Source organism: Paractinoplanes bogorensis (genome assembly GCF_018829635.1).
GTDB lineage: Bacteria > Actinomycetota > Actinomycetes > Mycobacteriales > Micromonosporaceae > Actinoplanes > Actinoplanes bogorensis.
This window is the reverse complement of record NZ_JAHKKG010000014.1, coordinates 169,822-227,159: the sequence shown is the minus strand read 5'-3', so window position 1 is coordinate 227,159 and position 57,338 is coordinate 169,822. Positions and strand designations below refer to the sequence as shown.

48 protein-coding genes (2 of these 48 only partly in view) are annotated in these 57,338 nt (G+C 71.1%); 24 read left to right on the top strand and 24 right to left on the bottom strand.

The genetic code is table 11. The annotated features are described in order from the left end of the window. From KOI35_RS38325 to KOI35_RS38315, 3 genes are all read right to left on the bottom strand, one after another. Position 1, bottom strand: a 1-nt sliver of a protein-coding gene (locus KOI35_RS38325; RefSeq protein WP_215793938.1) for an RICIN domain-containing protein. 2,174 nt of this gene lie to the left of the window's left edge; only 1 of the gene's 2,175 nt is visible here; only part of the start codon is in view: it crosses the left edge, with 1 base visible at position 1; the stop codon falls past the left edge of the window. An 8-nt stretch (positions 2-9) separates the two neighbouring features. After that, on the bottom strand, positions 10-1,233 hold the full coding sequence (locus KOI35_RS38320; RefSeq protein WP_246614438.1) for an alginate lyase family protein: 1,224 nt from the start codon (positions 1,231-1,233) through the stop codon (positions 10-12). A gap of 145 nt (positions 1,234-1,378) precedes the next feature. After that, entirely contained in the window at positions 1,379-2,272 is an 894-nt protein-coding gene (locus KOI35_RS38315) for an SDR family oxidoreductase (protein WP_215793936.1), read from the bottom strand. A gap of 156 nt (positions 2,273-2,428) precedes the next feature. Here KOI35_RS38315 and KOI35_RS38310 point away from each other — a divergent pair, with 156 nt between their 5' ends. Both KOI35_RS38310 and KOI35_RS38305 read left to right on the top strand, forming a co-directional pair. Then, a complete protein-coding gene (locus tag KOI35_RS38310) occupies positions 2,429-2,986 on the top strand; it encodes a TetR family transcriptional regulator (RefSeq protein WP_215793934.1) in 558 nt (185 codons plus the stop codon). Positions 2,987-3,031: 45 nt separating this feature from the next. Next, positions 3,032-4,702, top strand: coding sequence for an FAD-binding dehydrogenase (locus tag KOI35_RS38305; protein ID WP_215793932.1), 1,671 nt, complete (start codon positions 3,032-3,034; stop codon positions 4,700-4,702). 179 nt (positions 4,703-4,881) lie between these two features. On the opposite strand, the gene KOI35_RS38300 is transcribed toward KOI35_RS38305, so the two are convergent. Beyond that, entirely contained in the window at positions 4,882-5,892 is a 1,011-nt protein-coding gene (locus KOI35_RS38300) for a ricin-type beta-trefoil lectin domain protein (RefSeq protein WP_215793930.1), read from the bottom strand. A 282-nt stretch (positions 5,893-6,174) separates the two neighbouring features. Between KOI35_RS38300 and KOI35_RS38295 the strand changes: the two genes are divergently transcribed. Continuing rightward, positions 6,175-7,923: an alpha/beta hydrolase gene (locus tag KOI35_RS38295; RefSeq protein WP_215793928.1), complete on the top strand. Its 1,749-nt coding sequence runs from the start codon at positions 6,175-6,177 to the stop codon at positions 7,921-7,923. Between the two features lie 153 nt (positions 7,924-8,076). On the opposite strand, the gene KOI35_RS38290 is transcribed toward KOI35_RS38295, so the two are convergent. Further along, positions 8,077-10,578: a VIT domain-containing protein gene (locus KOI35_RS38290; RefSeq protein WP_215793926.1), complete on the bottom strand. Its 2,502-nt coding sequence runs from the start codon at positions 10,576-10,578 to the stop codon at positions 8,077-8,079. After that, a complete protein-coding gene (locus KOI35_RS48005) occupies positions 10,575-11,369 on the bottom strand; it encodes a MerR family transcriptional regulator (RefSeq protein WP_246614437.1) in 795 nt (264 codons plus the stop codon). Before KOI35_RS48005 ends, KOI35_RS38290 begins: the two co-directional genes overlap by 4 nt. Positions 11,370-11,424: 55 nt before the next feature. Between KOI35_RS48005 and KOI35_RS38280 the strand changes: the two genes are divergently transcribed. Continuing rightward, positions 11,425-12,120: a cyclase family protein gene (locus tag KOI35_RS38280; protein WP_215793924.1), complete on the top strand. Its 696-nt coding sequence runs from the start codon at positions 11,425-11,427 to the stop codon at positions 12,118-12,120. Here the strand turns inward: KOI35_RS38280 and KOI35_RS38275 are convergent. The 4 genes from KOI35_RS38275 to KOI35_RS38260 form a co-directional block, all read right to left on the bottom strand. Next, complete coding sequence (locus KOI35_RS38275; protein WP_308121335.1) at positions 12,102-14,039, bottom strand: immune inhibitor A domain-containing protein; 1,938 nt, start codon at positions 14,037-14,039, stop codon at positions 12,102-12,104. The genes KOI35_RS38280 and KOI35_RS38275 overlap by 19 nt on opposite strands. 576 nt (positions 14,040-14,615) lie before the next feature. Next, positions 14,616-14,882: a hypothetical protein gene (locus KOI35_RS38270; protein WP_215793922.1), complete on the bottom strand. Its 267-nt coding sequence runs from the start codon at positions 14,880-14,882 to the stop codon at positions 14,616-14,618. Positions 14,883-14,922: 40 nt separating this feature from the next. After that, on the bottom strand, positions 14,923-15,711 hold the full coding sequence (locus KOI35_RS38265; protein ID WP_215793919.1) for an ABC transporter permease: 789 nt from the start codon (positions 15,709-15,711) through the stop codon (positions 14,923-14,925). Beyond that, complete coding sequence (locus tag KOI35_RS38260; protein WP_215793917.1) at positions 15,708-16,607, bottom strand: ABC transporter ATP-binding protein; 900 nt, start codon at positions 16,605-16,607, stop codon at positions 15,708-15,710. The genes KOI35_RS38265 and KOI35_RS38260 overlap by 4 nt, the downstream gene beginning before the upstream one ends. 175 nt (positions 16,608-16,782) lie before the next feature. Between KOI35_RS38260 and KOI35_RS38255 the strand changes: the two genes are divergently transcribed. The 3 genes from KOI35_RS38255 (at position 16,783) to KOI35_RS38245 (ending at position 19,704) form a co-directional block, all read left to right on the top strand. Beyond that, positions 16,783-17,970: an ATP-binding protein gene (locus KOI35_RS38255; RefSeq protein ID WP_215794071.1), complete on the top strand. Its 1,188-nt coding sequence runs from the start codon at positions 16,783-16,785 to the stop codon at positions 17,968-17,970. After that, positions 17,949-18,662: a response regulator gene (locus tag KOI35_RS38250; protein WP_215793914.1), complete on the top strand. Its 714-nt coding sequence runs from the start codon at positions 17,949-17,951 to the stop codon at positions 18,660-18,662. Before KOI35_RS38255 ends, KOI35_RS38250 begins: the two co-directional genes overlap by 22 nt. Positions 18,663-18,828: 166 nt before the next feature. Further along, entirely contained in the window at positions 18,829-19,704 is an 876-nt protein-coding gene (locus tag KOI35_RS38245; protein ID WP_215793912.1) for a hypothetical protein, read from the top strand. Here the strand turns inward: KOI35_RS38245 and KOI35_RS38240 are convergent. Further along, positions 19,701-20,873, bottom strand: a complete 1,173-nt coding sequence (locus KOI35_RS38240) for a dipeptidase (RefSeq protein ID WP_215793910.1) — start codon at positions 20,871-20,873, stop codon at positions 19,701-19,703. The two genes, KOI35_RS38245 and KOI35_RS38240, sit on opposite strands and share 4 nt — an antisense overlap. A gap of 160 nt (positions 20,874-21,033) precedes the next feature. On the opposite strand from KOI35_RS38240, the gene KOI35_RS38235 reads away from it, so the two are divergent. Together KOI35_RS38235 and KOI35_RS38230 are read left to right on the top strand one after the other, a co-directional pair. Beyond that, entirely contained in the window at positions 21,034-22,539 is a 1,506-nt protein-coding gene (locus KOI35_RS38235) for a CBM96 family carbohydrate-binding protein (protein WP_215793908.1), read from the top strand. A 265-nt stretch (positions 22,540-22,804) separates the two neighbouring features. Further along, positions 22,805-25,423 carry a putative bifunctional diguanylate cyclase/phosphodiesterase gene (locus KOI35_RS38230; protein ID WP_215793906.1) on the top strand — a complete coding sequence of 873 codons (2,619 nt, stop codon included), beginning with the start codon at positions 22,805-22,807 and terminating at the stop codon, positions 25,421-25,423. A 66-nt stretch (positions 25,424-25,489) separates the two neighbouring features. Here the strand turns inward: KOI35_RS38230 and KOI35_RS38225 are convergent, their stop codons facing one another. Next, a complete protein-coding gene (locus KOI35_RS38225) occupies positions 25,490-26,437 on the bottom strand; it encodes a phosphotransferase enzyme family protein (RefSeq protein ID WP_215793904.1) in 948 nt (315 codons plus the stop codon). 61 nt (positions 26,438-26,498) lie between these two features. On the opposite strand from KOI35_RS38225, the gene KOI35_RS38220 reads away from it, so the two are divergent. Then, complete coding sequence (locus tag KOI35_RS38220) at positions 26,499-26,747, top strand: hypothetical protein (protein WP_215793902.1); 249 nt, start codon at positions 26,499-26,501, stop codon at positions 26,745-26,747. 60 nt (positions 26,748-26,807) lie between these two features. Here KOI35_RS38220 and KOI35_RS38215 read toward each other — a convergent pair whose 3' ends face one another. Both KOI35_RS38215 and KOI35_RS38210 read right to left on the bottom strand, forming a co-directional pair. Next, complete coding sequence (locus KOI35_RS38215) at positions 26,808-28,805, bottom strand: glycosyltransferase family 39 protein (protein WP_246614436.1); 1,998 nt, start codon at positions 28,803-28,805, stop codon at positions 26,808-26,810. Between the two features lie 56 nt (positions 28,806-28,861). Beyond that, a complete protein-coding gene (locus KOI35_RS38210; RefSeq protein WP_215793900.1) occupies positions 28,862-29,674 on the bottom strand; it encodes an SDR family NAD(P)-dependent oxidoreductase in 813 nt (270 codons plus the stop codon). Positions 29,675-29,768: 94 nt separating this feature from the next. Here KOI35_RS38210 and KOI35_RS38205 point away from each other — a divergent pair, with 94 nt between their 5' ends. The 4 genes from KOI35_RS38205 to KOI35_RS38190 all read left to right on the top strand — a co-directional run bounded on the left by KOI35_RS38205 (position 29,769) and on the right by KOI35_RS38190 (position 34,615). Further along, positions 29,769-30,356 (top strand): TetR/AcrR family transcriptional regulator, encoded by a 588-nt coding sequence (locus KOI35_RS38205; protein WP_215793897.1) that lies wholly within the window; start codon positions 29,769-29,771, stop codon positions 30,354-30,356. 56 nt (positions 30,357-30,412) lie between these two features. Beyond that, positions 30,413-32,050 carry a glucose-6-phosphate isomerase gene (gene pgi, locus KOI35_RS38200; RefSeq protein WP_215793895.1) on the top strand — a complete coding sequence of 546 codons (1,638 nt, stop codon included), beginning with the start codon at positions 30,413-30,415 and terminating at the stop codon, positions 32,048-32,050. A 32-nt stretch (positions 32,051-32,082) separates the two neighbouring features. Beyond that, positions 32,083-33,198, top strand: a complete 1,116-nt coding sequence (locus KOI35_RS38195) for a winged helix DNA-binding domain-containing protein (protein ID WP_215793893.1) — start codon at positions 32,083-32,085, stop codon at positions 33,196-33,198. Positions 33,199-33,262: 64 nt separating this feature from the next. Then, the gene (locus KOI35_RS38190) at positions 33,263-34,615 is read left to right on the top strand and encodes a carbohydrate-binding protein (RefSeq protein ID WP_215793891.1); all 1,353 of its coding nucleotides are present in this window, start codon (positions 33,263-33,265) and stop codon (positions 34,613-34,615) included. 84 nt (positions 34,616-34,699) lie between these two features. Here KOI35_RS38190 and KOI35_RS38185 read toward each other — a convergent pair whose 3' ends face one another. Then, positions 34,700-35,791, bottom strand: a complete 1,092-nt coding sequence (locus tag KOI35_RS38185; RefSeq protein ID WP_215793888.1) for an NADAR family protein — start codon at positions 35,789-35,791, stop codon at positions 34,700-34,702. A gap of 10 nt (positions 35,792-35,801) precedes the next feature. Beyond that, positions 35,802-36,737: an FAD-dependent oxidoreductase gene (locus KOI35_RS38180; protein WP_215793886.1), complete on the bottom strand. Its 936-nt coding sequence runs from the start codon at positions 36,735-36,737 to the stop codon at positions 35,802-35,804. Between the two features lie 83 nt (positions 36,738-36,820). Between KOI35_RS38180 and KOI35_RS38175 the strand changes: the two genes are divergently transcribed. Beyond that, positions 36,821-37,585, top strand: coding sequence for a maleylpyruvate isomerase family mycothiol-dependent enzyme (locus KOI35_RS38175; RefSeq protein WP_215793884.1), 765 nt, complete (start codon positions 36,821-36,823; stop codon positions 37,583-37,585). On the opposite strand, the gene KOI35_RS38170 is transcribed toward KOI35_RS38175, so the two are convergent. Then, positions 37,582-38,541 carry an FAD-dependent oxidoreductase gene (locus KOI35_RS38170; RefSeq protein ID WP_215793881.1) on the bottom strand — a complete coding sequence of 320 codons (960 nt, stop codon included), beginning with the start codon at positions 38,539-38,541 and terminating at the stop codon, positions 37,582-37,584. The genes KOI35_RS38175 and KOI35_RS38170 overlap by 4 nt on opposite strands. Positions 38,542-38,815: 274 nt before the next feature. Between KOI35_RS38170 and KOI35_RS38165 the strand changes: the two genes are divergently transcribed. Both KOI35_RS38165 and KOI35_RS38160 read left to right on the top strand, forming a co-directional pair. Continuing rightward, on the top strand, positions 38,816-39,751 hold the full coding sequence (locus tag KOI35_RS38165; protein WP_215793879.1) for an SCO2521 family protein: 936 nt from the start codon (positions 38,816-38,818) through the stop codon (positions 39,749-39,751). Further along, on the top strand, positions 39,751-40,707 hold the full coding sequence (locus tag KOI35_RS38160) for a DUF6879 family protein (protein ID WP_215793877.1): 957 nt from the start codon (positions 39,751-39,753) through the stop codon (positions 40,705-40,707). Before KOI35_RS38165 ends, KOI35_RS38160 begins: the two co-directional genes overlap by 1 nt. Here KOI35_RS38160 and KOI35_RS38155 read toward each other — a convergent pair. From KOI35_RS38155 to KOI35_RS38140, 4 genes are read right to left on the bottom strand one after another with little or no spacing between them, the layout of a single operon-like run. Then, positions 40,692-41,639, bottom strand: a complete 948-nt coding sequence (locus KOI35_RS38155) for an SCO2522 family protein (protein WP_215793875.1) — start codon at positions 41,637-41,639, stop codon at positions 40,692-40,694. The two genes, KOI35_RS38160 and KOI35_RS38155, sit on opposite strands and share 16 nt — an antisense overlap. Continuing rightward, positions 41,636-42,550: an SCO2523 family variant P-loop protein gene (locus KOI35_RS38150; RefSeq protein ID WP_215793873.1), complete on the bottom strand. Its 915-nt coding sequence runs from the start codon at positions 42,548-42,550 to the stop codon at positions 41,636-41,638. Before KOI35_RS38150 ends, KOI35_RS38155 begins: the two co-directional genes overlap by 4 nt. Before the next feature lies 1 nt (position 42,551). Continuing rightward, positions 42,552-44,399, bottom strand: coding sequence for an SCO2524 family protein (locus tag KOI35_RS38145; RefSeq protein ID WP_215793871.1), 1,848 nt, complete (start codon positions 44,397-44,399; stop codon positions 42,552-42,554). Positions 44,400-44,458: 59 nt separating this feature from the next. Further along, on the bottom strand, positions 44,459-45,241 hold the full coding sequence (locus tag KOI35_RS38140; RefSeq protein WP_215793869.1) for an SCO2525 family SAM-dependent methyltransferase: 783 nt from the start codon (positions 45,239-45,241) through the stop codon (positions 44,459-44,461). Positions 45,242-45,553: 312 nt separating this feature from the next. On the opposite strand from KOI35_RS38140, the gene KOI35_RS38135 reads away from it, so the two are divergent. The 6 genes from KOI35_RS38135 to KOI35_RS38110 all read left to right on the top strand — a co-directional run bounded on the left by KOI35_RS38135 (position 45,554) and on the right by KOI35_RS38110 (position 52,799). Then, positions 45,554-46,639: an LLM class flavin-dependent oxidoreductase gene (locus KOI35_RS38135; RefSeq protein ID WP_215793867.1), complete on the top strand. Its 1,086-nt coding sequence runs from the start codon at positions 45,554-45,556 to the stop codon at positions 46,637-46,639. Then, a complete protein-coding gene (locus KOI35_RS38130) occupies positions 46,636-47,226 on the top strand; it encodes an FMN reductase (RefSeq protein ID WP_215793865.1) in 591 nt (196 codons plus the stop codon). Before KOI35_RS38135 ends, KOI35_RS38130 begins: the two co-directional genes overlap by 4 nt. A gap of 126 nt (positions 47,227-47,352) precedes the next feature. Continuing rightward, complete coding sequence (locus KOI35_RS38125; protein ID WP_215793863.1) at positions 47,353-47,919, top strand: histidine phosphatase family protein; 567 nt, start codon at positions 47,353-47,355, stop codon at positions 47,917-47,919. Between the two features lie 41 nt (positions 47,920-47,960). Further along, positions 47,961-49,754, top strand: coding sequence for a laminin G domain-containing metallophosphoesterase family protein (locus tag KOI35_RS38120; protein WP_215793860.1), 1,794 nt, complete (start codon positions 47,961-47,963; stop codon positions 49,752-49,754). Between the two features lie 27 nt (positions 49,755-49,781). Continuing rightward, positions 49,782-51,161: an MFS transporter gene (locus KOI35_RS38115; RefSeq protein ID WP_215793857.1), complete on the top strand. Its 1,380-nt coding sequence runs from the start codon at positions 49,782-49,784 to the stop codon at positions 51,159-51,161. Positions 51,162-51,356: 195 nt separating this feature from the next. Beyond that, positions 51,357-52,799, top strand: a complete 1,443-nt coding sequence (locus KOI35_RS38110; RefSeq protein WP_215793854.1) for a GGDEF domain-containing protein — start codon at positions 51,357-51,359, stop codon at positions 52,797-52,799. On the opposite strand, the gene KOI35_RS38105 is transcribed toward KOI35_RS38110, so the two are convergent. Both KOI35_RS38105 and KOI35_RS38100 read right to left on the bottom strand, forming a co-directional pair. Then, entirely contained in the window at positions 52,777-53,436 is a 660-nt protein-coding gene (locus tag KOI35_RS38105) for an FHA domain-containing protein (protein ID WP_215793852.1), read from the bottom strand. The genes KOI35_RS38110 and KOI35_RS38105 overlap by 23 nt on opposite strands. A gap of 64 nt (positions 53,437-53,500) precedes the next feature. Continuing rightward, entirely contained in the window at positions 53,501-55,870 is a 2,370-nt protein-coding gene (locus KOI35_RS38100; protein WP_215793850.1) for a beta-glucosidase family protein, read from the bottom strand. Between the two features lie 49 nt (positions 55,871-55,919). On the opposite strand from KOI35_RS38100, the gene KOI35_RS38095 reads away from it, so the two are divergent. Beyond that, the gene (locus KOI35_RS38095; protein WP_215793848.1) at positions 55,920-56,909 is read left to right on the top strand and encodes a LacI family DNA-binding transcriptional regulator; all 990 of its coding nucleotides are present in this window, start codon (positions 55,920-55,922) and stop codon (positions 56,907-56,909) included. Between the two features lie 75 nt (positions 56,910-56,984). Here KOI35_RS38095 and KOI35_RS38090 read toward each other — a convergent pair whose 3' ends face one another. Next, positions 56,985-57,338 carry the end of a helix-turn-helix transcriptional regulator gene (locus KOI35_RS38090; protein WP_215793846.1) on the bottom strand. It continues 429 nt past the right edge of the window, so only the last 354 of its 783 coding nucleotides appear in the window; its start codon lies beyond the right edge, outside the window; its stop codon occupies positions 56,985-56,987.

Here is a 57,338-nt window from a genome sequence, read left to right as displayed (position 1 = left end):
TTCTCTTCCTCAGGCCGGGTTGTTGGCGTGGGTGAGCGTCTCCCAGGCGACGAACAGGTTGTTCGTGCCCTGCGGGCGGCGCGCCTCGGTGTAGGTCTTCGAATTGCTCATGGCGATGCCGAGCCGGTTGGCCAGCGCGTTGTAGGCCACCTCGGAGACCGGCCCGAGCCCCTTGGTCACCGAGCCGCCGCAGATGTTCGAGGGCACGGCCGTCCCGTTCTCGAACTTGGTGTGGAACCCGTACGCGTGCCGCATCCGCTCCTGCAGCTGCGGCCAGAGATCCTGGCCCTGGATGCGGGTGGTCTCGGCGACGTGGCTGATCGCGCTCAGTCCGTACCCCGTGTGCACGAAGTCGCGGCACGTCTCCTGCGCGAGCCCGTCGACGAAGGTGCTCTGCCCCTGCCAGTAGCTGATCAGCTCGGCCCGGGTGTCGACGCTGCCCACCGGCGGATACTTCGGTTGCGAGCCGTCGGCCGCGATGTAGATGTAGGCCGCCGTACGGGCCTGGAAGCGCGCGATCGCCCGGTCGTAACTGGCTTTGTCGTCGAGGTGCACGGCGATGCCGACCGCGGCCTCCATCATCGACAGTTCCCAGTTGCCGTTACTGCTGCTGCCCGCGATCACGACCGGCAGATAGACGGTGCGCAGCATGGTGGCGAAGCGGGCCTGGTTGGGCCAGTTCCCGTACGCGTGCTTGATGATCTCGGCGGCCCGCGGCCACACCGATCCCGCCCATCCGGTCTGCAGCGGGGCGTTGCTGTTGGTGTGCGATTTGATCGTGGCCGACCAGGCATCCATCAGCGCGATCGACTTCTGCGCATAGGCCGCGTTCCCCGTGACGTACCAGATCAGGGCGTCCGTGTACGCCGCGATGGCGTCCTCACGCTCGTCGGTGCACCCGTTGTTCGGGTTCGAGTAGGACCCGCATTCCACGGTGGCCCGGGGCGCCGGCGTCCGGCTGAGGGACGCGTACCGGCTGGCCAGCATCTGGTTGTAGGCACTGGCCCACGGCTGGGCGCCGGCGTTCACGCGCCCCTTGACGAAGTCGAGTTGAGCCCGGCTGACCAGCACCCCGGGGTGGGTGAAGGCAGCCGGGGCTGCTGCTTTTACTGCGGTCGTGGTCGCGTCTTTTACTGCGGTCGTGGTCGCGTCGGCCGTCACGAGGCGGACGCCGAACGTGGCGCCCGCCGCGACTAATGCCGTGAAGGCCGCCAATAGGACACGTCTATGCATGGGGGATCTCCCGGAATTGGGGGTGGGGGAACCGGAAAGTGAGTTAACAGTTCCCATCCCGGGAGAGCCCGGTCAAGCAGAAATCGACGTACTTAAGTGTCTCTTAAAGGTTCCGGAACAAGAGAGCGCTCTCTTAGTTCCCGCCTTAGTTGAAGTAGTGGCCGGCGTCGAGATCCTCGATCAGCGTCGGGCCGGTCGGGTTCCAGCCGTACGTCTCGCGGGTGATCGTGTTCGAGGCCGGGCTGTCCGCGGCGAACATCGGCCCGATCCATCCGAGCTCCTCCGGCGCGGCCGGCGCTGTCTCGATGCCCAGCCCGCGTCCGATGGCCTCGGCGATCTCGCGGGCGGTCACCGCCTCCTCGGCAACGGCGTGCACGACACGGCCGGCCATCGCTTCCTCGTTCGCAGCCTTCTCGATCGCCAACCGGATCAGAGCGGCGGCGTCGTCGCGGTGCACGGCCGTCCACCGGTTCGCGCCGTCTCCGACGTAGCCGGCCACCTTGCGCTCCCGCGCGACCCGCACCAGCTCGGCGACGAAGCCGTGATCGCCGGCACCGTGCACGGTCGGCGCGAGCCGCACGATGATCGGCTTGACCCCGCGCCCGGCCAGCGCGAGCGCGGCGGCCGCCGACTGCTGCCGCGGGTGGGCGGTGGCCGGGTCGGGGTTGGTCTGCTCGGTCGCGACCTGCCCGGGCGTGAGTCCGAGCGTCCCTGAGGCGATGGCGAACGGCCGCCCGGTGCCTTCTAGTGCCGCCCCGATGGTGTCGATGGCGGCCCGGTCCTTGCGCAGCGACTCCGCGAAGTTCCCGAAGTCGTGCACGAACGCCAGATGCACCACGGCGTCGGTGGTGCGGGCCCCCTCGGCCAGGACGTCCAGTGTGTCCAGGTCGCCGCGGAGCACCTCGGCCCCCGCCGCCGCCACGGCCGCCGCCTTCTCGTCCGACCGGGCCAGCCCGACCACCTGATGTCCGTGGGCGATCAGCTCCGGCACCACGGCCGACCCGATCCAGCCCGACGCTCCGGTCACGAATACGCGCATGACTGTTCCCTCTCTCTTCGCGGCATCCGCGATGTCAGCCGCTGACATGAAGCTACCACCCCGATGTCAGTCGCTGTCATCCCTGCGGCGGTGTGACGTCAGTCGCTGACATGATGCCGATGATGTCAGACACTGTCATCGCATAGAATGGCTCGCATGGGTCGCTGGGAGCCGAACGCGCAGTCCCGCCTTCGTCAGGCGGCGATGGATCTCTACGCGTCGCGGGGCTTCGAGCGCACGACCGTCGCCGAGATCGCCGAGAAGGCCGGGCTCACCGAGCGCACGTTCTTCCGCCACTTCGCCGACAAGCGCGAGGTCTTCTTCGCCGGCTCCGAGCGCCTGCGCGAGTTGCTCGTCGCCACGGTCACCGACGCGCCGGTCGAGGCCGGCCCGGCCCAGGCGGTCGCCGCCGCGTTCGAGTCCGTGGCCGCCGACTACTTCCCACCCGTGGCCTTCTCCCGTCAGCGTCAGTCCGTGATCGACGCCAACATCTCCCTGCAGGAACGCGAGCTGGTCAAACTCCACGCGGTCGCCGCCGAGCTGGCCGCGGCTCTCCAGCGCCGGGGCGTTTCCGAGCTGCGCGCCGCTATCGCCGCCGAGTCGGGCGTGGCCGCGTTCAAGGTCGCGTTCTCCCGCTGGATCAACGACCCCGACGATCGCGAGCTCTCCACCCACATGCGCGAGGCGCTGGCCGAGCTGCGACGCGCGGCATGATCGGAAGCTGAAACTTCCTCACTATTTCCGGTACATTGCCGGACCATGGACGCAGACGTCATCGTCGTCGGGGCCGGACTGGCCGGGCTGGCCGCCGCCCACGAGCTCACCAAGGCCGGCAAGCGGGTCGCCCTCGTCGATCAGGAGAACGCGGCCAACCTCGGCGGCCAGGCGTTCTGGTCGTTCGGGGGACTGTTCCTGGTCGACACCCCCGAGCAGCGCCGGATGCGCGTCGCCGACTCGTTCGACCTGGCCTGGAGCGACTGGCAGGGCAGCGCCGGCTTCGACCGGCTCGACGACCAGGACTCGTGGGGCTACAAGTGGGCCCGCTCCTACGTCGAGTTCGCGGCCGGGGAGAAGCGCGCCTGGCTGTCCTCGCTCGGCCTGAGCTGGCTGCCGACCGTGGGCTGGGCCGAGCGCGGCAGCTTGCGCGCCGACGGCCACGGCAACTCGGTACCCCGCTTCCACGTCACCTGGGGCACCGGCACCGGCGTGGTCGCGCCGTTCGTCCGCTCGGTCGAGGAGGCCGCCGCCCGGGGACTCGTGACCTTCCACTATCGCCACCGGGTCGACGAGGTCGTCGTGGAGAACGGGACAGTTTCCGGCGTACGGGGAAAGGTCCTCGCTCCTTCCGACGGGTCACGCGGCGAACCGTCCAACCGCGAGGAGACCGGCGATTTCGAGTTGACGGCGCAGGCCGTGATCGTGGCGTCGGGCGGTATCGGCGGCGACCACGAACTGGTGCGGAAATACTGGCCGGAACGGCTCGGCACGGCGCCTGCCAGCATGATCACCGGCGTTCCCGCGTATGTCGACGGTCGCATGTTGCAGATCTCGGCCGACGCCGGGGCGCGGCTCGTCAACCGGGACCGCATGTGGCATTACACCGAGGGCATTCAGAACTGGAATCCGATCTGGCCCGGTCACGGCATTCGCATTCTGCCCGGGCCGTCGTCGATGTGGTTCGACGCTCTCGGCCGGCGGCTGCCCGCCCCGTGCCTGCCCGGTTACGACACCATGAGCACGCTGCAGCATCTGCGCACGACGCCGGACATCGCCGGCTACGACCATTCCTGGTTCATTCTCACGCAACGGATCATCGAGAAGGAGTTCGCGCTTTCCGGCTCCGAGCAGAACCCCGACATCACCTCGGGGGACAAACGCGCCTTCCTCAAGGAACGCGTTCTCGGAAAGGGCGCGCCGGCCCCGGTCGAGGCGTTCAAGCGTAAGGGCGCCGATTTCGTGGTCGCCTCCCACCTCGACGATCTCGTCGCCGGAATGAACAAGCTCATCGATCAGCCGCTGCTCGACGCGGCCCGGATCCGCACCCAGATCGAGGCGCGGGACCGGCAGATGGCCAACCCGTTCGCGAAGGATGCCCAGGTGCAGGGCATCCGCAATTCCCGGCGCTATCTCGGCGACCGGATCGGCCGCACCGCGACGCCGCACCGCATTCTCGACCCGGCCGCGGGCCCGCTGATCGGCATCAAGCTGCACATCCTGACCCGCAAGACGCTGGGTGGCATCCAGACCGATCTCGATTCGCGCGCGCTCGCCTCCGACGGCAGTCCGATTCCCGGCCTGTACGCGGCGGGCGAGGTGGCCGGCTTCGGGGGCGGGGGCGTCCACGGCTACAACGCGCTCGAGGGAACCTTCCTCGGCGGCTGCCTGTTCAGCGGCCGAGCGGCCGGCCGCCACCTGGCCAAGTCCCTCTGACGCCGATTGCTCGGCCGCGCCCGCGCCCGCTCCCGCTCGGCCGCGCCCGCTCGGCCGCTCCCGCTCGGCCGCTCCCGCTCGGCCGCTCCCGCTCGGCCGCGCCCGCTCGGCCGCGCCCGCTCCCGCTCGGCCGCGGCCCGCTCTCACTCGGCCGTTCTCGCGCGGCCGGCTAGGAGCGGTCAGGGCAGCGACCAGCGCTGACTGGCCGAGCCCGAGCACTCCGTGACCGTCACACCCGTCCCGGAGGTGCGCCCTCCGGACGGGTCGGTCAGGCATCCGGCGTTCGCCGAGTTGATGAGCAGCTGGCCCACCGCACGCCATTGCGCCGGCGTCCGGCCGTCGCACGTCACGATCTCGACCGAGTTGTCGCCGACCAGCAGGGCGCACTTGCCCATCACCCGCAGCGTGCCGTCGGTGGCCAGCGTCCACGTCTGCGCGACCGTGCTGTTGCAGTCGTACACCTGCACGTGGTTGCCGTCCGTGGGAACCGCGCCGTTCAGGTCGAGGCACAACGAGTTCTGGCCGCGGATCACGCCCGTCCGGTCGGCGGTCGGCGGCTGCGGCGCCACGAGCCGGGGATCGGACGTGGGTGCCGGCTTGTTGCTGTCGCTGGTCGGGCCCGGGTCGAGCGAGATCGGCTCACCCGCGGTCGGGCTGCCGGGCAGCGGGGCGAGCGGTGACGTCGAGCCGCTGGTGGGTGTGGCCGGCGAACTCGAGGTCGCGCCGGTCGCGGTGCCACCGGGCCGCTGCTCGGTCTGCGAATCCCCGATCGAGCTGGACGAGGCCGCGTTGCTGGGTGACACGGGCGCGGTCGCCGCCGGCAGCGGACCGCCGGGCAGAGCCGGGGCCACCGAGGGCCGGACGTCGGAGCCGAGCGCCGCATAACCGGCCGCCGCCGCTCCGAGCACCACGACAGCGGCGGCAGCGCCCAGCACGATCAACCGGCGGTGTCCGTTGCCCGCGGACGAGGGCCTGGCCTTGCCCGCGGCGTGCCGGCGCCGGAACGGCAGGTGCATGATCACGGTCGGCGCATCGGCCCCGTCGTGAGCGGGAAGCCCCGTCGTCTCGCCGGTGGCCGTCGCGGGCCAGGTCTGGGTCGAGTCGTCGACATCGGACGCCCCGGAATCGCGCAGCACGAACGGCCGGACGAGCAGAGGATCCTGCTCACCGTTCTGGTCACCGTCGGTCACGCTTCACCCGCCGCCTTCGAGCCCGCCGCCATCGAGTCTGCACAGACGATCGGCCGCCCAACATACCCGGGATGATCGACGTCCGCCTCCCCCTGAAGATCCGACTATCCGCCCGTCGTGGCCGTTCACGCCAAGAACACGCACGTCAGGCCGGGTTGGTGACAGTTCGGTCGGTAGCAACGTTCCTGCTCCGAATCGGGAAACCTTGATGATCTCCGGCGAACCTACCTTTCTGAGAATCCGGCGCGGCCCACGCCACCGGCTGATCACGAAAGGCGGCCCATGTCGCTTCCGTCCCGCCTGCTCGCCGCCGGCGTCGCCGGCCTGGTCATGGCCGGCGCGCTCGTCGTCCCGAGCCCGGCCACGGCCGCCCCGGCCGCCGTCGAAGCATCCGCGACCGTCGCCCGGACGAGCCCCCTCGAACGCCGCCGCGTGGACTCGGTGCCGACGCCGAAACTGGGCTGGTACTCGTGCTACCAGTGGGCGCAGTGCGCGACCGCCCAGGTGCCGCTCGACTACGACCGCCCGTACGGCGCGAAGGTGACGCTCGCCCTCCTGCGGGTCAAGGCCCGGGACCAGAAGCACAAGACCGGCAGCCTCTTCGTCAACCCGGGCGGTCCCGGCGCCTCGGGCGTCTCGCTCGCGCTGGCCGCGCCCTACTTCCTGAGCGACGAGCTGCTCGACCGTTTCGACATCGTCGGGATGGACCCGCGCGGCATCGGCTTCAGCGACCCGGTCAACTGTTTCGGCGACCCCGGCCGCCAGCAGCCCGTTCTGGACAAGCTCAACACCGGTTTCCCGTACGGGTCCACGGAGGAGAAGGCGTTCCTGAAAGCCACCGCCAAGCAGGGCAAGGCCTGTTCGCACGGTGGCCGCGAGCTGGCCGGCGCGATGTCGACGGCCGAGGTCGCGCGGGACATGGACGTCATGCGCCGGGCGGTCGGCGACAGCAAGCTGACCTACCTCGGTTTCAGCTACGGAACCGCGCTCGGGCAGTACTACGCCAACATGTTCCCCGACCGTTTCCGCGCCATCGCCGTGGACGGCGTGATCGACCCGCGCGCGTGGGTCGGCAGCCGCGCCACCGGCAACCAGGTGCAGGACGACCGCCTGCGCTCGGCCGACGGCGCGTGGAAGGCGCTGCAGGAGATCCTGCGTCGCTGCAACGCGGCCGGCCCGGCGAAGTGCGAGTTCTCGGGCCAGGGGCTGCGCCGCTTCCGCACCATCGCCAACCGTCTCAAGGCCAGGCCGGTACGCATCGGCGGCCAGAAGATCACCTACGCGGCGTTCGTCAGCATGGCGCTGAGCTCGCTCTACGACGTCGAGGCGGGCGCCGAGGTCACCGAGATGGCGGCCGCGATGTGGCGGCTCACCACGCCCGGCGCCAAGGTGGCCGCGGCCGCGGAGGCGATCGTCCTGCGCGCCCACCAGCGCAGCATCGGGCGCTCCTTCCCCTACGACAACTCGTACGACGCGTACACCGCAGTCATGTGCACCGACGGCCGCCACCCCCGCACGGGGGCCGACTGGGTGAAGGCCGGTGCCAAGGCCGACCAGCGCGCCCCGTACTTCGGCCGCGCCTGGGCCTGGGCGAGCGCCCCCTGCGCCCGTGACACGTGGACGGTGCGCGACGAGGACGCCTACATGGGACCGTTCGACCGCAGGACCAAGAACCCCGTCCTGGTCGTCGGCAGCCTGTGGGACCCGGCCACGAACTACGTCGACGCGGTGAAGTCGTCGCGCCTGATCCCGAACAGCCGCCTGCTCTCCAGCGCCAACTGGGGCCACACCGCCTACGGCACCTCGCCCTGCGCGACCGTCGCCATGGACCGATACCTGCTCACGCGCACCCTGCCCGCCCAGGGCCGGATGTGTGTCGGCGACTACCAGCCCTTCCGCACCAAGCTCAGCGACAACACCGGCGAGACCAGCGAGGACGCCTTCGACCTGAACAACGCCACACCGGCCGAGATCGCCGCTCACGGCCTCCCTGCCGACAACGCCCCGAAGGTCCTGCCGCCCGTCCGCTGACCCCACACCACGACGCCTCGCTCACCACGACGTCCCGCTCACCACGACGCCTCGCTCACCACGACGTCCCGCTCACCGGTTCCGGCCGGTTGACGGGGCGTCGTTCGTGCGGCGGCCACCCGGCCGGTTGCGACGGCCGGGTGGCGGGTGCTGTCATCGTTTCCAGAACGCCTTACGCTCGGGCCCGCCCGTCTGCGCGTCGCCCGTCTGTGCGCCGCTCGTCTGTGCGCCGCTCGTCTGTGCGCCGCCCGTTGACGGGGTGGCTCCCGCGCCGGGCGAAGCGGCGCCGCCGGCGAAGGCGGTCAGCACGTCGATCGCGATCGTCCAGCGGTCGTCGACCGACGCGTTCGAGCGGAGCTCGGTGACCAGCTCTTTCAGCGGTCCGAACGCCTCGTCGACGGTCGCGCCGACCAGGACCTCGAGTCGGCTGGCCAAGTCGTCCAGCAGATCGCGGCGCTCCCAGCCGGGCCGGTCGGCCGCGTCGCGCAACCGCTGGGCCTCGGTCGCGGCCAGGGCCCGCACCTCGTCGAGCGGCAGCTCGCCCCCGAACGACGCCCGGCCCTTGGACCGCGCCATTGCCGGTGCACCGAGCACCCCACTTCGCCGAGCCCGGGCGGCGCCGCCGGGTGCGGGCGGGGCAGCACTGCCGAATCCGCCACCGGCCCCACCGGCTGCGAAACCGGCGTCCGGCGCGAGGGATTCCGGGGCCGCGAACGACGCGAAGTGGGCCGGCGCGGCCGCCGGCGGGGCGGCCCCGGCCAGGCGCATCATGGCGGGGGCGACGTCGCCCGGTGCCTCCCAGCCGTCGGGCATCTCGATCGGCTGGGTCACGCGACGGGTCTCGCCGCCCTCGTTCACGACGCGGCTGTCGACCGCCACAAAGGCGGTGAAGCGGCACAGCACGCCGTAGCGCAGCGAGACGGCCACGATCCGCTTCTCGAGGCCGCGGTCGCCGGCCGCGTACGCGTCCTCCAGATCGCGCAGCCGGGCCCGCGCCCACTGGGCCGCGACGGCGGGCTCGATGCGCCGCTGCACCGCGACCGTCGTGCGGAACTCCTGGTCGTCGCGGGTGCGCCCGGTGACCACGAGCTCGCCCTCGGGCTGCCCCGTGTAGCGTCCGCTGACCACCAGCGGCACGCCCGGGTAGAGGCCCGGCAGCCGGGCCGGCGACCGGTCGTCGTCGACCAGGGCCAGTCCCGTCGCGGTGATCTGCAGACCGGTGACGACCGGGGCGCCGATCCGGCGGTGGATGTGCTCCATGGCCTCGTCGAGGCGGTCTTCGCTCTCGACCAGCTCGGCCCGGCCGGCGCCGAGCGCGGCGAGCCGGCCCAGGAAGCCGGCGTTGACCGCGCGGTCGATGCCGATCGTGTGGATGCGGGTCGTGCCGATCAGCGGCGTGACGTCGCGGACGATCTGATCCTCGTTGCCGACCTGCCCGTCGGTTACCAGCACGAGCACCCGGTCGCGGCCCTCGCTCGCCCGCAGCAGCCCGAGGCCCTCGGTGAGCGGGGCCAGCAGCTCGGTGCCGCCGCGGGCGTCCGCCTGGGCCAGGTGCTCGACCGCCCGGAAGCGATGCCGGTCGGTCGCCTCGGCCAGCCCCGCGGGCAGGTCGGCGGGGTGCCCGACCTCGTGGTCGAAGGTGAGGACGGCGAACCGGTCGGCGGCGGTCAGCGTGTCGACGACCCGGGCCGCGGCCCGCCGGGCGGCCACCATCTTCCAGCCGCCCATGCTGCCCGAACGGTCGAGCAGCAGCACGACGTCTTTCGGCCGGGCCGCGGTGGCGTCGGCGGGGGGCAGCACGACGAGCTGGAAGACGCCCTCGGGCTCTTCCGCGGTCTCGTCGGGCACGGCGATCGCGGTCTGACCGCCACCGGCATAGGGCAGGCGCAGGATGAAGTCGCGGTTGGCCTTCTCGCCGGGCCCGATCGACAGCACCCCTTCGCGGTCGGAGACGGTGTGCAGGCTCGACCGCACCTGGCCCAGCTCGAGCCCGGCCGGGTCGATCTCGACCGTGAGGCCGAGCCGCAACGGGTTGGGGAAACCGGGCAGCAGCACCGGGGGAGTGATGCGCGACGCGTCCGGCACGGCGTCGGTGTCGGGCACCCACCCGTCGCCGACCGACGCGCCGGGCAGGGGCGTGCCGGGGATGTAACGCGGGGCCACCACCAGCGGGAACCGGAACGTGGCCTCCCCGTCCTCGAAGGGCAGCGGCCCGACCAGGCTCAGCTCGATCACGACCCGCTCGCCGGGGACGACGTTGCCGACCCGCATCGTGAAGACGTCGGGCCGCTCCTCCTCGGCGATCGACGCGCGCTGACCGGCCGCGATCGCCCGGTCGTAGGCCTCCCGGGCGGCCCCGCGCTCCTGCAGCTCGGCCGTGACCGTGCGGTCGTCGGCGGTCATCGTCATGCCGGTGACCGCGGCCCGGTCGGGCAACGGGAAGATGTAGGTCGCCTCGAGCGCGTCGTCGTGCACGTTGACGAACTCGGTGGTGACGACCGTGTGCGCGACCAGCCCACTGATGCGGGCCCGCACGTCGAGGCGGTCGAGCGGCAGGGCGCCGCGATCGGTGCGCAGCATGCCGAAGCCCGCGTCGGGCAGGATCCGGACGCGGCTGATCTCCGCGGGATCCATCGGGGTGACGGAGATGCTCATGACGGACTCCCATGGGTCGAGCCCTCGGCCGTGGTCAGGCCTCGGGCGGTGAGCAGATCGAGCAGGGGTCGGGCGGCCTCGGCGATGGCGTCGAGGTCGCGGTCGGACAGGGCATGCGGGACGAGCAGCAGAACTCCGCCGCCCAGGTCGGCCCCGCCGAACGAGCGAGCGTGGGCCGTCGCGCCGGCCGCGACGACGGGCGGATCGGCGGGGAACACGAAGTCACCGGGCCGGAGGTCGACCGGGTCGACCTCGGAAACCGGCTCCTCGTGCGGCGTATGCGCGGCAGAGGGTTGGGCGACGGAGGGCTGGGCGACGGAGGGCTGGGCGGCGGAGGGCTGGGCGGCGGAGGGCTGGGCGGCGGAGGGCTGGGCGGCGGAGGGCTGGGCGGCGGAGGGCTGGGCGGCGGAGGGCTGGGCGGCCCAGAAGTGGGGACGGGTCGCGGCCGCGTCGGGGGTGCTCTGCTCAACCGGTCGCAACAGCTCTGGCGGGACCTGAGCGATCTCGGCCAGCTCGGCGGGCGAGGCCCCCGTCAGCTTCTCCTGAATGGTGGCCAGGCTGAGGTCGGCCGCCTGGAGACGCTTGACCGCGACGAGTTGCTGCAGGTGGCGCGGGCCGTAGAGCGCCGTGCGGCCGCGCATGCCGAGCGGCTTGTCGACCAGGCCGATCGTCGAATACCACCGGATCGCCCGCCGATCGGGCACGTCACGCACGCGGCCGTTCGGTGCGCCGGCATATTCCCCTTCGAGGGCCTGGCGCACCTTTTCCACGAGCTGGTCGAGCGTCCACATGCCGATGACTATGACACTGTCACCATGACACTGTCAATTGCGCTATGGTCTCGGCATGCGCCTCGTGAGCCTGTCCCACGTGAACGACCCCGCCACCACCAACGTCTATCCGGGCGACCCGCCGTTCGAGCTCGAGACCGTCGCCACGATCGAGAAAGACGGCTACTACCTGCGGTTCGTCCGTCAGGGCGAGCACACCGGCACCCACTGGGGCGCGCCCGGCCACTTCAACCAGGGCGAGCCGCTGGCCGACGAGCTCGACCTGGCCGATCTGCATCTGAGCGCGGTCAAGATCGACGTGCGGGAGCGCTGTGCCCGCGACCCCGGCTACGCGGTGACCATCGCCGACGTCGAGGCCTGGGAACGCACGCACGGGCGCATCCCCGACGAGTCGATGGTGATCATCTGGACCGGGTGGGACGCCAAGTGGGGCACGGCCGAGTTCACCGGTGCGGGTGCCGACGGGGCGCCCCGCCATCCGGGTTTCGCCGTCGAGACCGCACGCTGGCTGATCGACACCGGCCGCCTCGGCCGCCGCGGCGGCACGGGCACCGACGCGTTCAGTCCCGACGTCGGCGCCGACGCCACGTTCACCGTCTCCCACCTGGTCTATCGGCGCCACCGCATCAGTCTCGAGATCCTGGCCAATCTGGAGGCGCTGCCCGAGACCGGCGCCCACATCCTCTGCGGGGGCCAGATCAACCGGGCCGGCTCCGGTTCCTCCGCCCTGATCTACGGCCTGCTGCCGTGACCAGCCGAGCGAGACCCGGGTGCGGTGGCCCGGGGAGAGGCGGGTGCGGCGGCCGGCGGAGATGCGGATGCGGCGGCCGGGGGAGACGCGGATACGGCGCCGCCGGGCTGGAGGATTCCGTTGGCCGTGAGGCGATAGGGGGCATAGCGCCGTTCAGTCTCGTCCGGCTCGTCGTGCGAGACCACCGCGACGATGCGGGGATACCGTGCCAGCCGCTTGAACTGCGACAACGGCACCACCAGGGCCCGGTGCGCGTCGAGCCCGACCAGCCGCACGTGCCAGCCGTGCACGGGCGTCGGCTCGATCGCGGTCGGCGTCGTCCACCCGGCGAGCGTCGAGCCGTCGCTGAGCGTCCGCCCGGCGAGCCCGATCGTCCCGATCCGCCAGCCCCCCTTCGAGTTCTGCCCGTCGGTCACATAGCGCAGACCAAGGAGCACAGACTTTCCCGCGTACGCCTTGAGGGGATAGCTCGCCGTCACGACGGTCCCGCTGGTTCCGGTCAGGCCCGGTCCGAGCGGCCCGGGTCTCGTCCGGTCACCGGTGACGGAGTGAAACGTCTTCCCGCCGTTGATCGAGATCATCACGTATGCCCAGTCGTAGCCCTCCTCGGCCGCATACGAGGTCTCCAGCGACAGCACCGGCTCGCCGGCCGGAACGGTCACCGGCCGGACGGCGTACGCGTCGAGATTGTCGCGGTTGCCGGAGAAGAGGGTGCCCGCGGCGACCGTCCACCCGAGGTCGCGCGGGTGCAGTGTGGCCGACCCGCGGAAGGAGATCGACTTCAAGGGCGTCGGCAGTGGCACGTAGTCGGCACCGTTCGGCGCCGCGCCCGGGGAGTCGTAGGCCGCCTGGTTGGCCGGATTGATCGTCGAGCGCAGGCTCGCCGCGGTCACCCGGGCCGCGTCGATGCCGTCGACCGCCCCGCCCGGCTCGCCCGCCACCCCGTCCACGAGGGTCATCAGCTGGTAGTCGTGCAGGACGTCGTAGAGGGCCACCCCGGTCGGCAGGGCCGCCTGCACCGCCGCCAGCCCCTGCCGCAGCCCGTCGCGGTGCAGCATCGAGATGACCCCGATCCCGAAGCGGTCACGCAGATAGAGCAGGAACTGATAGACGTTGCCGTAATCGGCCAGCACGTCGCTCGGCGTGCCCTCGTCCCACAGGTTCAGAGAGTTCTGCGGGCCGCCGCAGTCACGCGGGGCCACGTTGTATCTCGTCTTCACCGGGCCCCAGCCCTGGAAGCACATCAGATGCGTGTCGTTGGCCGGGTCGTTCACCGTGGCCCGTCCGTCCACATAGCCGGTCAGCGTCTGCGCGAAGTCGGCCATGCCCTCGTTGAGCCAGGTCGTCTCGTTCGGGTCGGTGTAGTAGCCGAGCAGGTGCTGCCACTCGTGGGCGAAGGTCGCCTCGTACATGCGGGGCCGCGCCGGCCGGCTGGTGCACAGGTCGTCCGCGGGGTCGTCGGCCGGGTCGGCGCCGAGGCGGTGCTTCCAGTCGTACGCGTCGATCGTCATCACGTTGCGGTCGAAGAGCTCGTTGAGCTGCTGGGAGAAGAAGCCGGCGACGTAGGTGACCGCTTTCGGGAACGTGTAGTAGTTGGCGTCGCGGATGTTGTCGATCAGGGTGACCGTCTTGTTGCCGTCGCCGGTGAAGTCGCCGTCCATCGTCGCTGCGGCGCCGGTGCGCTCGGGCGGGACGCCGAAGACGGCGGTCTCCTTCGGATAGATCGTGCCGTCGAACTCCCGCACCAGGTCGGCGACGTTGGCCGCGGTGATCTCGACCGAGTTCTTGCGGCAGTCGGTGGCCGGGAACGCCAGATCCTGCGCGACCCACACCTCGATGTGCTTGCCGACCGCCTTGAGCGTGTAGTTCTTGCGATAGAGATTCCCGGTCGTGTCGTCCAGCCCGACCCATTCGCGCACGGTCCCCACCGCCGGGGTCGGCCCGGCCGCCGCGCGTCCCCGCGGCCGTTCGCGCATCCACGAGCGCGGCACCGCCAGGTGTCTCCGGGTGAGTGAGCGCGCGTCGGAGGAGGGTGCCGCTGAGCGCGCGTCGGAGGAGGGTGCCGCTGAGCGCGCGTCGGAGGAGGGTGCCGCTGAGCGCGCGTCGGAGGAGGGTGCCGCTGAGCGCGCGTAGGAGGAGGGTGCCGCTGAGCGCGCGTAGGAGGAGGGTGCCGCTGAGCGCGCGTCGGAGGAGGGTGCCGCTGAGCGCGCGTAGAACGAGGGCGCCGCTGAGCGCGCGGCGATCGAGTGGGCTGACGGGCGCGCGTTGATCGGGGCCGTTGCCGGCGAGCGCGCGTCGATCGAGGCCGCTGCCGGCGGGCGCGTGTCGGTGTGGAGCGCTGCCGCGCGCGCGTGAAAACGCGCGTTAGAAGCGGCGGCAGGCTGACCGGTAACGGGAGGGGCGATGACGGCGGCGAGGATGAAAGCCGTGAAAGCAGCAAACCGGGTGCGGCTCATGAAAAGGGACGCTACTCGGCGTGAGCAGCGTCCCGATGCCTATTCGAAGAGCGAGTGGTCACGCCCGCTCTCGGCGCGGCGGCGGGCCCGGCGGCGCAGTTGCACGACGATCATGTCGACCACCGCGACCAGCGCCCACGCCAGCAGCAGCCAGCCCGGCACCGTCCAGCCGGTCCGGAAGAGCAGCACGGCCAGGACGGTGCAGACGACAAAGCCGAACGCGGCCAGGATCAGCCGCAGGTTGAGCGGGCTGTACGGTTCCTCGACCGTGCCGCGGCGGCCGGGTGGCTGGGCACCGATGGGCATGGCCCGCGCGTACCCGGGCCCGGCCGGCCGCAAACCACGGTCAGGAGATCTCGCGCCGCAGCACCCGGACGATGCCGATCATCAGCGGCAACAGCACCCAGACGGCGGCCGAGACCCCGACCCGGGCCCATTCGCCGCCGGTCATGCCGGCCTCGGTCATGGCCGCGGTCGTCGTGTTGATGTCGAGCCACCCGGAGGCGTCCCGCAGGGCCGAGATCGTGCTGCCGAGGATGCCCCACACCATCGGCAGGGCGAGGTACAGCACGATCGCCAGCGGCGAGTTGAGCAGCAGGGCGCCGAACGCCATGCCCATCAGCACGAACAGGATCTGCATGGCCATGCCCTGCCAGATCAGCGAGCCGGGGATGTCCCAGCCCCCGTCGCCGCCGAGCGCGCCCGCCAGCAGGTTGCCCGCCGCCGCGATCACCATCATGGCCACCGTCGAGGCGATCGCGATCAGCGTGCCCGCCAGCAGCTTGGCCACGATCACCCGTTCCCGGGCCGGCACCAGCGTGAAGGTGGTGAGCGCGGTGCGCTGCGACCACTCGGCGGTCATCGAGAGGATGCCCAGCACGGGCAGCAGGATGGCCGAGGGCAGCAACGCGAAGCCGAAGAAGCCCGCGAGGTTCTGGTCGGCATCGTCGGCCCAGCCGATCTGGATGGCCGAGGTGCCGGCCGTGGCCAGGGCGATGATGATCAGCAGCCAGAGCCCGGCCCTGGTGTCGGCGAGTTTGCGCAGCTCGACGAGCGTGAGCCGGCCCAGGCCGACCGCCCGGCCGCTCGGGGTGCGTACGGAGGGAAGGGTGTCTTCTTGAAGAACGGCGGTCATCGGACGGCCTCCTTGACGGAATCGCCGGCGGTAAGGGTCAGGAACATCTGCTCGAGGCCACCGGAACCGGCCGGCCGCAGTTCGAGCAGGACGAGCCCGGCGTCAGCGGCGGCCCGCCCGATCACGTCGGACGTGGTCGGCACCACGACGCCCCCGTCGGTCGTCCTGGTGCCGGTCAGGCCGGCCCGCTCGAGCACCATCAGCAGGGCGGCGGGGTCGGCGGCGCGGACGAGCGTGCCGGTCTGGGCCAGCAGTTCGGCCTTGTCACCCTGGGCGACGACCTTGCCGCCGCCGATGACGACCAGCCGGTCGGCGACCGCCTCGACCTCGCGCAGCAGATGGGAGGAGAGCAGTACTGTGCCGCCCCGGTCGGCGTAGTCGCGCAGCAGGCCGCGCATCCAGAAGATGCCCTCCGGGTCGAGGCCGTTGGCCGGCTCGTCCAGGATCAGCACGGCCGGGTCGCCCAGCAGCGCCAGCGCCAGGCCGAGCCGCTGCCGCATGCCCAGCGAATAGGCCCGCACCCGCCGTTTGCCGGCCGTCGCGTTCAGCCCCACCCGGTCGAGCGCCTTGGGCACCGTGGCCGTGTCGATGCCCATGGTGAGGGCGGCCAAGGTCAAGATCTCTTTCCCCGTACGCCCGGAGTGCTGGGCCGAGGCGTCCAGGAGCACGCCCACCTCGCGGCCGGGGTTGCCGAGCCGCCGATAGGGAACGCCGCGCACCGTGGCCGAGCCGGACGTGGGCGCCGACAGGCCGCAGATCATGCGCATGGTGGTCGACTTGCCGGCGCCGTTCGGCCCGAGGAAACCGGTCACCGTGCCGGGTTCGCACGTGAAGGACACGTCGTTGACGGCGTTGTGGTTGCCGTACCTCTTCGTGAGATTTTCGACCGTGATCATGTCATCCAGCCTGCGGCCGCCGGATGGCCCCGCGCTTCCGCCGGAGGTCGGCGCCCCGGAACCTTGGTATGCCCCGGCCACCGACTTTGGTCGGTATCCGGCCCGTCACCGGCGCCCGTAGAGTTCGAGCGTGGGCAAGCTCAGGCAGGAGTACAGGTGGCTGCTGCCCTCCGCGATGGAGGCGGCGCAGCCGGGCCGCCGGTCGACGCGCGACTGGCTGGTCGATGTGCTCGTGTTCGTGATCGGCTTCGGTTTCACCGTCTATGTCACTTACGACCTGCTGCAGCCGGTGCCCAGCTTCGTCCCCGAGCAGGCCGGAAACCCGGGCTGGCTGATCTGGCTCGACTTCGTCTGTGCCACCGTCGCGGCGATCGGGCTGTGGTGGCGGCGCACCCGGCTGATGATCCCGCTGGCGATCTTCTGCGTGGCCATCTCGTCGTTCACCGTCTCGGCCGGTTTCACCCTGCTCATCGTGCTCTTCACCGTGGCCGTGCACCGGCGGTTCCCGGTGCTCGCAGTGTTCTTCCTCGGCATCACCGCCACCAACGGGATCTTCCCGTTCCTGCGCCCCGAGAACGGCCGCCACTACTGGGAGACGGTGGCCTGGGGTTCGCTCTTCCTGACCATCGTCGCCCTGTGGGGCATGGTGATCCGGGCCCGCCGGCAGCTCGTCGCCTCTTACCGTGACCGGGCCGAGCGGGCCGAGGCCGAGCAGCAGTTGCGGGTGGCGCAGGCCCGGTCGGTCGAGCGCAACCGGATCGCCCGCGAGATGCACGATGTGCTCGCCCACCGCATCTCGCTGCTGAGCCTGCACGCGGGCGCGCTCGAGATCAAACCCGACGCCTCGCCCGACGAGGTGACCCGGGCCGCGGGGGTGATCCGGGCCAGCGCCCACCAGGCCTTGCAAGATCTGCGCGAGGTCATCGGGGTGCTGCGTGACGAGCGGGCCGAGGGCGTGCCCGAGCCTCCGCAGCCGACGCTCGGCGCGCTGACCGCGCTGGCCGACGAGTCCCGTTCGGCCGGGGTCAAGGTCAGCCTCGACGTCGCCGTCGAACCGGACGGGGTGCCCGACGGCACCGGCCGCACGGCCTACCGCATCGTGCAGGAGGGCCTGACCAACGCCCGCAAACACGCGCCCGGCACCACCGTGCGGGTCAACGTGGCCGGCTCGGCCGGTGACGGGTTGGTGATCGACATCCGCAACCCGTGGCCGGTCGGCGGGCTCACCGCGACCATCCCCGGCACCGGCACCGGGCTGATCGGCCTGACCGAGCGGGCCGTGCTGGCCGGCGGGCGGCTGAGCCACGGGCGCACGCCGCAGAACGAGTTCGCTCTGACAGCATGGCTGCCATGGCCGACGTGACCGAACCGGGCACCCCCGAGCCGGGCGCGGCGGGCCTGCCGGATCCGGTCCGGGTGCTGATCGTCGACGACGACGCGCTCGTGCGGGCCGGGCTCAGCATGATCCTGTCGGCGGCGCCCGACATCACCGTGGTGGGCGAGGCGGCCGACGGCGCCGAGGTGCCGGGCGCGGTGTCGCAGCATCGGCCGCGCGTGGTGCTGATGGACATCCGGATGCCGCGGGTCGACGGGCTCACCGCCACCGAGACGCTGCGCGCCCGGCCGGACGCGCCCGAGGTGATCGTGCTGACGACGTTCGACGCCGACGAGTTCGTGCTGCGGGCGTTGCGGGCGGGCGCGAGCGGGTTCCTGCTCAAAGACACGCCCCCGGCCGAGATCCAGCGTGCCGTGCGGCGGGTCGCGGCGGGCGAGGCGATGCTGTCGCCCACCGTCACGCGCCGGCTGATCGCGCACGTGGCCGCGCCGGCGCCGCCCTCGCGCACGCGGGCCGCCGACCGGCTCGACCAGCTCAGCGAGCGCGAGCGGGAGGTCGCGCTGGGGCTGGCCCAGGGCCGCTCGAACGCCGAGATCGCCACCGACCTGCACATGTCGATCGCCACGGTCAAGGCCCACGTCTCGCGGCTGCTCATCAAGCTGGAGCTGAACAACCGCGTCCAGGTCGCCATCCTGGTCCACGACGCCGGCCTGGTCTGACCGCGCCGCCGGAAAAATGGCCGGACGGGCCTGTGGACAACGCCGGATCGTCGCCGCGCGGGGCCTACTCTGAGCCGCGTCCCTGGGTGGGCGGGGGAGGCGGCGGCTGCTCCGCGAAAAACGTTGTTCTTGAGGACTGACGCAACGGCGTGGTAAGCCGATCCACATGAGACTGCTCAGCAAGGTCGCGGCCGCGGTTCTCCTGCTTGTCACGATGCCGGGCACGGCGGCCCACGCGGCCGGGCCGGTGCCGGGCGGGCGCCTGCTCTACCTCCAGTTCGACGGGTCCACCGGGGATCAGGGGCGGCTGCTCAGTTCCAAGCTCGACGGGTCGGGGCTGGTCGACTATCAGCGGGCGATGTCGCTCTACTCGTACCCGGACTACTCGCCGGACGGGCGGCAGATCGCCTACGTGGAGTCGTACGAATTCCATGCCATGAGCGCCGGCGGCACCGGGGACCGGGTGCTGGTCGGGGCGCCGTGCGGGCCGGCCTGGCCGCGCTGGTCGCCGGACGGGAAGTGGATCGCCGCCGAGTCGTGCGGTGACATCTGGAAGGTCAGCTCGCGGGGCTACGAGTCGGGGTGGGCCGACGTCACCGGCGCGTACGACTACAACGATCTCACCGTGTCGTGGGCGCCGGGCAGCAAGCGGTTCGCCGTCGGCACCTATCCGGGCGTGCAGATCTTCCGGGCCGACGGCTCGTCGCAGCGGACCCTGACCGACCTGGCCGACGCGTACCGGGTGGCCTGGAACCCGGACGGTGTCACCCTCGCCGTCGAGGCCCACAACGACCTGTGGCTGGTCGACACGGTCACCGGCCGGGCCCGTCAGGTGACCGACACGCCGGACGTGGTGGAGTTCGCCCCGCTGTGGTCGCCCGACGGGCGGTGGCTCGTCTACGGGCGCGGCCCGGGTGAGTTCAACCCTGACTTCCCCGGCTACTCCACCGCCCCCGAGATCTGGATGATGAACCGCACCGGCAAGGGCCAGCACGACACCGGCCTCGACGGCGTCCCGACCAGCTGGCGCAAGCGTGCCTAGGAAGGCCGGGGCCAGAGTGGCTCCTGCGCCAGCCGCTCCGTCTCGCGCAGCACGCGCAGGATGTTGCGTGAGGCCAGCTTGCCCAGGTCGTCGGCGGACCAGCCGCGGCCGGACAGTTCGGTGAACAGCAGCGGGTAACCCGAGACGTCGCCCATGCCCTCGGGCAGGTCCGTGGTGCCGTCGTAGTCGCCGCCCAGGCCGATGTGGTCGACGCCGGCCACGTCGCGGGCGTGTTCCACATGGTCGGCGACGTGGGCCACGGTCACCGGCGGGCGTGGGTTCGCCGCCACCCAGGACGCGAACCCGGGCACGGTCAACGGGTCGGGGTCGGGCCAGTCGGGCATCGTCGCCGGGTCCTCGGCCGGGCGCGGGGCGCGCGGCCAGTCGGCCGGGCGCGGCGGCGGACCGAGGCGCTCCCATTCGGCCTCGGCGGCGACCATCCAGGCGCGGTACTCGGCGGTCAGGAACGGGGCGACGAAGGTCAGCTGGATGACGCCACCGTTGTCGCGCAGCCGGGCCAGCACGTCGTCGGGCACGTTGCGCGGATGGTCGTGCAGGGCCCGTACGCCGGAATGGCTGAAGATCACCGGGGCGAACGCCGTGTCGAGGGCGGCGTGCATCGTCACCGGCGCCACGTGCGAGAGGTCCACGAGAACACCGATGCGCTGCATCTCGCGGACGATCGCCCGTCCGTCGTCGTTGAGGCCGGCCACGGCGGGCGGGCGCACGGCGGAGTCGGCCCACGAGGTGTTCTCGTTGTGGGTCAGCGTCACGTAGCGCACCCCGAGCCGCGCGAACGCCCGCAGCACCCCGAGCGAGGTGGCCAGGCTGTGCCCGCCCTCGATGCCGATCAGCGAGGCGATCCGCCCGCTCTGAAAAGCCCGCTCGACGTCGTCGGCGCTGCAGGCGATGGCCAGGTCGTCCGGATGGGCGGCGACCATCCGGTAGACCGCGTCGATCTGCTCCATCGTCGCCACCACCGCCTCGGGCTCGCCGAGGTCGCCGGGCACGTAGACCGACCAGAACTGGCCCCCGACCCCGCCCGCCCGCAGCCGCGGGATGTCCGTCTGCAGTTCGGGGCGCGGCTCGTCGAGGCCCTCGACCCGGTATCCGTAGCGTCCGCGCAGCTGCATGGGCAGGTCGTTGTGCCCGTCGATGATCGGTTCCATGAGAACTGGCCTACCCGGGAAAAGCACCGAAAAGCAAGACTTGAGGAAAACGGCCCCCGCAACCTGATCGCACCGTCGCGGGCACTGGACGCGCACCGCGGACCCCGGAATCTCTTCTCATGCCCGGCCGACAACGGCCGGACAGAACGGGGGAGAGAAGATGCGTAAGCAGTTCTCGGTGCTGACCGCGGTGCTCGCCGGTGCCACCGGCATGGCGGCGATCGCGAGCCCGGCCCACGCCGCCGGCACGATCAAGATCGCCGCGGGCGACGACACCTACGTGTCGAGCGCCCGTACCTCGGTCGCCTTCGGTGGCGAGACCAAGCTGGTCGCCGGGGTCATCGGCAAGGAGATCAAGACCTCGTTCCTCAAGTTCGCCGTCCCGGCCGGCACCAAGGTCGCCGGGGCCCGCCTGATCCTGACCACGCAGGCCGCGTCGGCCAGCACTGTCTCGATCCGCCAGGTCGCCAGCACCGGCTGGACCGAGGGCAAGCTCACCGCCGCCACCGCCCCGGCGCTCGGCGCGGTCGTCTCCAGCGCCGTCCCCGGCGCGACGCTGATCGCCGACCTGGGCAAGATCGTCAAGGGCCCGGGCACGTACTCGTTCGCGCTGTCCTCGACCGGTGCCGCCGTGCGCTTCAACTCGGCCGAGGCCAAGTCCGGCGCCCCGGTCCTCGAGGTCACCACGGACACGGATGTGTCGCCGCCGGTGCCCGCGACGGACTACAAGAACTGCACCACCGGTGCCAACCTCGTCCCGTCGTGCGGCGTGCTCTGGGGCGCCGCCGCGGGTGGCTTCACCACCGCCCCGCGCGACCAGGCCCTCAAGGACTGGGAGAAGCTCAGCGGCCGCACCTCGACGATCTTCCACACCTACCACAAGGGTGACGAGCTCTTCCCGACCAAGGCCGAGATCGCGATGACGAACGACGCGGCCGCCCCCCGGGTGCTCCTGACCAACTGGAAGATCGCGTACGGCTCGACGTGGGCCAAGGTTGCCCAGGGCCAGCAGGACAAGCGCATCGATGCGTTCGCCGCGCGCGCCAAGGCGTACGGGAAGAAGTTCTTCCTGGTTCTCAACCACGAGCCCGAGAACGACGTCGTCGCCACGGCCGGCTCCGGCATGACGGCCAAGGACTTCGCCGCGATGTACCGCCACACGATCCTGCGCCTGCGCGCCCAGGGCGTCACCAACGTCGTCAACGTCATGGCCTACATGGGCAACGAGAAGTGGATGGCCCAGAGCTGGTGGAAGGACCTGTACCCCGGTGACGACGTCGTCGACTGGATGGGTCTGGACTCGTACGTGAGCGTCGAGGCCGGCTACTACCACTACGGCAAGTTCAACGACCTGCTCGACCGCGCCCCGACCGGCGGCGGCACCAACTGGTACGACTGGGCGACCAAGCAGCACGCGGCCAAGCCGATCATGATCGCCGAGTGGGGTGCCTACCACCGCGTCGGCAAGACCACCGACAAGTCCGCCGTCTACAACAGCGTCCTGCCCGAGCTGGCCAAGCGCCCGGCGATCAAGGCGATCGTGTACTTCGACACGAAGAAGGACGACGAGGGCGACCGCGACATCAGCATCGACAGCACGCAGTCGGCGCTGGCCGCGTTCAAGAAGCTGGCCGCCGACCCGATCTTCAAGGTGAAGCTGGGCTGACCGGTGCCCCTGGGGCTCCGGACACCTGATGTTCATCTGCGTTGGGCTTCCCGTCGTCGCGAATTTCCGTAGCGTTAACGCTCGGCAGTAGCGAGATCGACTCCAGGGAGGCTCCGCCATGGCCAAGAAGTCGAAGAAGGACAAGAAGAAAGACAAGAAGAACAAGAAGAAGAAGTGATCTGAGCGGCGGCGGTCTTTCCCGTACGGGGGAGGCCGCCGTCGCCGTTTCCTCAGGTGGCCGCCCGCCGACCCGATTCTGCAGAGCATGACGGTCCCGCTGCTCGTGCTGGCCGCGGCCGCCGTGCTGGCCGCCACAGCCGGCCACCTGACGATCAACGTGATCACCGCACTGACCGCTCTCGCCGCCGCCGTCGCGGCCGCCCGGGTGGTCCGCCGGCGCGACGGGGGAACCCGGACCGCCTGGATCGGGCTCGGCACCGGTGCCCTGGCCGGTTCGGTGGGAGTCTTCGCCGGTGGACCGGTCCGCGGCTTCGGCCACGTCGCGCTGGTCACGATCGTCACCGTCTGCCTGTTCGTCGTCCCGAAACCCCGGCAGTCCCGGCTCGCTCAGGTCCGCAGTGCCGTCGACGCCCTGCTGGTCGCGGTGTCGCTGCTGATGACCAGCTGGCACCTGGTGGTGCTGCCGGCCGAGGAGGCGGGCCGGCTCAGCCTGATCGCCGCGCCGATGGCCGACGTCGTGCTGGGCACCGTCGCGATCGCCGCCCTCGCCCGCTGGCACCGCGGCTACCGCGGCTCGTCCACGCTCGTCCTGATCAGCTTGGGCCTGCTGCTGCTGGCCGTCACCGACAGCGTCGCCGTGGGCCTGATCGTCGGCGACGCCTGGCGGTGGATGTCGCTGCCGTCCGCCGGTCAGTTCGCCGCCTTCGCGTTCCTGCTGATCGCGGCGCTGCGGGCGGCGGCCATGAACCGCGTCGACGAGGAGCCGGACGCCGAGACCCAGGCCCGCCGCCGGACGCCGAGCCTGCTGCTGCCCTACCTGGCCGTGCTCGGCGCCGTGGTCTCGGGCACCGTGTGGCTGGCCGCCGGGCACACCAGTTCGGCCGTCTTCACCTGGTGCCGGTTCCTGTCCATCGCGCTCATCGTGCTGCGCGAGGTGATCCTCGTGCTCGACAACCGTCAGCTGGCCCGCCGGCTCGAGGAGCGGGTCACCGGCCGGACGGCCGATCTCGCCACCTCCGAGCAGCGGTTCCGCGCGCTGGTCGACCAGAGCTCGGACTCGCTGGCGATCCTCGAGGCCGACTCGACCGTGCGCTACCAGAGCTCGTCGATCGAGCGCCTCTACGGCTTCCCGGCCGCCGCCATCGTCGGCCGGCGTCTGGTCGACGTCGTGGGAGGGCGGTCCGGACCGATCATCCAGGCGGCCCTGGACGAGGCCCTCGAACGCCCCGGTGGCATCACGACGATCCACGTGACGCTGCCGCATCAGGACGGCACCTGGCGGCTGTCCGAGATGACGGTCACCAACCTGATGGACGACCCGTACGTGCAGGGACTCGTGTTCAACACCCGCGACATCAGCGACGCCCAGCACCTGCAGGACCAGCTGCGCCACGACGCCTACCACGACGGGCTGACCGGGCTGGTCAACCGCGCGCTGTTCCGCGAACAGCTGGCCGCGGCGGCCACCCGCAACCCGGTGGCGGTGCTCTTCCTCGACCTCGACGGGTTCAAGGAGGTCAACGACAGCCTCGGGCACGCGGCCGGCGACCAGCTGCTGGTGCGGGTGGCCGAACGGCTGCTCCAGGCCGTGCCCGCCCCGCACGTCGTGGCCCGCCTGGGCGGCGACGAGTTCGCCGTCATGGTCGAGTCGCCCGACGCCCACGCCGACGCCGAAGCCCTCGCCGCCCGGATCCTCGGCCGCCTCGACGAGCCGATCGAACTCGACGGCCGCGAACTGCACGTCGGCGCGGGCATCGGCATCGCCGCGGCCCCGGCCGACGGCGACATCGAGCAGCTCCAGCGCAACGCCGACCTGGCCATGTACAAGGCCAAGGAGGCGGGCGGCGGCGTCTACGCGACGTACGACCCGGCCATGCACGACGCGCTGGTGCAGCGCCTCGAGCTCGCCGACGACCTGCGCCGGGCCCTCGACCGCGACGAGTTCGTGCTGCACTACCAGCCCACGGTCGACCTGGCCACAGGCGAGATCATCGGCTTCGAGGCCCTGGTGCGCTGGCAGCACCCGACCCGCGGCATGGTGCCGCCGCTCGACTTCATCCCGATCGCCGAGTCGACCGGCCTGATCGTGCCGATCGGCCGCTGGGTGATGGCCGAGGCGTGCCGGCAGGCGGTGGCCTGGGGCCGCCCGCTCAAGATGGCCGTCAACGTGTCGGTGCGCCAGTTCGAGGCGGGCGACCTGGCCGCCACGGTGGCGTCGGTGCTGGCCGAGACCGGCATGCCGGCCGATCAGCTGTGCCTCGAGATGACCGAGAGCGTGCTGCTGACCGACACCGACGAGAACCTGGCCCGCATCGTCAGCCTCAAGGCCCTCGGCGTCATGCTGGCCATGGACGACTTCGGCACCGGCTACTCGTCCCTGGCCTACCTGCGCCGCTTCCCGATGGACGTCCTCAAGATCGACCGCAGCTTCATCGACCGCCTCGACCACGAGGGCGACCCGCTGGTCGACACGATCATCCGCCTCGGGCACCGCTTCGGCATGACCACGGTCGCCGAGGGCATCGAGAACGAGGCCCAGCTGGCCGCCCTGCGCATGATGGGCTGCGACTTCGCCCAGGGGTATCTCCTCTCGCGGCCGCTGCCGTCCGCCGCCGCGGGCGAACTGCTCAAGACCGGACTTGCGGTAGGTGCGTCACTTACGCCGCTTTTCCCGTACGCCTTGTCGACTCCACAAACGCACTAGCGCCGCTTCCCGAGGCTCGCCCGGCTGAGTGCGACCCCGGGCGGTCACGCCCGACCGGCTGGGCGGTCAGAGCCTCCCGGCCGCCAGCCGGCTCGACGCGGACGGCCCCCACCCGGTCGGGTCGTCTCCCGCCGGCACCATCGCCAGGGCTTGCCAGAGCAACAGCACGTCGAGCCAGCTCTCCTCATCCGGGGTCAGCGGGCACACGTCCCGATAGCCGGCCACGAACTCGGCGTGGACCTCGACCGGCACCGGACCCCAGTCGTGATAGCGGGTGCCGAGCAGGATCGCCGCGCGGGCCAGCTCGATGAGCCGGTGCTCGGGCTGGGCCTCCTCGAGGTCGAGGACCGCGGCCACCCGGTCGCCCGCCATCAGCACGTTCGCCGAGCGGAAGTCGTAGTGGACGAGCTGGCGGCCCGGCAGATCGGGGAGCTCCGGCCGGGCCTCCGCGGGCAGATGTCCGCCCTGCGCGACCCGCTGGGCCAGCGGCGCGCCCACCCGGTCCGGGCCGGGCAGCCGGTCCGCGTCCGGGTATTTCGCGAGCGCCTCCTGCAACCGGGCCAGCATCGCACCGGCCGCCCGCACCTGAGCCGGGTCGCCGGTGTCGAGCAGTTCGCCCTCGATCACCCGTTGCAGGCCCACGGAGACGCCACCGGACTCGGCCTGCAGGCGACCGTCGAGGGTGGGAACGGGGGCCGAGACCGGCAGCCCGTGATCGTCCAGCCAGGCGGTGAGGCGGGCCACCTCGGCCAGGCGGGCGAACCGGTCCGGTACGACCGACCACTTCGCGAGCATCCGGCCGGATGGCGTGTGCACCCAGGCGAGGGCGTTGCCGCTGCTCATGACGATCCGCTCGCACGCGTCGACCCGGATGCCCCACAGCTCGTCCAGCGTGTCCGTCACCCAGCGGGTGGCCGCGCCGGGGTCGTCGAAGCCGAACCGCTGGTCGAGAGCCTGGCCCGGGTCGTCCCGCTCCCACAACATCTCCAGCACAGGTTCGCTCATGCGGCGCATTGCATCACGGGCCGGCCAGCCCGGCCCCGGTGGACGTGAGGGGGGCTTCTACCCTGGTGCGGTGACTGACCTGGACGAGACCCTGATCGCCACCTACTACCTGACCAGCGTCGATGAGGTGACCGAGCACTTGCGCGCGGCCAACCAGCTCGGCCTCGGGGTGCGGGTGCGCAGCTATCTGGAAGCCGAGGACGAGGGCGAGACGTTGACCGAGCACTGGGAGGTCGAGCTGCTGACCGGCTCCCCGGTGCAGGAGGACGAGCCCGCCGCCGATGAGCCCGCGGCCCCGGCCGAGCAGCCCGTCTACTGAGCGACACGACGAAGCCCCGCGTCCCGGTGACCGGGGCGCGGGGCTTTGTTGCCGGCCGGACTAACTCGCCGTCTGGGTGAGGTCGTAGACGGTGGAGCTGCCGACCGTGGTGGCCGTGTAGTGGGCCGCGACCCAGGTGGCGATCTGGCCGGCGTCGGTGGACGAACCGCCCTGACCGCCGCCGCCCATGCCGCCACCCGAGATGTAGTAGTGGATCTGGCCGGCCGCCACGTAGGCCTGGAACTCGGTTAGCGTGGGGGAGGGGTCGCTGCCGTTCCAGCCGCCCAGGGCGATCACCGAGGTGCCGGTGGCCAGCTCCAGCGAGGCGGCCGAGGTGGCGCCGCTGATCGCGGCCGACCACTTGGTCGTGCTCGCCTCGAGCAGAGTGTTCAGCTCGGTGTTGGAGGACTCGCCGCCCGGGCCGCCGTTGCCCGGGCCGCTGGAAGAGGCCGACCCCGACGTGGCGTTCCCGGATGACGTGTCCGTCGAACTCGTGCTGGTCGAGGAGTTGGATGGGCCGCCCGAAGAAGCGTCGTCCCCACCGTTGCGGTTGAAGCCGCCTGCCCCCGTACCTCCGCCGCCGAAGGCGCTGCCCATGCCGCCGGCCGACGACGGCCCGGAGCTCGGAATGGACCCGGTGTGGGCGACCGTGGCCGTCGCCCCGGCGTAGGCCGCGCCACTCGCCCCGGCCGACAGGATGGCCGCGGTCAGCGCAACCACCGCGAGCTTGCGCAGCGGCATCAGCATCGCCAGCGCGAGAACGGCGCCGAGCACGAGCGAACCCCAGCGCAGGGCGGGAAGCCAGTCGGTGCGGCCGAGCAGCACCCAGCCCCAGACCGCGGTGGACAGGATCATCGCGGCCAGCACCAGGCGAGCCCACAGCGACGAGCGGTAGAGCCACATCACGCGGCCGCCGATGCCGATCAGCGCGGCGATGCCGGGGGCCAGCGCGACGGTGTAGTACGGGTGGATCGTGCCGCTCATGTAGGAGAACGTCAGGCCGGTGACGAGCACCCAGCCGCCCCACATGATCATGGCGGCCCGGGCCCGGTCGGTGCGCGGGCTGGTCCAGGTCGCGGCGAGCACGGCGACCAGGGCGATCAGCGCGGCCGGGAGCAGCCACGAGATCTCCAGGCCCATCGAGCTGCCGAACAAGCGGCCGATGCCGGTGGCGCCGCCGAAGCCGGTGTTGCCGCCACCCCCGCCACCGCCGTTGCCGGATCCGCCCAGGATGCGGCCGAGGCCGTTGTAGCCGAGGGCCAGTTCCCACAGGGTGTTGTTGGTCGAGCCGGCGATGTACGGGCGGGACGAGGCCGGCCACAGCGACACCAGGGCGACGTACCAGCCGGCCGAGACGATCAGCGCCAGGCCGGCGATCAGCAGGTCACGGATCCGCCGGCCGAGCCCGGTCGGCGCGGCGATCAGGTAGACCAGCGCGAACGCGGGCAGCACCAGGAACGCCTGCATCATCTTGGTCAGGAAGCCGAACCCGAGCAGGACGCCGGTCAGCGCGAGCCACTTCCACGAGGCCTTCTCGACGGCTCGTACGGTCGTGTAGGCCGCGGCCGTCATCAGCAGCACGAGCAGCGCGTCGGGGTTGTCGTAGCGGAACATCAGCACGGCCACCGGGGTGAGCGCCAGCGCCGCCCCCGCGACCAGGCCGGCCGCGGTGCCGAACCAGCGCTTGACCGCGGCGTACAGGAACCACACGCTGGCCACGCCCATCAGCGCCTGCGGAGCCAGGATGGCCCAGCTGTTCACGCCGAAGATGCGCGCGGACAGGCCCATCACCCACATGGCGGCCGGCGGTTTGTCGACGGTGATGGCGTTGCCCGCGTCGAGCGAGCCGAACAGCCACGCCTTCCAGCTCTGCGCGCCGGCCTGCGCGGCGGCGGCGTAGAAGCTGTTGCCCCAGCCGCTCGCGCTCAGGTCCCACAGATAGAGCACCGCCGTGCCGAGCAGCAGGACGAGGATCGGCCATCGGCGGTCTTTTCGTACGGCCGGAGCCACGTGCCGGGGCTGCGAGGCGGCCGCGGGCCGTTCCATCAGGGTCGTCATGGCAGCTACGTTCGGCTGTGCCCCTACGGCCGCTCTGTGCCCTTGCTGTGCGCGTTCTATGAGGTGAGGGTCTCAGCGGCGCGGTACAGCTCCTCCTCGCGGGCCTCGTCGTAGGACTCGGCGGAACTCTTCGTGACGGTCGATCGGTCGATGTAGCTGCCGCTCGGCCCGGCGATCGTCTTCGTCGCCGCGGCGGCCAGTTGATCTCCCGCGCCGGCCGGCGTGTTGACCCCCGGGAACAGCGGGAACACGCGGCGGAAGAGCACGTTGCCGATCCGGTCGGCGCGGACCAGTCCGGTGCCCGGGGTGAAGGACGGGTTCCAGGTGTACGCGTCGACGCCGCGCCGGGCCAGGGCGTGCACCAGGTAGAGGACGCCGAGCTTGCTGGTCGAGTAGGCGCCGCGCCCCTTCATCGCCGGGTTGGGCCGGGCCAGCTGCTCGGGGGTGGTCCAGGTGGGTGCGGGCACCAGTCCGAGGTTGTGCCGCAGGTCGCCGAAGTGGGCGTCGCTGCCGGTGATGACGACGCGGGCCCGGTCGGTCAGCGGCACGAGGCGCAGCAGCAGGTGGTGGGCGAGCACGTTGACCGCGAACGTCGTCTCGTAGCCGTCGGCGGTCGGGGTGGTCGCGTCGGTCATCTGGATGCCGGCGTTGCCCACGTAGCCGTCGAGCGGCTCGGTGATCTGGGCCGCGGCCTTGCGCAGGCTGTCGAGTGAGGTCAGATCGGCGTGCAGGACGGTCGTGCGGGGCAGGGCGGGCTGTTCGCCGCGGGCCATGACGATCAGCCGCAGTCCGGGGTCGTCGTCGAGCATGCGCTGGGCGGCGTGCAGGCCGATGCCGCGGCTGGCGCCGTTCATCAGGATCGTGGGCATGAGTTCCTCCTGGGTCCGAGTCCGTGCCGGTACCGAGTACGTTTTGGTACTCAGTACCGTACGGGACTTGGTTCCAATCCGCTAGGGTGGGGGCATGACACTCCGCGAGCTCAAGCAGCAGCGGGCCCGCGAGCACATCGTCGGAGCGGCGTTCGCGCTGTTCGAGGAGCGCGGGTTCGCCCAGGTGTCGGTCACCGACATCGCGTCCCGGGCCCTGGTCGGCCGCACCACGTTCTTCCGCTACTTCGGCGACAAGCAGGAGGTGCTCTTCGCCGACGAGGAGCGCCTGGTCTCCGAGTTCGGCACGGCCGGTGACGGCGACCCGGCGTCCGCCCCGCATGATCTGCGCGAGGCGCTGATCCAGCTCTGGCACCTGGCCAGCGACAAGCGCGACATCATCATCGGCGACCCGACGATGTTCGCCGTACGGCAACGCCTGATCGCGACCGTGCCCGAGTTGCAGGACCGCTCCGGCCGCAAGATGCAGCGCATCGCCGAGGCCCTCGAGGGCGCGTTGCGCAGCCGGGGCGCCGAACCGGAGCTCGCCCTGCTGGCCTCGCAGATCGGGATCGCCTGTTTCCGCGTGGCGCTGCAGACGGCGGGGGAGGATCCGGAGAAGGTGATGCCCGCGATGGAACGCGTCGTTCGCCAAGTGATCTCCACGGCGTCGCCGTCGGCCTAGCGCGTTTCGTGCCAGGATGGGGACGAGAGTCCGGGTTCGAGGAAGAGACTGGGGCAATGAGCGAACACGTTTCCGACAGCACCGAGTGGCAGACGCTGCAGGGCCAGGCCGAGAAGTTCGGCGCCGTGCACCTGCGCGACCTCTTCGGCAGCGACCCGAAACGCGGTGAGCGCCTGACCGCGCAGGTCGCCGATCTCACCGTCGACTACAGCAAGAACCTGGTCACCGACGAGGTGCTGACCGCCCTGCTGGCCCTGGCCGACCGGGCCGGGCTGCGCGAGCGGATCGGTGCCATGTTCGCCGGCGAGCACATCAACGTGACCGAGGACCGCGCGGTGCTGCACACCGCCCTGCGCCTGCCGCGCGACGCCAACCTGGTGGTCGACGGGCAGGACGTGGTGGCCGAGGTGCACGAGGTGCTCGACCGGATGGGCGCCTTCAGCGACAAGGTGCGCTCGGGCGAGTGGACCGGGCACACCGGTCAGCGCATCAAGACCGTCGTCAACATCGGGATCGGTGGCTCCGACCTCGGCCCCGTGATGGCGTACGAGGCGCTCAAGGCCTTCAAATCGCCCGACATCGAGTGCCGGTTCATCTCCAACATCGACCCCACCGACCTGTACGAGAAGACCCACGACCTCGACCCGGCGACCACGCTTTTCATCGTCTGCTCGAAGACGTTCGGCACCCAGGAGACCCTGACCAACGCGACCGAGGCCCGCAACTGGCTCCTCGCGGGTCTGGGCGACGGGGCCGGCGCCGACGCGGTGGCCAAGCACTTCGTGGCGGTCAGCACCAACGCCGACCGGGTGTCCGGCTTCGGCATCGACACCGCCAACATGTTCGGCTTCTGGGACTGGGTGGGCGGCCGCTACTCGCTGCCCTCGGCGGTCGGCCTGTCCGTGATGATCGCGGTCGGCAAGGAGCACTTCGCCGACATGCTGGCCGGCTACCACACGGTCGACGAGCACTTCCGCACCCAGCCGCTCGAGTCGAACGTCCCGGCGCTGCTCGGCCTGCTCAACGTCTGGTACGACACCTTCCTGGGCGCCCAGTCGCACGCGATCCTGCCGTACTCGCAATATCTGCACCGCTTCGCCGCTTACCTCCAGCAGCTCACGATGGAGAGCAACGGCAAGTCCGTACGCCTCGACGGCTCCCCGGCGAGCTTCCAGACCGGCGAGGTCTTCTGGGGCGAGCCCGGCACCAACGGGCAGCACGCCTTCTACCAGCTGATCCACCAGGGCACCAAGATGATCCCGGCCGACTTCATCGGGTTCAGCAAGCCCAACCACGACATCGGCGAGATGCACGACCTGTTCATGTCGAACTTCTTCGCCCAGACCGGCGCGCTGGCCTTCGGCCGCTCGATCGACCAGGTGCTGGCCGAGGGCACCTCGCCCGAGATCGCGCCGCACCGCGTCATGCAGGGCAACCACCCGACCACCACGATCATCGCCGAGTCGCTGACGCCGGCCGTGCTCGGTCAGCTGATCGCCCTGTACGAGCACATCACGTTCACCCAGGGCACGATCTGGCAGATCAACTCGTTCGACCAGTGGGGTGTCGAGCTCGGCAAGGTGATGGCCAACCAGCTGGCGCCCAAGCTGACCTCGTCGTCGGCCCCGGCGCAGGACGACGACTCGTCGACCAACGCGCTGATCAAGCTGTACCGGTCGCAGCGCGGCCGCTGATTTTTGTCGTACCCGGGCTCTAGGGTCGTCGCATGGACAAAGCGGCGGCCCTGGGCCTGCGGATGACCAGCCTGCTGCTGCGCGGCAACGCGCCGGGCTCGGTCGCGGGCATCGTCGAGTGGTTCGGGGCGATGCAGGCGCAGGATGTGAACAGCGGCCTGTGGTCGCTGGGCTGCCGGCTGCCCGGGTCCACCCTCGCTGACGTCAACGCGGCTCTTGAGGACAAATCCGTTCTCCGTACGTGGCCCATGCGCGGGACGGTCCACTTCGTCCCCTCGGCCGACGTGCACTGGATGCTCGAGCTGATGGGTGTGCGGGCGCTCGCCGGTGCGAACAAGCGACGCGAGACGCTCGGGCTCGACGAGGCGACGGTCGATCGCGCGGTCGACATTCTCGGCGACGCCCTCAAGGGCGGGCGGCTCACCCGGGCCGAGTGCCTGGCCGCGATCACCGACGGCGGCGTCGAGGTCACCGGGCAGCGGGGCTATCACCTGCTCTGGTATTCCGCCCAGCGCGGCGTCACGGCCATCGCGCCCCATGTCGGCAAGGAGCAGACGTTCGTGCTGCTCGACGAGTGGGTGCCGGCGCCGAATCGGCCCGCGCGCGAGGAGGCGCTGGGCATCATCGCGTTGCGCTACTTCCGCAGTCACGGGCCGGCGACGCTGAAGGACTTCGTCGGCTGGACCGGCCTCACCGTCACCGACTGCCGGGCCGGCATCGCCGAGAACGGCGACGCCCTGGCCACGGTCGACGTCGACGGCACGCCGATGTTCGCGGCGACCGCACTCCTCGACGGCGCGACGCCCGACATCGCGGCGGCGGGTGGCACTGAGGCTGCGGCGGGTGGGAGTGACGGGTGGCTCGCGCTTCCGGGGTTCGACGAATTCATGCTGGGCTACAAAGACCGCTCGCTGATGACGGACAACGTCGACGCGATTGTGCCCGGCGGCAACGGGGTGTTCCGGTCGACGCTCGTGCAGCGGGGGCGGGTGCGCGCGACCTGGACCCGTACGCTCACCGCCAAGGGCGTCACCGTGACCGTCGAGCCATTGACCAGCTTCACCAAGAAAGATCGCGACGCGGCCGCGAAAGCCCTGGACCCGTACGCGGCCTATCTCGGTTTGCCGCTAACTGTTAAGAACCCTTGATATTTATAGATGTGAACTCCATGATGTGCGTAACGCAGGTCACATGCGCACTGAGGGAGTCGCCATGGGTGTTCGTCGGAGATTGGTGGCGCTGTCCGCAGCGCTCGGAGTGGCGGCCGGCGGACTCGCCGTCGCCGTGATCACCGGCGGGGGCACGGCCTCCGCGGCGGTGACGTGCGCGGGCACATTCTGGGTCGAGGGCCGCACCTACACCGCCGGCCAGCAGGTCGCCTACAACTCGCGTAACTACCAGGCGCTCGTGACGCACACCGCCTATCCGGGCGCGGGCTGGAACCCGGCCGCCACGCCGTCACTGTGGACCGACCTCGGCGCCTGCACCGGCCAGCCCACCACTCCGCCGCCCGGCACGACCCCGCCGACCACCCGCCCTCCGACGACCCCGCCCGCCACCACTCCGCCGCCCACGACGACTCCGCCCACCACCCCGCCCACCACCCCGCCTGTCGGGTGTGCCGTTCGCGGTAAGCCCGCGGGCAAGGTGCTGCAGGGCTACTGGGAGAACTGGGACGGCGCCTCCAACGGCGTGCACCCGGGCATGGGCTGGATTCCGATGAACGACAGCCGGATCAGCCAGCACGGCTACAACGTGCTGATGGCGGCCTTCCCGGTGATCCGCTCGGACGGCACGGTGCTGTGGGAGAACGGCATGGACGCCGGCGTGCGGGTGCCGACCACGACCGAGATCTGCGCGGCCAAGCAGCAGGGCGCGACCATCCTGATGTCGATCGGCGGCGCGACCGCGGGCATCGACCTGAGCTCGAGCGCCGTCGCCGACCGGTTCGTGACGACCATCGTGCCGATCCTCAAGCAGTACAGCTTCGACGGCATCGACATCGACATCGAGACCGGCCTGACCGGCAGCGGCAACATCAACCAGCTGTCGACCTCGCAGGCCAACCTGATCCGCATCATCGACGGCGTGCTGGCTGCCATGCCGTCCAACTTCGGCCTGACCATGGCCCCCGAGACCGCCTACGTCACCGGCGGCAGCGTCACCTACGGCTCGATCTGGGGCTCGTACCTGCCGATCATCAAGAAGTACCTGGACAACGGCCGGCTGTGGTGGCTGAACATGCAGTACTACAACGGCTCGATGTACGGCTGCTCCGGCGACTCGTACGGCGCGGGCACCGTGCAGGGCTTCACCGTCCAGACGCAGTGCCTGGCCAACGGGCTGACCATCCAGGGCACGACGATCCGGATCCCGTACGACAAGCAGGTCCCCGGTCTGCCCGCCCAGCCCGGTGCCGGTGGCGGCTACATGACCCCGGCCCTGGTCACGCAGGCCTACAACAGCGTCCCGAACATCAAGGGCCTGATGACCTGGTCGATCAACTGGGACGGCTCGAAGGGCTGGACCTTCGGCGACAACGTGAAGCGCCTGCAGGGCCGCTGACCGGCCCGGGCGTGTCCCGCGCGATCCGCCGGACACGCCCGGCCAGGCCGGGCCGGCTCCGCCAAGCCGGCCCGGCCCCAGCCCTCACGTGAGCTCGGAACGGACCAGCTCCAGCAGACGGCCCAGCCAGTTGGTGCCGGTGGAGCTCCAGAAGCTCGAACTCCAGTCGACGTAGAGCAGGCGGTCGTCGCCGGTGGCGATCAGTTCGCGGGCCAGCTCGGGGTGTTGCTCGAACTTGCCGCGCAGCAGTGCGGCCATCACCCCGAGCCGGACCGCGGGCCAGTCGTCGCGGCGGGGTGCCTCCTGGCCCAGGCGGCGGGCGTCCAGCCCGCGACCGGCGGCGGCGATCCGGTCGTGCCACGCGCCGTCCGACGTGGACAGTGCCCAGTAGGCGTGCATGACCGTGGGGTACTCCCGGCCGTCGTGCACGACCGGAGCCGGATAGTCGATCTGCAGGACCTCGGGACCGGGCGGTGACGGCCAGCCGTTCGGATATACGTGCCCGCCCACCCGCCGGGGCATCGTCGTCTGCGGACCGTCGGCCTCGTCCCGCTCCCGCGACTCGGCCACCGCCCGCTCACCGCGGCGGAAGTATTCCAGCGCCCACTCCCGCGTCTCGGCCGTCACCGTGAGCGTGCTCCCCGGCCGCCGGGCCGGGATCTCCTCGCCCAGTTCGGCGAGCAGCACCCGCACCGGCACGTCGTTGTGGTCCATGTCGCCGAGCATGTAGATCCGCCGGTGTTCGGGAACTGCGTGGTAACGCGACCGCACGAGCGCCAGGCCGTCCGGGGCCGGGTCGGCGGCGTAGGCGTCCAGTGCTTCGCGGCACCGTCCGGCCGAGTCGGGGCGGTCGTTGAGCCGGTCCACCTCGTCGGCCAGGTCGGCGAGCACCTGCTCGGGCGTCCGGAACGATTCCAGCCACGCCGAACCCGTGGCCGTGTCGCTGACGGTGACCGGGGAACCTGCGGGCGGGGCCAGGGTCAGGGTGCCGTCGTCGAGCGCGGCCCGCAGCCCGTCGAAATCCGTGGTCTGCCAACGCCAGACGACCACCCCGTCGGCGAAGACGCCGAGCGTCGTCAGCAGGTAGCGGTCGTCGTCGCGGACGAAGATCAGGCGTTGACGGCCGCGGACGACCTCGTCCTCGACGGCGCGCCAGGTCGGTGTGGTGTCCGGCATGCGGGCGAGCCTATCGATCTTGTGCTATCTCCCGGGCCAGGGCGACGACGTCGGTGGCGCAGCCCCACGACAGGGTGATCCCGGCGCCGCCGTGGCCGTAGTTGTGGATGATCGAGCCGTCGCGTTCGAGCCGGACGGTCGGGCGGATCGGGCGGAAGCCGACCCGGTGGCCGAGTACTTCGGCGTCGCGCACCTCGGGGCGTACGGCCGCACACCGGTCGATGATCCGCCTCGCCATCAGCGGGTCGATCCCGGGGGACTCGTCGCCCGCGATGGTGCAGCCGCCCAGCAGCAGGCGGTCGCCCTGGGGGAGCAGGTAGGCCAGTTCGGGATCGTCGGTCATCTCCACGAAGAACTCCTCGACGCCCGGGTTGGCCACCACCACGATCTGCCCCCGGCTCGCGGCCAGGGTGTCGTCCCCGGTCAGGGCCCGTGCGCCGAGCCCGGTGCAGTTGACCACCACCGGGGCGTCGGCCAGCCCGTCCTCGAGCCGGGTCAGCCGCCCGCGGATCAGTTCGCCGCCGGTCGCCTCGTAGCGTTTGAGCAGCCACTGCAGGTAGACCGGCATGTCGATGACGGGCGCACGGAAGCGCCACCCGGACGCCCAGCCGTCCGGCAGGTCGCCCGGCCCGGCCGCGGTCGCGCCGTGCACCCACGGCGCCGCTGACGTCGGAACGCGGGACGCCTCGACCCCGGTCAGCATCCGGACGCCCGCACCGGCGTCGCCGGCCAGATCGGTGAAGATCCGCAGGCCCTCGTCGCCCCACCGTGGCACCTCGGGGTGGTCGACGTAGGCCGGGCCCCAGATGGCCCCGGCCGCGGCCGAGGTGGTGTCGAGCGGCATCTCGGCGGCCACGATCCGCACCTGGAAGCCGGCCTCGGCCAGCCGGATCCCGCTGGTGAGCCCGGACACCCCGGCCCCGGCGACAAGCACGTCAGGTTTCATGGAGCCACGGTATGTCACCGATGAGTTCGGGCGCCCCGGCCGGTCTGAGCCGGTACCAGCACCGAAACGGAGAGGGCAACGCGATGAGCGAGCTGAAGCCGGACCAGGCCCGTCGGGCGATCGTCGAGCACACCCGGTGGCTGGCCGGGTCCGCCGCCCAGGCCGGGCCGGACGCCGCTGTGCCGACCGCGCCCGACTGGACCGTCCGGCAACTCGTCGAGCACCTGGGTCAGACCCAGCACTGGGTCGCCGAGATGGCCGAACGGCAGATCACCGACCCCACTCAGCTGCCGACCGAGGTCGTGGCCCTCCCGGCCGACCCGGGCGAGTGGGCGGCCTGGCTGGACCGGTCGGCCCGACGGGTGGTGGCGGCGCTCGCCGACGAGGTGCCGTTGTGGAACGCGGCCGGCGACGGGCGTACGGGAGTCGAATTCTGGCGCTCCAGCATGCTCAACGAGGCCGTCGTGCACGGTTTCGACGGCGAGAACGCGGCCGGTCGGCCCCCGGGCGTCGACCCGGATGTGGCCGCCGCGCTGATCACCAACCACTTCCGGATGCTCACCTCGCCGACGTGGGCGATGCAGGTGCCGAAATCGGCCGAGGCGTTGCGGGGCAGCGGGCAGACCCTGCTGTGGCGGGCCACCGACTCCGGCGACGCCTGGTTCGTCGAGCGCGGTCCGGACGGGGCGACCTGGCAGCCCGGCGTCCGGACGGCCGACGCCACGGTGAGCGGCCCGGCCGGATCGCTGCTGCTGATCCTGACCCGGCGGCTGCCCCTCACCGGAGAGACCGGCGACGTGTCCGTTGTGAGGCACTGGCTGGACAACACGGCCCACGTGGCCGGCTAGAGCCCCAGCACGATCTCGGTGGCGTCGTCGGCGCAGCCCCACGACAGGCTCACGCCGGCCCCGCTGTGCCCGTAGTTGTGGATCAGGTGCCGGTCGCCGAGGTCCTCGTGCTCGAGGCGCACCTCGGGACGCGACGGCCGGATGCCGGTGCGGTGGCCGACGATCTCGGCGTCGCGGATCGCCGGGAAGATCAGGCTGCACCGCTGCACGATGTCCGCGGCGATCTGCGCGTCCGGCACCGGGTCGGCCTCGCCCTTCTCGGCGCTGCCGCCCAGCAGCAGCGTGTCGCCCTGGGGCAGCAGGTAGGTCATCTCGCCGAGCTCGTCGGTGTACTCGGCGAAGAATTCGGTCAACCCCGGGTTCCGTACGGCCACCAGCTGCCCCCGGATCGGCTGGACCGACGGATCGGGCACCAGCTCGCGCGCCCCCACCCCGCTGCAGTTGACCACGATCGGGGCGTCGGCGAACGCGTCGTCCAGGCTGCGCAGCCGCGGGCCGAACACCAGCTCGCCGCCCGCCGTGATCAGCCGGCGCTGGAGTTCGTGCAGGTAGGCGGGCATGTCGATGATCGGGGCGGTGTAGTGCCAGCCGAACACGAAGCCCGGGGGCAGGTCGCCCGGCTCGCAGACGCGGAAACCGGGCAGGCCGACCGCCCAGTCGGGAACCGAGATGGGGACGCGGGAGGCCTCGACGCCGTCGATGACGCGTACGCCGGGAAAGCCCTGCTGTTCCAGCTCGACGAAGACGTCGTAGGAGCGGGCGGCCCACTGCGACACGCGCGGATGCTGGGCGTAGATCGGGTCCCAGATGGCACCGGCGGCCGCCGAATGGCTCTCCCACGGCTCCTGCTCGGCCCTGATGCGCACACGGCGGCCGCTCTCGGCGAGGCGCACGCCGGTGGTCAGGCCGGAGACACCGGCGCCGACGACGAGCACATCGGGTCGGTCGGAGGTCACCTCACTCAAGCTAACGGCGATCGATCTGTCGGATAGCGAACGCGAGGATTTCTCCGGCGAGTGCGGATTTCGCGCCCGTGCCTTGTCACCCCACTTCGGGGGTGGTAGGCACAAACACTCACCGTTTGTGAGCGATCACCGTCGGTATTGCAATCCGCCGACCTTTGCGTTCCAATCGAACCGCTGACGTCAAGCGGCCCGGGGGCGCGCCGCTGGGGAGCAGGTGCGTACTCTCCCCAGGCTTCCGCGCCGTCGACATTGGGGGGTCCCAGACGTGCTCATCGTGGGTGAGGTCCACACCGGCCTGCTTCGTGGTCGTGGACCGTTGAGCGCGACCGGCGCCGCGATGCTGGTCGACCTGGTGGCGGGCGAGCCGGTGCTGCGGCTCGAGCGTCCCCGGGCGTACGTGCGGTCGCCGGAACGACCGGTCGGGGTGGACTGCCCGCTCGGGGTGCCCGCCGCCGCGCGTCAGGTCCGCGGTATCGGCACCGTCCTGCAGCGGGCCGCGATCACCGGTGGCCATGTCGTGCAGGGCACGGCCTGGGCCACCCTGACGCCCGCCGACGGCAGCGCCCGGCGCCCGTGGTCGCACTACCTGGCCCGCCCGGGCGTGATCGAGACCGTCGGCCGGGCCCGTACGGGCGAGGTGGCCGACGCGTTCGCCGCCGCCGCCCGCGACCCGGCTGCCCTCGACCTCGGTGACATCGCCGGCCGTGCGTCCGATGTGGTGCAGAGCGCCGTCCCGGCCGACGGACGCCCCCGCGAACGCCTGCGCCTGCCCCGCACCCGGCTGCGCTTCGTGGTCGAGGAGGCCGCGAGCACCGGTCCGCCCCGGTTCGCGGTCCACGGCGACCAGCTGCGGGTGCTGCGCGTGACGCTGCCCGCCGGAGCCGATCCGCGGCTGCTGGTGGCCTTCGGCGAAGACCTGGCCCTGCACGACTGGCTGCTCACCTCGGTGCTCGGGATCGTCGAACGGGCCGAGATCGGGGTGCTTCCGTTCGGCGAGTCGTTGCGCCGGCTCCGGCCCGCGGTCGACCACCTGCTGCACCTGTGGCTGCCCGGCCGGCGTGACGGTGACGTGGCCCGCGAGTTGTGGGCGGCGGTGGAACGGCAGGACGCGCTGAGCGACCAGTGGCGGCTGCTGCGCGACCGGATCCGCGACCAGGTCGCGCTGGCCGCGGTCGAAGCGCTCGCGGGGGAGCCGGCGTGATGAGTGTCGCGCGCCAGGTCGGCGAGGGCTCCGGTGTCGTGCGGACGGCTCTGGTCACCATCGTCACCGGTGGAACCACCTTCCTGATCACCAATGGCCTGGACCAGCCGCAGGCCGTCTGCATCACGCTCTCGGTGCTGATCGGCGGGATCGTGCTGATGGTGCGGTTCCTGGTCGAGTTCGAGAAGCGGCTGGCCGCCGTCGAGAAGCTCGAGCGGGACGGCATGGACGACATGAAGAAGCTGGTCGGCGACGCCTTCGCCAAGATCAACGAGGCGACCGAGCTGTTCGGGTCGGTCGAGGCGTCGGCTCTGCAGACCGACCTGGTGACCCAGCTCGTCCGCAACTCGACCACGATCTCACCGGACTCGCCGCCGATCGTCTACCAGTTCGTGCAGGCCAAGATCAAGGAGACGTCGGACTTCCTCAAGCAGCTGTCCGAGGGCGGCACCGTCACCTACTACGGCGAGGACCGCGACTGGCTGCTCGGCCTCACCCGGCACGCCACCCTGAGCGTCGACGCGATCAGCCTGGCCGCGGTCGACCACGACCTGTGGCGCAGCGAGATCGGTCAGCGCTATCTGGACGCGCAGCGCCGGGCGGCGCGGGCCGGCAAACGGGTGCGGCGCATCTTCGTGCTCGACAATCCCGAGATGGAGCGGGATCCGGAACTGCGCCGGGCGTACGAGGAACAACGCCAGATGTCGATCGACGTGCGCCTGCTCGACCGGTCCGCGGTGCACACCCCGCTGCAGGTCCAGTTGCGCGACCTGATCGTCTTCGACGACATCCTGGCCTACGAGACCACCCCGACGATCAGCGATCCGCAGCTGGCCCAGGTGGCCGAGACCCGGCTGGTGCTCAACGACGCGCGGGTCAAGGAGTGCGCGCAGCTGTTCCGCGAGCTGTGGGACATCTCGCGCGAGCTACGGACCGAGGCTCAGAGGAACGCGTAGGCGATCCGCCCGACCGTCTCGTCGGGCAGGTCGAACCCCTCACCCCGGGCCCGGGTGCGCACCTGGGCGGCGGCGGCCGGGTCGATGGCGACGTTGCCCAGGATCGTCCGCACGGCCAGCTCGATCGGCAGGAACCGGGAGTCGATGGCCGAGAACGTCCGGTACGCCCGCATCGGCGCCGCCTGCGGGTTGAGCTTCACCACGGCGGGCATCAGCTCCCACTCGGCCGGCAGCTCGGCCGGTGTGGCCGGTTGCGGCTCGGCGACCGGGCGGCCCAGATGGCGCAGCAGGCCGAGCCGCTGCAGTTGCCAGACCGCGGCCAGGAACGGGCACGACCACTGGCGGCTGCCGTCGGGCCGATCGCTCCACAGCTCGAGGTCGACGAAGATCGAGTGGTTCTGCACGGCACTCTGCCGGGGCGGTTGCCACTGGCGGGGCGCGGCCATGGCCGAGGCCGACGTGCCGGGGGAGCGCTCGCCGTTGGTCAGCCAGCCGCTCACCGCCGCGGCCGGGCGCCCGTTGGCTCCCTCGGCCGGTTCGTCGACCAGGTGCTCCTGCACCAGCCGGGCCACGTCGATGGTGCCGGCCCGGGCACACCCCGACTCGCGGGCCACGTAGTCGATCGTCAGCCCGGCCTTCCCGGCCGCCGTCACGAGCATGGTGACGACCTCGCGCGGCGTCGAGAACCGGGTGAAGTAGTCGTCGATCAGGAAGCAGGTGCTGATCCGGGGGCGGCCCTTGACCACCGCGTCGTGGGCCTGGCGGATCGCGGTCTCGGCCCACGGGCGTACGCGAAGGAACTGCTCCTGAAGTCGCCCCTCGCCCTCGGCGAAGTCTTCCATGTAGAGGTGACCGAGCTCGACGGACAGGTGCGAGAGCGCGACCGAACGGCTCGGCGTCGGCGCGGCCTCGAGATCGTCGGCGGTCGTCACAGACCGACCCACGCGTTCACGTCGACGATCTTCTTGGACAGCTCCTCGAAGGCGGCCACGGTCCGCTCGTTGGCCGTGCGGTGCAGCCACACGTCGTCGTTGGAGATCAGCTGCTCCTGCCACTGCAGGACGGGATCGAGCGGCACCTCGCCGATCATGTTGAGCCGGCCGACCCCGAGCCGGGACGCGAGATCCTGCAGCCGCCGGTTGCACACGTCGAGCCAGGCCAGCTGCTCGGGCCGCAGACCGGCCTGATCGGGCGACGACGGGTCGAGCACCGCCGTCCGCACGAAGCGGATCGACTCGCGCAGCTCCTCGGCGTCGTGACCCCGCTGGCTGCCGGTCTCGATGATGCCGTGCCGGCCGTAGACAAGGTTGCCGGCCGCGATGATGTGCTGCCGGGTCCACCGGTGGAACACCAGCCAGCGCGCCTCGACGTCGCGCAGCGCCTGGTGCCGGGTCGCCTCGAGCACGATCTCGGTCGCGTACGACCGGCCCGCGCTCAGATCGATCAGGATCAGGTGGTACTCCTCGTCGAGCCGCTGCAGCAGCGTGACGCAGCGCTCGACCACCCCGGGGGCCGAGCTGAACTCGCCCCGCCCGGCGTCACCCGGCAGCAGCGTCAGCCGTCCCGCACCGGCCGGGCGGTTGCGCAGCGCCTCCCGCTGCGAGTCGGCCCACACGTTGATCCGCCGCTCGGGCGTGCCGTCGAGCAGATAGCTGTGCAGGCCGCCCTCCTCGACCCCGGCCAGCGCCTCGGGCAGGTCGAAGATGGCCCCCGACGTGGGCGAGCCGAAGTCGAAGTCGAGATAGCACGCGTCGTAGCCCTGCAGCGCGTGCCGGTAGGCCAGGTTGCTGCTGGTCACCGAGCGGCCGGTGCCACCCTTGTCGGATGTCGCGAAGATGATCAAATCACGTCACCCCGCTGTCGGCCTTGCGGGCCGCGGAGAGCCGGTCGAGCTTGCGCAGCACCTCCTCGGTCACGGCGACGGCGACACCGGGCCGCTCGCGCCGCACCGTCCGGGCCCGGCGCAGCTCGGTGCCGATCCGTTCCAGCTCGATCCGCAACGTCTCGCCGCGCGTCGTGGTGCCGTTGAGCAGCTCGCGGCTGTAGAGGTGGTCGGCCTCGTTGAGCAGGTCGGCCGCGATCTCGGTCAGCAGCGTGCTGCGCTGCGGGGCGTCGCCGATCAGCCGGGCCGCGGCCACCAGGCAGTCGATCACCCGCTTCGTGTAGTACCAGGACACTTCGTGCTGGTCGTCGGCGAGGTATTTGTAGACGCCGGCCGGCCGGTCCCACAGGCCGTGGTCGTCGCCCTCGCGCAGCGCCCGCTGCTCGAGGTGCTCCCAGACCTCGTCGGCCAGGTCGAGCAGGCCGGTGCGGATCGGGCCGCCCTCGAGCATGCCCGCAAGCGTGAAGGACCGCCGCAGCAGCGTCGGCGAGATGTCGCCGACCGTCCAGGCCAGCCGGGGACCGCCGACGTCCTCGCTGCCCTCCAGTGCGAAGCGCAGACCCGGGTGGTGCACCCGGATCGCGGTCTCGGGCACGGTCGACCGGTTGGTGATGCGGCTGCGCCGGGCGATCTGCTCGAGCACGCCGGCCACCCGGCGCAGTTCGGTGTTCGACACCCGGACGGCCTGCATGTCCTGGATGACCATGCCGCCGACCAGGAGGCTGAAGTAGTCGAACTCGACGCCGTCGGTGGTGCGCCAGGGCAGGTCTTCGAGAGGCCAGCCGCCGGACCCGAACGTCGCGATCGTCGCCCAGTAGGAGCGGGTCAGTTCGAAGCGCAGCTGCAGCGACTGCGCGAGACGGGCCTGCTCGGTGTCGAGCAGGCCGAGCAGCCGGGTGCGTTCCGACGAGAGCGCCTGGATGGCGTCCACGGCCACGGTGGTGAAGTACAGATAGGGCGCGTTCTGGGCGGTGCCCTCCCGCTGCTCCCCGATCGAGGCGGTCGTCTCGATCCTCGGGGCGTTGCGCACCAGACCCCAGGACCAGCCGCACTCGAACAGCTTGTTGGGATTCTCCAGCTCGTTGTCCTCGGCGGCGCCGGAACCGATGGTGACCTCGTCGCGCAGACGGGCGTTGATCTCGCGCAGCGCCTCGCGCAGATCTTCGACCACCTGACTCGACGGTCGGCGCTCCTGGTTGACCGTGCGCAGCAGCTCGACGCCGGGCTCGCTCTCGGCGGTGAAGACGTTGACCGCGAAGCTCCGCAGCAGCCCGGCCATGGCCGCCGAGAGCCGGACGTTGGCCGCCCGCTCCAGTTCGTCGACCTGCCGGAGCAGAACCGGCCGGGTCACCAGCTGCCGGAAGGTCTTGGTGAAACCGATCGTGGCCAGCATCAGCGAGATCGAGATGGAGAACGAGTCGACCACGTCGAGCTCGTACTGGTCCTGCTTGATCTCGGCGCCGTCCTCCTCGGGGGAGAAATAGGAGCCACCGGAGAAGACCGGGGTGCCGTCGGCGTCGGTGTACCGGTCGAGGTAGGCCTGCAGCGCCTTGAGCAGACGCTGGGGAATCTGGAGGTTGTCACCGATCGGCTTGAGCGTGTCGAGCACGTCGTTGGCGATCGCGTCAGGGCGGTCCAGACGGAAGAGCGGGATCTCGGTCGCCGGAGCCATGATGCACAGCAACTGCTCGGCGTCGCTGATCGAGTTGCTGCCGTTGCGCCCGCCCGGGACCCATTGGCTGTCGTGATAGGACACCCGCGCCGTCGCGCGCCAGATCTCCAGAAGTTGTTGACGTGGCTGGATCTGCATTTCTGCGCCGTCACCTACCCGTCCGTGGGCCTGTGTGCCGCTTGCTCTGATGTGGAGGGCTACTTCTTCCGTCCGGTGGCGACCATCATGCCGCCGTACCCCTCGCGAAGGTCGTTGCTCTCCACCAGTTCAATGTGAAGGTTGCGCGCAACCGGGGCAAGGGCCCGGGCCACCTCGACCTCGGTGATCGAGCAGGCCGGAAAGAACTGGTTGCCGACCAGATAGCCGGACGAGTCACGCATGAAGGCGGCGGCGAACGGGGCGTTACGGTGCAGCGAGTTGACGAACAGGCGGGCGGCCCGCTCGAACTCGTCGATCCGGGTGGTGATCGACTCGGCCACGAAGAACATCGTGCCCATGTCGTACCGGTCCTCTTCCAGGCTGAAGATGTTGCCCCGGGTCACGTCGGCCCGGCTGTGCAGCACGTCGATCGGGTCGCCGATGTTCGCGTACGGAAGCCGGCCGCTCGCGATCGCGTCCCAGAAGTACTTCCAGGAGCCGTTCGGCTCCTCCAGTTCGTGGGACAACCACGCGCGGTTGGTGAAAGCCCGCTCGAAGAGTGTCACCCGGGAGGAGTAGGGCAGCATCGTGAGGGCCGGATAGAGGTTGGTGCCGCTGCCGACGTCGATCGCGCGGCCCAGCCGCTTGGGGATGGCGGTCTGGAAGAAGTTGGCGATGATCTCGATGATGCGGGCGTCGTCGCGCCGGAGCTCGCCGTAGTTGTGCTGGAAGTAGGCCTGCGAGTCGAACTCGTCCCAGTTCACGTCGGCGTTGCCGACCGGCGGAGCCGGCACGGTGCCGGTCCGCGTGAACACGGTTTCCTCGTCGATCTCGTCGGTCACGAGCTTTCCTTCCGGCGTTCAGCAGTCGACACGTCCGGCGGGTACCACAACTCTAAGTTGCGGCCCGGTAACTCCGCATCTTCCAACTGTCCGCCGTTGCAGGGTTGCACATTAGGACACTGATCCTGTCTATAGCGATACGCCTCTCGGGCGCGTTCGGATGACTTTCCGCGCTTTTCGTCCATGTCGCGTGCCGGAAATCTGTCGGCAACGCGGGGTGTGACCCGCGCCGCAGGCAGGATCCTACAATTTTGAAATACTCGGCCGATCGGCAGCGTTGTCGAGGGCAGTCGAGAACAACAGGAGCGGGTCATGCAGTTCGGAATCTTCAGCGTCAGCGACATCACGACCGACCCGACCACCGGGCAGACGCCGTCCGAGGCTGAGCGCATCAAGAACATCGTCACCATCGCCAAGCACGCCGAGGAGGTCGGCCTCGACGTCTTCGCGCTCGGCGAGCACCACAACGAGCCGTTCTTCTCATCCTCGCCGACCACGACGCTCGCCTACATCGCCGCGCAGACGTCGACGCTGCAGCTGTCCACCGCGACCACGCTGATCACCACCAACGACCCGGTGAAGATCGCCGAGGACTTCGCCATGCTGCAGCACCTGTCCGGGGGCCGCGTCGACCTGATGATGGGCCGCGGCAACACCGGGCCGGTCTACCCCTGGTTCGGCAAGGACATCCGGGCCGGCATCCCGCTCGCCGTCGAGAACTACGCCCTGCTGCACAAGCTGTGGCGCGAGCACACCGTCGACTGGCAGGGCAAGTTCCGGACGCCGCTGCAGTCGTTCACCTCGACGCCGCGCCCCCTCGACGAGATCCCGCCGTTCGTCTGGCACGGCTCGATCCGCAGCCCCGAGATCGCCGAGCAGGCCGCCTTCTACGGTGACGGCTTCTTCGCCAACCACATCTTCTGGCCCGCGTCGCACACCCAGCGCATGGTCGCCCTCTACCGCGAGCGTTTCGCCCACTACGGGCACGGCGACCCCGACCAGGCCATCGTCGGCCTCGGCGGCCAGGTCTTCATGCGCAAGAACAGCCAGGACGCGGTGAAGGAGTTCCGGCCCTACTTCGACAACGCTCCCGTGTACGGGCACGGTCCGTCGCTCGAGGACTTCACCCGCGAGACGCCGCTGACCGTCGGCAGCCCGCAGCAGGTCATCGACCGCACGCTGGGCTTCCGCGAGTACGTGGGCGACTACCAGCGTCAGTTGTTCCTGCTCGACCACGCGGGACTGCCGGTCAAGACCGTGCTCGAGCAGCTGGACCTGCTCGGGTCGGAGGTCGTCCCCGTACTGCGGAAGGAATTCGACTCGCTGAAGCCGGCGCACGTGCCGGACGCGCCCACTCACGCCTCGATGCTCGCCGCTCGCCAGGAGGTCGCCGCATGACCCGCAATCTGGTTGTCGTCTCCGCCGGTCTGAGCCAGCCGTCGTCCACGCGGCTGCTGGCCGACCAGCTGGCCGCCGCCGTGACCGCCGAAGGCGACTTCACCGTCACGGTGATCGAGCTCCGCGACCTGGCTCACGACATTGCCAACCATCTGCTGACCGGGTTCCCGCCGGGGCCGCTCAAGGAAGCCCTGGACGCGGTGGCGGGCGCGGACGGGCTGATCGCGGTGACGCCGATCTTCACGGCCAGCTACAGCGGACTGTTCAAGTCGTTCTTCGACGTGGTCGACAAGGAAGCGCTGGTCGACAAGCCGGTGCTGATCGCGGCCACGGCGGGGACGGCGCGGCACTCGCTGGCGCTGGAGCATGCGTTGCGGCCGATGTTCGCCTATCTGCACGCGGTGGTGGTGCCGACGGCGGTGTTCGCGGCCAGCGATGACTGGGGTGCGGACTCGGCGGACGGGCTGCTCGGGTCGCGGATCCGGCGGGCGGCGGGGGAGCTGGCGGCCGAGGTGGCGCGGCGGGAGCCGGTTTCGGTGGTGGATCCGTTCGCGCTGACCGTGGATTTCAAGGATCTGCTGGGGTAGTCCGGCCCTGTGGATAACCCGCCGAGCAGGCTTGACAGCGCGTAATGTCTCCACCACTCCCAGGGCGGGTGGGGGAGGCGGTGGCTGCTCAAAAAGCATAAAAAAGCGTGAAAAAGGGGCACAAAAATGGGCGAGATCGTCCTGATTCGGCACGGGCAGACCGAGTGGAGCGCGAACGGCAAGCACACGTCGTACACGGACCTCGATCTGACCGCCGAGGGCGAGCGCCAGGCCCGTGCCGTCGCCGCCCGCATCAAGGACCGCGACTTCGTGGCCGTCATCTCGAGCCCGCGCCGGCGCGCCCTGCGCACCGCCGAGCTGGCCGGGCTGACGGTCACCGAGACCACCGAAGATCTGGCCGAGTGGAACTACGGCGAATACGAGGGCATCACCTCGGCCACGATCCACGAGACGAATCCGGGCTGGTGGCTCTTCCGCGACGGCGCGCCCGGCGGCGAGAGCCCGGAGCAGATCGGCGAGCGCATCGACCGGGTTCTGGCCCATGCCCGCGAGCTGCTCGACCGCGGTGACGTCGCGCTGATCGGGCACGGTCATGCGTTGCGAGTGACCGGGGCCCGCTGGATCGAGATGCCGACCGAGGGCGGCGGGCGTCTCAAGCTGGGCACGGCGACGCTGTCGATCCTCGGCTTCGATCACGGCCGTCCGGCCATCGATACCTGGAACGCCGCCTAGCGTTTGCCCGCTGTTGCGCCACGCCCGACATATTGACGGGCGTGGAACGAAGGAATCTTTTCAAAGCGGCCGCGGCCGCGACTGTGATCACGACGGCCGCCGGAAGCGCGCCGGCCGAAGCCGCGCCGGCCAGGTTCGACGCGGACGACCCGCGGTTCGCGCTCGCCGTGCTGCCCGACACCCAGTATCTGTTCGACGCCGACAGCTCCGACCCGGCGCCGCTCAAGGAGACGTTCGCCTACCTGCTCCAGCAGCGCGCCGACGACAACATCGCCTTCCTGACCCACCTGGGCGACGTCACCGAGCACGGCACCGAGCAGGAGATCGTGCTGGCCGGTCAGACCTTCACGAAGATCGACGGCAAACTCCCGTACAGCGTCCTGGCCGGCAACCACGACATCGACGGCTCCCGGGACGATCAGCGCGGCGACAGCGCGTACCTGCGAACCTTCGGTCCGGACCGGCAGGCCAAGTCCAAGACCTTCCTGGGTACGTCGAAGGACGGCTACAACAGCGCCCACCTGCTCGACGCGGCCGGGCGTCAGTGGCTGATCCTCGCCCTCGACTGGCGCATCTCGGACAGCGGCCTGGAGTGGGCGCGGCAGAAACTGCAGGAGCACAAGAACCCGGCGATCGTCACCACGCACGACCTCGCGTACGCCGATGACTCGGGGAAGGCCTCGCTCTCGGGCAACGGTCAGCGGCTCTGGGACAACCTGATCAAGGACAACGACCAGATCTTCCTGACCCTGAACGGGCACTACTGGCCGCCCGGGCGCACGGTCCTGAAGAACGCCAAGGGCAACGACGTCCACGTCCACATCACCAACTACCAGGACCGCTACTACGGCGGCGCGGCGATGATCCGGCTCTACCACTTCGATCTGGGCCGCAACCGGATCGACGTCGAGACGTTCGCGCCCTGGTTCCTGGCCAAGGACCCGGACAAGCGCACCCCGCTCGAGTCCGAGACGATCGAGCTGACCGGGGACGTCGACCGCTTCAGCCTCGAGTTCGACTTCGACGCCCGGTTCCCTGCGCCCAAGCCCGCGCCCCGTCCGGCCGCCTCCGTGGTCGACCGCCACACCGCCGCGTACTGGCGGTTCGACCAGGCCGGTCTGAGCGTCAGTGACGGCGCCACGATCCGGGACCTGAGCGGCAAGGGCAACCATTTGACCGTACGGCGTCTCGCGAACAGCACCGCCGACACGCTCACGGTGTCCGGGGATCACCACGTCGGCGCCCCGGCCCACGCCAGCCTGCGCTTCGACGGTGGCAAGGGCCCGGACCGGGGCGCGACCCTCCGTACGGCCGACAACGCCCCGATCAACAGCGCGAAGTTCCTCGACGGCTACACGATCGAGGCGTTCGTGAAGCTGCCCGAGCCGTTCGTCGGCGACCACGCGTGGATGGGCATCCTCAGCTGGGAGGGCCGCGCGGGCGACGCCGGGAAGCACAGCGGCTGGTCCGACCTCGAACCCACCTGCAGCCTCAACATCTCGGGCGAGCGCTTCCTGCAGTACGTGCTCTATTCCGAGGTGGGCGACCACAACCCGACCTCGTGGAGCCACGCCCTGCCGACCGGCGTGTGGCAGCACCTGGCGGTGGTCAACGACGGGCAGCGGTCGATCGTCTACGTCAACGGCTCGAAGATCGCGCGCAACCCGACCCAGCCGGCGCAGGGCATCGCCACCGTCGGCCGGCCGTTCGTGATCGGCGCGACCTCGTTCGACCTGAAGTACGGCCAGGGCTTCTACGGCTGGATCGGCGACGTCCGGATCACCGGGCGGGCGCTCCGGCCGGCCCAGTTCCTGCCGGGTGGCCACTACCGCTGACCAGGGTGGCGGGCCGATGATCGCTGCATGGACGGTAAGGCTCGGGGTCTCGCGCTGCTGGTCGCGGGCGCGTTCTTCATGGAGATCCTCGACGCGACGGTGATCGCCCCGGCGGCACCGCACATCGCCGAGGACCTCGGGGTCACCCCGGTCTCCGTCCATGTGGCGATCACGGCCTACCTGCTCACCCTGGCCGTGCTGATCCCGATCAGCGGCTGGCTGACCGAACGCTACGGCGCCCGCCGGGTCTTCGCCGTCGCGCTGATCGTCTTCACGCTGGCCTCGATCGGCTGCGCCGCCGCGCAGAACCTGCCGATGCTGGTCGGGACCAGGGTGCTGCAGGGTGTCGGCGGCGCACTCATGGTCCCGGTCGGGCGGCTGGTGGTCATCCGCACCACGGCCAAGACCGACCTGGTGCGCGCGATCGCCTACCTGACGTGGCCCGCCCTGGCCGCACCGCTGCTCGCGCCTGCGCTCGGGGGCATTCTGAGCACGTACGCAAGCTGGCGTCTGATCTTCCTGATCAACGTGCCGCTCGGCGTGGCCGCGCTGGTGCTGGCCCGCAGGCTGGTCCCGGACATGCGCGCCGACGAGCCCCGCCCGCTCGACCGGCGCGGCTTCCTGATGATCGCGGCCGGGACGGCGGCCCTGGTGGCCGGGCTCGAGACGGTGGCCGGGCCGCATCCGCCCTGGCCGGTGGCGATCGCCCTGCTCGTGTTTGCCGGGGTCACGCTGGGCGCCGCCACTTTCCACCTGCTGCGGGCCCCTCAGCCGCTGGTCGACCTGAGCATTTTGCGCGTACGCACCTACCGCGCGACGGCCCTCGGCGGTTCCCTGTTCCGCGCGGTCATCACGGCGATCCCGTTCCTGCTGCCGCTGCTGTTCCAGCTCGTCTTCGGCTGGACCGCGGCCCAGGCCGGCCTGGTGGTGATCGCGTTGTTCGCCGGCAACATCGGCATCAAACCGGCTACCACCCCGCTGATGCGCCGCTTCGGCATCCGCACGGTCATGCTCGGCTCGATCGTCGCCTCGGCGGCGTGCCTGGTGGGCATCGCCTTCCTGGGCCCGTCGACCCCACTGCTCCTGATCCTGCTCGTCCTGCTGCTCAGCGGCGTCTTCCGCTCCACCGGCTTCACCACCTACAACACGTCCGCGTTCGCCGACGTCCCCCCGGCCCGGATGACCAGCGCCAACACCCTGATGTCAACGGTCCAGGAATTAGGCGCCGGTTTGGGCGTGGCTCTGGGAGCACTTCTCGTACGCTTCGGCGGCACCTTCACGGACGACGCGCAGACGCCGTTCCGGGTCGCTTTCCTGGCGCTCGCCGTGCTGCTGGCGCTACCCGCCATCGAGGCCTTCCGGCTGCCCCGCACAGCAGGAAACGTCGTCGCCGGCCGCGCATCCTAGGCCGTCCCGCTGCACCCATCGGCGCTGTCCACAGGCACGGCTTATCCACAGCGCGGGCGGATCCGGCCCGCCAAGATCAGCACAAATCGTCACACTGGCGTGGCGGGGGTCCCCCCAGGGAGGGCGGGCCGCTGTTCAGCGATCGGCTTGGGCGGCCGAACAGAGACTGGGGAGTCTCTGCGGTGAGGAGCGGGCGTGCTGGTGGCCTTGTGCGTGGCCTACGCGGTCACCATGGCGGGCATCGTCGTTGCCGCTGCCACCCAGGCCGTACCGGTCGACCACGTCACCGGGCCCGTCATGATCGCGATGGGGATCGTCGCTGTTGTGTGGTCGGTCCGGGCCGCCCGCGACCGGACGCAGGACGCGGCGATCCGCCGTACGTGGTGGATTCTGACGGCCGCGCAGTGTCTTGCCCTCTCGGTGCCGCTGCTCTTCCTCTTTCTGACCGGGGCCCGGCCCTTCCCGCAGCCGGGCGACGCCGCCCACATGGCGTTCGCGCTGACGCTGTTCGTCGCCTTGCAGTCACATCCGCTGCCCGAGGCGACCCGCCGCGAGCGCTGGAAGGCCGTCCTCGACTCGATCACGGTCGCGCTCGGGGCCTCGATGGTGCTCTGGTACATCGTGATCGGGCCGGCCCTGGCTCCGGGCGGGGCGTCGGTGCGGGTGGTGATCGCCGCCGCCGCGTACCCGGTCGTGGATCTTCTGGTGTTGTTCGCCTTTGCCCGGGTGCTGATGCGGGGCACCGACCGGGCCGCCCGGCGCCCGCTGCTGATGCTCGGCACCGGCGTGTTCGCGCTGTTCGTGGGGGACGCCTACCTGGGTTACAGCCAGGCCCACGAGACGCTGGTGGTCCGGACGCCCTGGCAGTTCGCGTGCTGGCTGACCATGCACTGGATGCTGGCGAGCGGCGCCGTCGAGCAGGGCCGCCGGTCGCGTGGGGCCGGCGACGCCGACCTCCGGCGCGGCGGGCTGGCCACCAAGCTGCCCTACATCGCGATCGGCATCGGATACGCGCTGATGGCGGTGGCCACCGTGCGGCAGGGGCAGCTGTTCCCGTGGACCGGGCTGGTGCTCGGCAGCATGGGCATCACCGCGATCGTCGTGGTGCGGCAGATGCTGGCCCAGAACGAGAGCGACGAGGCCGCGTCCACCGACGCGCTGACCGGGATCGCCAACCGGGCCCGCCTGCACCGGGAGCTGGCCTCGGCCCTGTACCGGGCCGGGCGCGCCGGCCGGGCGGTCGGGGTGCTGCTGATCGACCTGAACGGCTTCAAACCGATCAACGACACGCTCGGGCACCAGGCCGGCGACCAGTTGCTGGTGGCGGTGGCCGAGGCGATGCGCCGCGCCGTACGCGGGGACGACCTGGCCGGGCGGCTCGGCGGCGACGAGTTCGCGGTGATCCTGCGCAGCGTGGCCGGCGAGGACGAGGCGGCCGGCGTGGCCCGGCGGATCAGCGAGGCCCTGACACCACTGATCGGGGCCAGCATCGGCGTGGCGGTCAGCGCCCCGGGGGCCGACAGCCCGGACGACGTGCTGCACCGGGCCGACGTGGCCATGTATCACGCGAAGCGCCGGGGCGAGCCGTACGAGCTGTGGCACGACGACCTGGAGGTCAGCCCGCCGAGCGCAGCGTGAGGGTGGTGCCGCCGACCTCGATCGTGTCGCCCGGGCGCAGCTCGACCGTGGCCACCGGGTGGCCGTTGACCCGGGTGCCGTTGTGCGAGGCCAGGTCGGTCAGGCTGATCCGCTCGTCGGTCACCTCGAGGATCAGGTGGCGGCGGGACACCCCCGGATCGCGCAGCCGCAGGTCGGCCTGACGGTCGCGGCCGAGCACGGTGATGCCCCGGGCCAGCGGCCAGGCCTGCCCCTCGGCGGTGACCAGCGTGGCCAGCGCCTCGTGGCCGCCCGCGGCCGGGGCGGGCGGGTCGGGTTCGAGCAGCGCGGCCACCCGGAACGTGCCGGTGTCGAGCCCGTCGGCCAGGAAGATCTCGACCGAGATGTCGCCGTAGACGATCCAGGCCTGCTCGGCGATCAGCGCCGCCTGCCGGATCGCCAGCTCCTGGGCGACCTGCGTGGCGTGCGGGGCCCAGCGGCGGTGGTCGTACTCCGACAGGCCGACCGTGTAGTGGTTGGGCACCAGGGTGCGGCCCCCGGCCAGCAGCGCCTTGCGGGTCTCGGCCTCGCGCCGCATCGCCTCGAGCACGTCTTCCGGGCGCACGGCGGCCTGGAGCTCGATGCCCTCGAGCCCCAGACGTTCGGGCGCTGCGGTCACGGCGTCATCCCCGGCGGTCGTACGTCACGGCAGGTGACGAGTATGCCAGGCGCTGTCGCGACGGTCAGGAAACTGTCGCGCGGATGTCGCCCAGACCTCGCGCGACCAGGAACTCCCCGCCGTCGGCGAGCCGCGCCGCCCAGGAATGTGACTCCACGTCCCAGCGTCGCCACAGCCTGCGGTCGGTGTGCACGGTCACCCGGGCCGACTTGCCGGGCTCGACCGTGACCGACGTCCACCCCACCAGCCGTACGGGCTCATCCCGCTCGACCGGCCGCAGATAGACCTGCACCACCTCGCGGCTCACCCGGCGCCCGACGTTGCGGACGGTGACGGTGATCGATGGCGCGTCTCCGGTCACCAGACGCACGTCCGAATACTCCCACTCGCCGTACCCGAGCCCGTGGCCCAGCCAGAACGCCGGTTCGGGCGCGCGCGCCGCCGCATGACCGCGATAACCCACAAACGTCTTTTCCCCGTACGCCACCTGGCCGCCGACCGGGGTCACCGACCAGGCCGGGGATGCCCCGTCGGCGGACGGGAACGTGGTCACCAGCCGGCCGGCCGGCTCGATGTCGCCGAGCAGGGCCGCCGCCACGGCGTGGCCGCCCTCCTGACCGGGCAGTCCGGCCCAGAGCACGGCGTCGACCCGGTCCAGCCACGGCATCAGCACCGGGGTGGCCGCGTTGACGACCACCACCGTCCGGCGGGCCGCCCCGGCCACCGCCTCGACCAGTTGGTCCTGGGCGCCGGGCAGCTCGAGCGTGCTCTTGTCGACCGACTCCGTCTCCTGCTCCTCGGTCAGCCCCACGACCACCACGGCGACGTCGGCACCGGCCACCGCCCGTACGGCGTCGTCGATCACGTCGACCGTCTCGCGGGTCGCCGCGTGGCCGATGAGCCCGTAGAGGCCCATCCCGTCGACCGTCACCGTGGCCTCGAAGCGCCCGGGGGCGGCGTCCGGCGTGAAGGTGCGTACCGGGGGAGTGAGCACCTCCTCGCCGATGCCGGTGCCCGCCGCGACCAGCTCGAACTCCTCGCCGCCGGTGACCGTCCACCGGCCGATGCCCAGCACGCCGAGCTCGGCCGGGCCGTCGGCGTGCACGTCGGCGACCAGCCGCGCCGTGGCCACCGTGCCGGTGAAGTCGTCGTCCATCCCGATCATGGTCTTGGCCTGGGCGCAGAACCGCCGTTCGAGCTCGTTCCCGGCGGCGTCGAGCAGGATCACGTCGATGCCGGGCGCACCGGTCGACGGCGCGGTCAGGAACCCGCCGCGGGCCGGCACCGGCCGGGTCCGCACGCTCACACCGTCGACCACCGTGACCTGCCCGGCGCCGAGCTGCTCGACCAGGCCCTCGGCCACGCTGACCTGGTAGGGCGGGTTCACGCCGGCCGACCCGCCGCCCATGTCGATCGTCTCGAGCGCGTGCCGCCCGATCAGCGCCACGGCCGCCGAGCGGTCCAGCGGCAGGAGGTCGTGGTCGTTCTTGAGGACCGTCATGCCGCGCGCGGCGAGCTCGGTGAGCTGCTGACGGCGTACGGGGGAATCGGGTTTGGGAAGGTCGGACGGCCAGGCGCGCGCCTCGCCCAGGGCGCCCACCCGCTCGGCCAGGCGCAGCAGGCGGATGACGTGGTCGTCGATCGTGGACTCTTCGACCTCGCCCGACTCGACCGCGGCCACCAGCGCGTCGCCCCACGGACCGCCCGGCCCGGGCATGACCAGGTCGAGACCGCCGTTCGCGGCCGGGCCGGCGGTCTTGGTGGCGAACCAGTCCGACATGATCAGGCCGTCGTAGCCCCAGGCGCCCTTGACGATCTCGTTGTTGACGTACTGCTGCTCGGTCGCGGCCACGCCGTTGACGTCGTTGTAGGCCGCCATGATCGACCACGCGTCGGCCGCGATCTCGAACGGCAGCAGGTACAGCTCGTGCAGCGTCTTCTCGTCGACGACCGAGTTCATGAAGTTGCGCTCGGTCTCGGACTCGTTGGCGACCAGGTGCTTGAGACACGCCGCGACACCACTGTCCTGAAGACCGCGCACGTACGCGGCGGCCAGCTTGCCGGTGAGCAGCGGGTCTTCCGAGTACGCCTCGAACAGCCGGCCGCCCAGCGGGGAGCGGTGCAGGTTGATCGTCGGGCCGAGCACGACGTGGATCCGCTGGGCCATCGCTTCCTCGGCGAGCAGCCGGCCGACCTCGTATGCGGTCGCGTCGTCCCAGGTCGAGGCGAGCAGGGTCGCGTTCGGGAACAGGGTCACCACCCGGCCACCGATGAACTTCAGCCCGCGTACGCCCGTGGGCCCGTCGGAGAAGCGCATCTCGTGCAGCCCGATCGACGGGTCGTCGGCCAGGGTGAACGCCGTGGCCCCGGTGAGCAGGCGCACCTTGGCCGGCAGGTCGAGCGACTTGACCAGAGCGGCGAGATCGGTCGTCATGCCTTCATGCTTACACGATTTCGGTTACACGTGTAAGTTGGGTCTCACCATGCCTGACACGAAGCGCGTCACCAGCGCCGACGTGGCCCGGCTGGCCGGCGTCTCGCGCGCCACGGTCAGCTATGTCCTCAACGACACGCCCCGGCAGACCATCTCGGCCGGCACCCGCACCCGCGTGCTCGACGCGGCCGCCCGCCTAGGGTATTCCCCCTCGGCGGCCGCCCGCACCCTCCGGACCGGCCGCTCCGACGTCGTGCTCTGCCTGCTGCCCGACTGGCCGATCGGCCCCGAGGTGGGCTCGCTGCTCGGCAACCTGTCGGCCGCCCTCACCCGGCACGGCCTCACCCTGGTCGTGCACCCCGGCAGCCGCGGCGAGCGCCCGGTGGCCGAACTGTGGAAGGCGATCACCCCGGCCGCCGTCATCTCGTACACCGAGTTCACCGACGCCGAAGCGGCGGCCATGCGCTCGGCCGGCGTCGCCGTGGTGGTGGCGGTGCCCCGCCGCGGCCGGGGACGAGAACTGGCCGTCCCGCAGGAGCTGGTCGGCCGCCGCCAGGCCGAACACCTGGTCGCGGCCGGGCACACCCGGCTCGGCTACGCCTACCCCGATGACCAGCGGGTGCGCTTCTTCGCCGAGCCCCGCCTGGCCGGGGTACGCGCGGCCTGTGCGGCCCGGCGCCTGCCCACACCGGTCGGCCTGACGGTGCCGCTGGACCCGTCCGCGGCCGCCGATTGCGTACGCCGCTGGCAGTCGACCGAGGTGACCGCGGTCTGCGCCTACAACGACGAGGTGGCGCTGGCGGTGCTGGCCGGCGCCCGGACGGCCGGGCTGTCGGTGCCGGGCGACCTGGCCGTGATCGGCGTCGACGACATCCCCCCGGCGCGGCTCGCCGCACCCCCGCTGACCACCGTGACAACCGACCAGGCCGTGGTCGGCGCCCACCTGGCCGCCACCGTGGTGGCCGCGATGAGCGGCCGGTCGGCCCCCGAACTGCCCGCCGCCGACATCGTCCGAGTCGTGCCCCGCGACTCCGCCTGACCTCCCGGCCGCGTGTGCCTCCCTTGCGCGCTTGACCGGCTCATCGACTGCCGGCCCACGGCCGCCTGGGGACCGTCAGGCGCGATCGTCTCCGGGGGTGAGGAGGACGAGATACTGGTCCTGGTCGGGGAAGACGGTGACGTCGCAGGCCATCGTGGCCGCACCGATCGTGACCTGGTTGGCGTCGCTGCGGCCGTCAGCGGTGAAGCCGACCGGCCCCTGCGACCAGATCTGCGCGAAGCTCGGGCTGCGGTCGCACAGGTCGTCGATGAGTTCCCGGGTTTCGGCATCGTCGGGATAGTGGGTGGCCGCACTGCGCAGCCGGGCCGCGGCGAACCTGGCGAACCTGCCCATCCCCGCGGTTCCCCAGAAGGTGCCGTCGTCAGCGCCGAGGAAGTGGCGCCGGGCGAGGTTGCGCTGCGTTGCCGA

Excerpts from the sequence above, each read along its gene's own strand:
- KOI35_RS38320 (WP_246614438.1), bottom strand. The coding sequence starts at position 1,233 with ATGCATAGACGTGTCCTATTGGCGGCCTTCACGGCATTAGTCGCGGCG.
- KOI35_RS38315 (WP_215793936.1), bottom strand. The coding sequence starts at position 2,272 with ATGCGCGTATTCGTGACCGGAGCGTCGGGCTGGATCGGGTCGGCCGTG.
- KOI35_RS38310 (WP_215793934.1), top strand. The coding sequence starts at position 2,429 with ATGGGTCGCTGGGAGCCGAACGCGCAGTCCCGCCTTCGTCAGGCGGCG.
- KOI35_RS38305 (WP_215793932.1), top strand. The coding sequence starts at position 3,032 with ATGGACGCAGACGTCATCGTCGTCGGGGCCGGACTGGCCGGGCTGGCC.
- KOI35_RS38295 (WP_215793928.1), top strand. The coding sequence starts at position 6,175 with ATGTCGCTTCCGTCCCGCCTGCTCGCCGCCGGCGTCGCCGGCCTGGTC.
- KOI35_RS38290 (WP_215793926.1), bottom strand. The coding sequence starts at position 10,578 with ATGAGCATCTCCGTCACCCCGATGGATCCCGCGGAGATCAGCCGCGTC.
- KOI35_RS48005 (WP_246614437.1), bottom strand. The coding sequence starts at position 11,369 with ATGTGGACGCTCGACCAGCTCGTGGAAAAGGTGCGCCAGGCCCTCGAA.
- KOI35_RS38280 (WP_215793924.1), top strand. The coding sequence starts at position 11,425 with ATGCGCCTCGTGAGCCTGTCCCACGTGAACGACCCCGCCACCACCAAC.
- KOI35_RS38270 (WP_215793922.1), bottom strand. The coding sequence starts at position 14,882 with ATGCCCATCGGTGCCCAGCCACCCGGCCGCCGCGGCACGGTCGAGGAA.
- KOI35_RS38265 (WP_215793919.1), bottom strand. The coding sequence starts at position 15,711 with ATGACCGCCGTTCTTCAAGAAGACACCCTTCCCTCCGTACGCACCCCG.
- KOI35_RS38260 (WP_215793917.1), bottom strand. The coding sequence starts at position 16,607 with ATGATCACGGTCGAAAATCTCACGAAGAGGTACGGCAACCACAACGCC.
- KOI35_RS38255 (WP_215794071.1), top strand. The coding sequence starts at position 16,783 with ATGGAGGCGGCGCAGCCGGGCCGCCGGTCGACGCGCGACTGGCTGGTC.
- KOI35_RS38250 (WP_215793914.1), top strand. The coding sequence starts at position 17,949 with ATGGCTGCCATGGCCGACGTGACCGAACCGGGCACCCCCGAGCCGGGC.
- KOI35_RS38245 (WP_215793912.1), top strand. The coding sequence starts at position 18,829 with ATGAGACTGCTCAGCAAGGTCGCGGCCGCGGTTCTCCTGCTTGTCACG.
- KOI35_RS38240 (WP_215793910.1), bottom strand. The coding sequence starts at position 20,873 with ATGGAACCGATCATCGACGGGCACAACGACCTGCCCATGCAGCTGCGC.
- KOI35_RS38235 (WP_215793908.1), top strand. The coding sequence starts at position 21,034 with ATGCGTAAGCAGTTCTCGGTGCTGACCGCGGTGCTCGCCGGTGCCACC.
- KOI35_RS38230 (WP_215793906.1), top strand. The coding sequence starts at position 22,805 with ATGACGGTCCCGCTGCTCGTGCTGGCCGCGGCCGCCGTGCTGGCCGCC.
- KOI35_RS38225 (WP_215793904.1), bottom strand. The coding sequence starts at position 26,437 with ATGCGCCGCATGAGCGAACCTGTGCTGGAGATGTTGTGGGAGCGGGAC.
- KOI35_RS38215 (WP_246614436.1), bottom strand. The coding sequence starts at position 28,805 with ATGACGACCCTGATGGAACGGCCCGCGGCCGCCTCGCAGCCCCGGCAC.
- KOI35_RS38210 (WP_215793900.1), bottom strand. The coding sequence starts at position 29,674 with ATGCCCACGATCCTGATGAACGGCGCCAGCCGCGGCATCGGCCTGCAC.
- KOI35_RS38205 (WP_215793897.1), top strand. The coding sequence starts at position 29,769 with ATGACACTCCGCGAGCTCAAGCAGCAGCGGGCCCGCGAGCACATCGTC.
- pgi (WP_215793895.1), top strand. The coding sequence starts at position 30,413 with ATGAGCGAACACGTTTCCGACAGCACCGAGTGGCAGACGCTGCAGGGC.
- KOI35_RS38195 (WP_215793893.1), top strand. The coding sequence starts at position 32,083 with ATGGACAAAGCGGCGGCCCTGGGCCTGCGGATGACCAGCCTGCTGCTG.
- KOI35_RS38190 (WP_215793891.1), top strand. The coding sequence starts at position 33,263 with ATGGGTGTTCGTCGGAGATTGGTGGCGCTGTCCGCAGCGCTCGGAGTG.
- KOI35_RS38185 (WP_215793888.1), bottom strand. The coding sequence starts at position 35,791 with ATGCCGGACACCACACCGACCTGGCGCGCCGTCGAGGACGAGGTCGTC.
- KOI35_RS38180 (WP_215793886.1), bottom strand. The coding sequence starts at position 36,737 with ATGAAACCTGACGTGCTTGTCGCCGGGGCCGGGGTGTCCGGGCTCACC.
- KOI35_RS38175 (WP_215793884.1), top strand. The coding sequence starts at position 36,821 with ATGAGCGAGCTGAAGCCGGACCAGGCCCGTCGGGCGATCGTCGAGCAC.
- KOI35_RS38160 (WP_215793877.1), top strand. The coding sequence starts at position 39,751 with ATGAGTGTCGCGCGCCAGGTCGGCGAGGGCTCCGGTGTCGTGCGGACG.
- KOI35_RS38145 (WP_215793871.1), bottom strand. The coding sequence starts at position 44,399 with ATGCAGATCCAGCCACGTCAACAACTTCTGGAGATCTGGCGCGCGACG.
- KOI35_RS38135 (WP_215793867.1), top strand. The coding sequence starts at position 45,554 with ATGCAGTTCGGAATCTTCAGCGTCAGCGACATCACGACCGACCCGACC.
- KOI35_RS38130 (WP_215793865.1), top strand. The coding sequence starts at position 46,636 with ATGACCCGCAATCTGGTTGTCGTCTCCGCCGGTCTGAGCCAGCCGTCG.
- KOI35_RS38125 (WP_215793863.1), top strand. The coding sequence starts at position 47,353 with ATGGGCGAGATCGTCCTGATTCGGCACGGGCAGACCGAGTGGAGCGCG.
- KOI35_RS38115 (WP_215793857.1), top strand. The coding sequence starts at position 49,782 with ATGGACGGTAAGGCTCGGGGTCTCGCGCTGCTGGTCGCGGGCGCGTTC.
- KOI35_RS38100 (WP_215793850.1), bottom strand. The coding sequence starts at position 55,870 with ATGACGACCGATCTCGCCGCTCTGGTCAAGTCGCTCGACCTGCCGGCC.
- KOI35_RS38095 (WP_215793848.1), top strand. The coding sequence starts at position 55,920 with ATGCCTGACACGAAGCGCGTCACCAGCGCCGACGTGGCCCGGCTGGCC.